Source organism: Paraburkholderia graminis C4D1M (assembly GCF_000172415.1).
GTDB lineage: Bacteria > Pseudomonadota > Gammaproteobacteria > Burkholderiales > Burkholderiaceae > Paraburkholderia > Paraburkholderia graminis.
In genome coordinates this window covers 1-48,630 of the sequence record NZ_ABLD01000031.1, presented here as the reverse complement: position 1 = coordinate 48,630, position 48,630 = coordinate 1, and the positions used below count along the sequence as shown (strand labels likewise).

Annotated in this window: 43 protein-coding genes, 2 pseudogenes and 1 riboswitch; of the genes and pseudogenes, 15 read left to right on the top strand and 30 right to left on the bottom strand. The window is 64.6% G+C overall.

The genetic code is table 11. The features are described from left to right. Together BGRAMDRAFT_RS29630 and BGRAMDRAFT_RS29625 are read right to left on the bottom strand one after the other, a co-directional pair. The coding region (locus BGRAMDRAFT_RS29630) for a LysE family translocator (protein ID WP_044021964.1) at positions 1 to 616 on the bottom strand (616 nt) is incomplete at its 3' end. 140 nt (positions 617 to 756) lie between these two features. Further along, complete coding sequence (locus BGRAMDRAFT_RS29625; RefSeq protein WP_006052586.1) at positions 757 to 1,626, bottom strand: NAD(P)-dependent oxidoreductase; 870 nt, start codon at positions 1,624 to 1,626, stop codon at positions 757 to 759. 95 nt (positions 1,627 to 1,721) lie between these two features. Here BGRAMDRAFT_RS29625 and BGRAMDRAFT_RS29620 point away from each other — a divergent pair, with 95 nt between their 5' ends. Continuing rightward, a complete protein-coding gene (locus tag BGRAMDRAFT_RS29620; protein WP_006052585.1) occupies positions 1,722 to 2,537 on the top strand; it encodes a Mut7-C RNAse domain-containing protein in 816 nt (271 codons plus the stop codon). A gap of 84 nt (positions 2,538 to 2,621) precedes the next feature. Then, positions 2,622 to 2,897 carry a hypothetical protein gene (locus BGRAMDRAFT_RS29615; protein WP_006052584.1) on the top strand — a complete coding sequence of 92 codons (276 nt, stop codon included), beginning with the start codon at positions 2,622 to 2,624 and terminating at the stop codon, positions 2,895 to 2,897. Between the two features lie 228 nt (positions 2,898 to 3,125). On the opposite strand, the gene BGRAMDRAFT_RS29610 is transcribed toward BGRAMDRAFT_RS29615, so the two are convergent. From BGRAMDRAFT_RS29610 to BGRAMDRAFT_RS29590, 5 genes are all read right to left on the bottom strand, one after another. After that, positions 3,126 to 3,338, bottom strand: a complete 213-nt coding sequence (locus BGRAMDRAFT_RS29610) for a hypothetical protein (RefSeq protein WP_006052583.1) — start codon at positions 3,336 to 3,338, stop codon at positions 3,126 to 3,128. 222 nt (positions 3,339 to 3,560) lie between these two features. After that, positions 3,561 to 4,313 carry an IclR family transcriptional regulator domain-containing protein gene (locus BGRAMDRAFT_RS29605; RefSeq protein ID WP_006052582.1) on the bottom strand — a complete coding sequence of 251 codons (753 nt, stop codon included), beginning with the start codon at positions 4,311 to 4,313 and terminating at the stop codon, positions 3,561 to 3,563. Between the two features lie 276 nt (positions 4,314 to 4,589). Then, positions 4,590 to 4,850, bottom strand: a complete 261-nt coding sequence (locus BGRAMDRAFT_RS29600) for a hypothetical protein (protein WP_006052581.1) — start codon at positions 4,848 to 4,850, stop codon at positions 4,590 to 4,592. 788 nt (positions 4,851 to 5,638) lie between these two features. Further along, positions 5,639 to 6,355 (bottom strand): DUF2242 domain-containing protein, encoded by a 717-nt coding sequence (locus BGRAMDRAFT_RS29595; protein WP_044021965.1) that lies wholly within the window; start codon positions 6,353 to 6,355, stop codon positions 5,639 to 5,641. A gap of 273 nt (positions 6,356 to 6,628) precedes the next feature. Next, the gene (locus BGRAMDRAFT_RS29590) at positions 6,629 to 7,306 is read right to left on the bottom strand and encodes a transglycosylase SLT domain-containing protein (protein WP_006052579.1); all 678 of its coding nucleotides are present in this window, start codon (positions 7,304 to 7,306) and stop codon (positions 6,629 to 6,631) included. A gap of 332 nt (positions 7,307 to 7,638) precedes the next feature. On the opposite strand from BGRAMDRAFT_RS29590, the gene BGRAMDRAFT_RS29585 reads away from it, so the two are divergent. Beyond that, positions 7,639 to 7,899, top strand: coding sequence for a DUF6723 family protein (locus BGRAMDRAFT_RS29585; RefSeq protein ID WP_029970907.1), 261 nt, complete (start codon positions 7,639 to 7,641; stop codon positions 7,897 to 7,899). 145 nt (positions 7,900 to 8,044) lie between these two features. Here the strand turns inward: BGRAMDRAFT_RS29585 and glmS are convergent, their stop codons facing one another. From glmS to BGRAMDRAFT_RS29560, 5 genes and pseudogenes are all read right to left on the bottom strand, one after another. After that, complete coding sequence (gene glmS / locus BGRAMDRAFT_RS29580; protein ID WP_006052577.1) at positions 8,045 to 9,862, bottom strand: glutamine--fructose-6-phosphate transaminase (isomerizing); 1,818 nt, start codon at positions 9,860 to 9,862, stop codon at positions 8,045 to 8,047. A 63-nt stretch (positions 9,863 to 9,925) separates the two neighbouring features. Continuing rightward, complete coding sequence (gene glmU / locus BGRAMDRAFT_RS29575) at positions 9,926 to 11,311, bottom strand: bifunctional UDP-N-acetylglucosamine diphosphorylase/glucosamine-1-phosphate N-acetyltransferase GlmU (protein ID WP_006052576.1); 1,386 nt, start codon at positions 11,309 to 11,311, stop codon at positions 9,926 to 9,928. Positions 11,312 to 11,439: 128 nt separating this feature from the next. Next, entirely contained in the window at positions 11,440 to 12,414 is a 975-nt protein-coding gene (gene ttcA / locus BGRAMDRAFT_RS29570) for a tRNA 2-thiocytidine(32) synthetase TtcA (protein ID WP_006052575.1), read from the bottom strand. Positions 12,415 to 12,417: 3 nt separating this feature from the next. After that, positions 12,418 to 12,813 carry a dihydroneopterin aldolase gene (locus tag BGRAMDRAFT_RS29565; protein ID WP_006052574.1) on the bottom strand — a complete coding sequence of 132 codons (396 nt, stop codon included), beginning with the start codon at positions 12,811 to 12,813 and terminating at the stop codon, positions 12,418 to 12,420. Positions 12,814 to 12,868: 55 nt separating this feature from the next. After that, positions 12,869 to 13,686, bottom strand: a pseudogene (locus BGRAMDRAFT_RS29560) (SDR family oxidoreductase). Between the two features lie 13 nt (positions 13,687 to 13,699). Between BGRAMDRAFT_RS29560 and BGRAMDRAFT_RS29555 the strand changes: the two are divergent. Continuing rightward, positions 13,700 to 14,890, top strand: a complete 1,191-nt coding sequence (locus tag BGRAMDRAFT_RS29555) for a class I SAM-dependent methyltransferase (protein WP_006052571.1) — start codon at positions 13,700 to 13,702, stop codon at positions 14,888 to 14,890. 16 nt (positions 14,891 to 14,906) lie between these two features. Continuing rightward, complete coding sequence (locus BGRAMDRAFT_RS29550) at positions 14,907 to 15,101, top strand: DUF2905 domain-containing protein (RefSeq protein WP_006052570.1); 195 nt, start codon at positions 14,907 to 14,909, stop codon at positions 15,099 to 15,101. Between the two features lie 60 nt (positions 15,102 to 15,161). Here BGRAMDRAFT_RS29550 and BGRAMDRAFT_RS29545 read toward each other — a convergent pair whose 3' ends face one another. The 4 genes and pseudogenes from BGRAMDRAFT_RS29545 to BGRAMDRAFT_RS29530 all read right to left on the bottom strand — a co-directional run bounded on the left by BGRAMDRAFT_RS29545 (position 15,162) and on the right by BGRAMDRAFT_RS29530 (position 20,082). Further along, positions 15,162 to 16,394 (bottom strand): multifunctional CCA addition/repair protein, encoded by a 1,233-nt coding sequence (locus BGRAMDRAFT_RS29545; protein WP_006052569.1) that lies wholly within the window; start codon positions 16,392 to 16,394, stop codon positions 15,162 to 15,164. Beyond that, positions 16,391 to 17,044: a glutathione S-transferase family protein gene (locus BGRAMDRAFT_RS29540; RefSeq protein WP_006052568.1), complete on the bottom strand. Its 654-nt coding sequence runs from the start codon at positions 17,042 to 17,044 to the stop codon at positions 16,391 to 16,393. Before BGRAMDRAFT_RS29540 ends, BGRAMDRAFT_RS29545 begins: the two co-directional genes overlap by 4 nt. 29 nt (positions 17,045 to 17,073) lie before the next feature. After that, positions 17,074 to 18,027: pseudogene (locus tag BGRAMDRAFT_RS29535) on the bottom strand (complex I NDUFA9 subunit family protein). 87 nt (positions 18,028 to 18,114) lie between these two features. Next, positions 18,115 to 20,082 (bottom strand): lytic transglycosylase domain-containing protein, encoded by a 1,968-nt coding sequence (locus BGRAMDRAFT_RS29530; RefSeq protein ID WP_029970915.1) that lies wholly within the window; start codon positions 20,080 to 20,082, stop codon positions 18,115 to 18,117. A gap of 20 nt (positions 20,083 to 20,102) precedes the next feature. Here BGRAMDRAFT_RS29530 and BGRAMDRAFT_RS29525 point away from each other — a divergent pair, with 20 nt between their 5' ends. Continuing rightward, complete coding sequence (locus tag BGRAMDRAFT_RS29525) at positions 20,103 to 20,702, top strand: 5-formyltetrahydrofolate cyclo-ligase (protein ID WP_006052564.1); 600 nt, start codon at positions 20,103 to 20,105, stop codon at positions 20,700 to 20,702. Between the two features lie 98 nt (positions 20,703 to 20,800). On the opposite strand, the gene BGRAMDRAFT_RS29520 is transcribed toward BGRAMDRAFT_RS29525, so the two are convergent. Next, positions 20,801 to 21,313 (bottom strand): winged helix DNA-binding protein, encoded by a 513-nt coding sequence (locus BGRAMDRAFT_RS29520; RefSeq protein WP_006052563.1) that lies wholly within the window; start codon positions 21,311 to 21,313, stop codon positions 20,801 to 20,803. A 214-nt stretch (positions 21,314 to 21,527) separates the two neighbouring features. On the opposite strand from BGRAMDRAFT_RS29520, the gene pxpB reads away from it, so the two are divergent. The 6 genes from pxpB (at position 21,528) to BGRAMDRAFT_RS29490 (ending at position 28,025) form a co-directional block, all read left to right on the top strand. After that, entirely contained in the window at positions 21,528 to 22,181 is a 654-nt protein-coding gene (gene pxpB, locus BGRAMDRAFT_RS29515; RefSeq protein WP_006052562.1) for a 5-oxoprolinase subunit PxpB, read from the top strand. Next, positions 22,178 to 23,230, top strand: a complete 1,053-nt coding sequence (locus BGRAMDRAFT_RS29510) for a 5-oxoprolinase subunit C family protein (RefSeq protein ID WP_006052561.1) — start codon at positions 22,178 to 22,180, stop codon at positions 23,228 to 23,230. Before pxpB ends, BGRAMDRAFT_RS29510 begins: the two co-directional genes overlap by 4 nt. 17 nt (positions 23,231 to 23,247) lie before the next feature. Further along, positions 23,248 to 24,000 carry a 5-oxoprolinase subunit PxpA gene (gene pxpA / locus BGRAMDRAFT_RS29505; protein WP_006052560.1) on the top strand — a complete coding sequence of 251 codons (753 nt, stop codon included), beginning with the start codon at positions 23,248 to 23,250 and terminating at the stop codon, positions 23,998 to 24,000. Between the two features lie 290 nt (positions 24,001 to 24,290). Continuing rightward, positions 24,291 to 25,046, top strand: coding sequence for a DUF969 domain-containing protein (locus BGRAMDRAFT_RS29500; RefSeq protein ID WP_006052559.1), 756 nt, complete (start codon positions 24,291 to 24,293; stop codon positions 25,044 to 25,046). Next, positions 25,043 to 25,999: a DUF979 domain-containing protein gene (locus tag BGRAMDRAFT_RS29495; RefSeq protein ID WP_006052558.1), complete on the top strand. Its 957-nt coding sequence runs from the start codon at positions 25,043 to 25,045 to the stop codon at positions 25,997 to 25,999. The genes BGRAMDRAFT_RS29500 and BGRAMDRAFT_RS29495 overlap by 4 nt, the downstream gene beginning before the upstream one ends. Before the next feature lie 214 nt (positions 26,000 to 26,213). Beyond that, a complete protein-coding gene (locus BGRAMDRAFT_RS29490) occupies positions 26,214 to 28,025 on the top strand; it encodes a tetratricopeptide repeat protein (RefSeq protein ID WP_006052557.1) in 1,812 nt (603 codons plus the stop codon). 14 nt (positions 28,026 to 28,039) lie between these two features. On the opposite strand, the gene BGRAMDRAFT_RS29485 is transcribed toward BGRAMDRAFT_RS29490, so the two are convergent. From BGRAMDRAFT_RS29485 to BGRAMDRAFT_RS29440, 10 genes are all read right to left on the bottom strand, one after another. Further along, entirely contained in the window at positions 28,040 to 29,218 is a 1,179-nt protein-coding gene (locus tag BGRAMDRAFT_RS29485; RefSeq protein WP_006052556.1) for a TraB/GumN family protein, read from the bottom strand. Further along, on the bottom strand, positions 29,211 to 30,230 hold the full coding sequence (locus BGRAMDRAFT_RS29480) for a peptide ABC transporter ATP-binding protein (RefSeq protein WP_006052555.1): 1,020 nt from the start codon (positions 30,228 to 30,230) through the stop codon (positions 29,211 to 29,213). The genes BGRAMDRAFT_RS29485 and BGRAMDRAFT_RS29480 overlap by 8 nt, the downstream gene beginning before the upstream one ends. Beyond that, complete coding sequence (locus BGRAMDRAFT_RS29475) at positions 30,227 to 31,234, bottom strand: ABC transporter ATP-binding protein (protein WP_006052554.1); 1,008 nt, start codon at positions 31,232 to 31,234, stop codon at positions 30,227 to 30,229. The genes BGRAMDRAFT_RS29480 and BGRAMDRAFT_RS29475 overlap by 4 nt, the downstream gene beginning before the upstream one ends. After that, positions 31,235 to 32,152 (bottom strand): ABC transporter permease subunit, encoded by a 918-nt coding sequence (locus BGRAMDRAFT_RS29470; protein ID WP_006052553.1) that lies wholly within the window; start codon positions 32,150 to 32,152, stop codon positions 31,235 to 31,237. Between the two features lie 86 nt (positions 32,153 to 32,238). Continuing rightward, positions 32,239 to 33,249 carry an ABC transporter permease subunit gene (locus BGRAMDRAFT_RS29465; RefSeq protein WP_006052552.1) on the bottom strand — a complete coding sequence of 337 codons (1,011 nt, stop codon included), beginning with the start codon at positions 33,247 to 33,249 and terminating at the stop codon, positions 32,239 to 32,241. Between the two features lie 150 nt (positions 33,250 to 33,399). Further along, positions 33,400 to 35,028, bottom strand: coding sequence for an ABC transporter substrate-binding protein (locus tag BGRAMDRAFT_RS29460; RefSeq protein ID WP_006052551.1), 1,629 nt, complete (start codon positions 35,026 to 35,028; stop codon positions 33,400 to 33,402). A 307-nt stretch (positions 35,029 to 35,335) separates the two neighbouring features. After that, complete coding sequence (gene metF, locus BGRAMDRAFT_RS29455; protein ID WP_006052550.1) at positions 35,336 to 36,166, bottom strand: methylenetetrahydrofolate reductase [NAD(P)H]; 831 nt, start codon at positions 36,164 to 36,166, stop codon at positions 35,336 to 35,338. Between the two features lie 10 nt (positions 36,167 to 36,176). Beyond that, positions 36,177 to 36,530: a phage holin family protein gene (locus BGRAMDRAFT_RS29450; protein WP_006052549.1), complete on the bottom strand. Its 354-nt coding sequence runs from the start codon at positions 36,528 to 36,530 to the stop codon at positions 36,177 to 36,179. A 133-nt stretch (positions 36,531 to 36,663) separates the two neighbouring features. Further along, positions 36,664 to 38,085: an adenosylhomocysteinase gene (gene ahcY / locus BGRAMDRAFT_RS29445; RefSeq protein ID WP_006052548.1), complete on the bottom strand. Its 1,422-nt coding sequence runs from the start codon at positions 38,083 to 38,085 to the stop codon at positions 36,664 to 36,666. Between the two features lie 32 nt (positions 38,086 to 38,117). Next, a riboswitch (S-adenosyl-L-homocysteine riboswitch) is annotated at positions 38,118 to 38,257 on the bottom strand. 213 nt (positions 38,258 to 38,470) lie between these two features. After that, positions 38,471 to 39,298, bottom strand: coding sequence for a glycosyltransferase family 2 protein (locus BGRAMDRAFT_RS29440; RefSeq protein WP_006052547.1), 828 nt, complete (start codon positions 39,296 to 39,298; stop codon positions 38,471 to 38,473). Positions 39,299 to 39,479: 181 nt separating this feature from the next. Between BGRAMDRAFT_RS29440 and BGRAMDRAFT_RS29435 the strand changes: the two genes are divergently transcribed. Then, the gene (locus BGRAMDRAFT_RS29435) at positions 39,480 to 40,430 is read left to right on the top strand and encodes a LysR family transcriptional regulator (protein WP_006052546.1); all 951 of its coding nucleotides are present in this window, start codon (positions 39,480 to 39,482) and stop codon (positions 40,428 to 40,430) included. A 262-nt stretch (positions 40,431 to 40,692) separates the two neighbouring features. Here the strand turns inward: BGRAMDRAFT_RS29435 and BGRAMDRAFT_RS29430 are convergent, their stop codons facing one another. Both BGRAMDRAFT_RS29430 and BGRAMDRAFT_RS29425 read right to left on the bottom strand, forming a co-directional pair. Beyond that, on the bottom strand, positions 40,693 to 42,633 hold the full coding sequence (locus tag BGRAMDRAFT_RS29430) for an OmpA family protein (protein ID WP_006052545.1): 1,941 nt from the start codon (positions 42,631 to 42,633) through the stop codon (positions 40,693 to 40,695). Between the two features lie 184 nt (positions 42,634 to 42,817). Beyond that, complete coding sequence (locus BGRAMDRAFT_RS29425; protein ID WP_006052544.1) at positions 42,818 to 44,476, bottom strand: GMC family oxidoreductase; 1,659 nt, start codon at positions 44,474 to 44,476, stop codon at positions 42,818 to 42,820. A 439-nt stretch (positions 44,477 to 44,915) separates the two neighbouring features. Here BGRAMDRAFT_RS29425 and BGRAMDRAFT_RS29420 point away from each other — a divergent pair, with 439 nt between their 5' ends. Both BGRAMDRAFT_RS29420 and BGRAMDRAFT_RS29415 read left to right on the top strand, forming a co-directional pair. Continuing rightward, positions 44,916 to 46,625, top strand: a complete 1,710-nt coding sequence (locus tag BGRAMDRAFT_RS29420; protein WP_006052543.1) for an isovaleryl-CoA dehydrogenase — start codon at positions 44,916 to 44,918, stop codon at positions 46,623 to 46,625. Between the two features lie 79 nt (positions 46,626 to 46,704). Continuing rightward, positions 46,705 to 48,123: a coniferyl aldehyde dehydrogenase gene (locus BGRAMDRAFT_RS29415; RefSeq protein ID WP_006052542.1), complete on the top strand. Its 1,419-nt coding sequence runs from the start codon at positions 46,705 to 46,707 to the stop codon at positions 48,121 to 48,123. A gap of 46 nt (positions 48,124 to 48,169) precedes the next feature. Here the strand turns inward: BGRAMDRAFT_RS29415 and BGRAMDRAFT_RS29410 are convergent, their stop codons facing one another. Further along, positions 48,170 to 48,541: an EscU/YscU/HrcU family type III secretion system export apparatus switch protein gene (locus BGRAMDRAFT_RS29410; protein ID WP_006052541.1), complete on the bottom strand. Its 372-nt coding sequence runs from the start codon at positions 48,539 to 48,541 to the stop codon at positions 48,170 to 48,172. Between the last annotated feature and the right edge of the window lie 89 nt (positions 48,542 to 48,630).

The following is a 48,630-nucleotide window of genomic DNA, read 5'->3' as shown; positions in this document are numbered from 1 at the left end:
TCATCGCGCCAAAGCCGACGAAGACGCCGCCCGTCAGCCGATTGAACACTCGCGCGACGCTGCGGCTCTTCAGCCGGTTGCCGATGCGCGTGCCGAATCCCGCGTACACGAAATACCAACTCACCTCGATCACGGCGAACGTGGCGACCAGAATGCCGAACTGCGGCAGCTTGGGCAGCGAGGCTTCGATGAATTGCGGCAGCAGCGCGGCGGCAAACAGAATCGCCTTCGGATTGCTGCCCGCCACCAGAAAGCCGTTGCGAAACAGCGCGAGGCGCGAGCGTGCGGGCTTCGCGGCCAGTTCGTCGGCAGCGGACGCGGCGGCTTCGTCAGCGGGCGCGCGCCATGCCTTGATGCCGAGATACACGAGATAGGCCGCGCCGATCAAACGCAGCGCATCGAAGAGGGTCGGCCACGCTTCGAGAAAAACGCCGAGCCCCGCCGCCGACACCGCCAGCATCAGCACCAGCGCCGACAGGCAGCCTGCCATCGTCGCGCCCGTGCGACGCAGGCCGTGCCGCGCACCGTCGGTCATGACGAGCAGCATGTTCGGGCCGGGAATGGCGCACACGACAAAAACTGTGGCGACGAAAAGCCACCAGGTATGCAGACTCATGATGTTTCCGCTGGTTGGGGATTGGGGGGAGATTATCGCTTGAAGGGGGATTTTCTGTTGGCGGGGGGTTTGGCGGATGGGGTGGTTGCCGCGGTCGCCCGCGACATAGGCGGCCGGTAAGCCGCCAGCCGCCCATCAAATCACCGTCCGGCCCGCCGCGCCGCCACTTGCCCCAGCACCGCGAAATCCTTCTCACCGTCGCCATGCGCGACCGCTTCGATCAGACTGTCGCGGACGACGCTCGCAATCGGCAGCGGCGTCGTGACGGCGTCGGCGGCGGCCAGTGCGAGACGCAAGTCCTTCAGTCCCAAACGCGCCTTGAAGAGCGCCGGCTCGTAGCTGTTCTCGGCGATCATCTTGCCGTAGCCGGCATAGACCGGTCCCGGAAAAATGCCGCTCGTAATCACGTCGAGGAAATCCTGAATCGCGAGGCCATGTCCGGACACGAGCGCAGCGGCTTCGCCGAGCGTCTCGACGGCCGCGCCGAGCATGAAGTTCGCGGCCAGCTTGATCACGTTCGCCTGTTGCGGCAGCGAGCCGATGCGCCAGGTTTTCTGACCGATCGCGTCGAACACCGGCTGCACGCGGTCGATTGCCTCAGCCGGCCCGCCCGCCACAATCGTCAGCTTCCCGGCGGCGGCCACGTCAGGCCGGCCGAGCACCGGAGCGGCGACGTAATCGACACCGCGCGATGCGTGCGCGGTCGCGAGTTCCTCGGCGAGCGCAACGGAAATCGTCGCCATGTTGACGTGAATCAGCCCGCGGGGCGCATGCTCGAGCAACGACGCCGTCACGACTTCGCGCAGCGCGGCATCGTCGGCGAGCATCGAGAACACCGCGTCGCCGGCAAACGCTTCGGCCGGCGTGGCGACGATCCGTGCGCCTGCATCGGCGAGCGCTTGCGCGCGTTCCGGCGAGCGGTTCCACACGCGCACCTGGTGCCCCGCTTTCAGAATGTTTGCAACCATCGCGGCGCCCATCTCGCCGAGACCGATAAAACCGATGTCCATCTGTGGCTCCGTCTTCTAAAGATGTGGAAGTAAAGCACAGCCACGCGACAGATGCAGGAAAAGCACGCAACGGCGCGCAGTGCGATACTTCGACGATGGTCACCGCGACTTTCCGCTTCTACGAGGAGCTGAACGATTTTCTCGCCCGGCCGCTGCGCCGGCGCCCGTTCGCCTACGCATGCGCGCGTGACGCCACCACCAAGCACGCGATCGAATCGCTCGGCGTGCCGCATACCGAAGTCGAACTGATCCTGGTGAACGGCGAGTCCGTCGGTTTCAATCACCCGCTCGCGGACGGCGACCGCGTCGCCGTCTATCCGAAGTTCGAAGCGCTCGACATCCGTCCGCTGCTGCGCGTGCGCGAACGGCCGCTGCGCGTGGTTCGCTTCATCGCCGATGCGCATCTTGGCGGGCTCGCGCCGCTGCTGCGCCTGGCCGGCTTCGACACGCTCTACGACAACAACTTTCCCGACGCCCGCATCGAGGCGCTCGCCGCCGCGGAAGACCGCATCGTCCTCACCCGCGACCGCGAGTTGTTGAAACGCCGCACCATCACGCACGGCTGCTATGTCCGCACGCTCAGGCCGCGCGAGCAATTGCGCGAAGTGTTCGAACGGCTGGATCTCGCAGGCAGCGCCCAGCCGTTCCGACTATGCCTGATGTGCAACGCGCCGCTAAGGCGCATCCCGCGCGATGAAGTCGGCGACCGCGCGCCCGACGGCGTATTGGAGCGGCATAACCAGTTTGTCACCTGCGACGTGTGCCGTCGCGTGTTCTGGGAAGGCACGCACTGGCAACGAATGCGCGCGCTGATGGACAGCGTGGCGGCGACGCCGGCCCAATCTGAAGCTCCCAACGGTCGCGACGCGTCCGACGCTCGCGATGCAAGCGCGCCCGGCGTCGTGCCGTGAGACGCATACATAGGCCGTTCGTTCGCGCGGCGCCACGCACGGTGCGTACAATGCGGGATTACTTATCTGGCAGAGGCCTGACGTATGGCGATGAAAAAGACCGACCTTGAAAAAAACAAGGCACTCAAGCTCAACAACGCAATGAAGCAGTCCACCGCCGAGCGCTTCGGCAAAGCCGCCGCGGCGCCGGCACCCGATCGCCGCGAGCAGCGCAAGCTGGATCAGGCGCAGGGCCTCGTTCCGTTCGCGTGCAAGCTGAATAGCGATCTGGTCGCCGAATTGAAGGAGCGCGCCGCCGAGCATCCGGAAGGCATGACGGGACTGCTGAGCGAAGTGATCAAGCGCGGGCTCGCGGGCTGAGTGCCGCGGACGCGGGCGCGGCATGCGCGCCTGCTTTAAGACGTGGGTTGACGACGTTTTGCGTTGGAAACGGCGCCGCCCTCTCCCGAACGGAGCGCAAATACAAAAAGGCCAGAGCACGAGCTCTGGCCTTTTTGCTTGGCGACTGCATTCAATCCGGCTGACGAGCGCCGCACTAGCGGCGCGTACAACGAGCGAAGCAGCGCTGCCTGGCGAACGGGCGCCTGCTTAGTTCTGCGTGCCCTTGTCGTTCGTGCCGGCGGCCGATGCCGCTGCAGCGACCGGAGCGCGCTTGCCGTGCGACTTCAGCTTCTTGACGTGGTGCTTCTTCGGTGCGCTAGCTGCAGCGGCCGGAGCGGCTGCGTCCGATGCTTGTGCGAAAGCTTGAACCGAGACCAGCGCGATCGATGCAGCTGCGAGCGAGACGATAACTTTTTTCATGTGTTGTTCCCCAAACCTAACGACTGAGTCAGTGTGAATGAAATAGCTGCACGGCGAAGCACGCAGGACTCAGGCGCCCTGCCGCTCCCCGCGGGAGAGTATTACCTGGCGTAGGGAGTTTGTCATGCGCAAAACCCGATATGTATTTTCCTGGAGACAGCTCGCTTTCGAGACGCTTTCACCCATAAGCGCGCGATACCAGGGAGATTCCCTGGCCCGCCGTCAGACGAGGTTGCGCAGCAGGCTCGCGGTCTCGAGCAGCGTCGGCAGAACGCGGTGCAGCGCGGCGTTCGCCGATTCTTCACCGATCGGCATGCTCACGCTGATCGCCGCGACGACCGTGCCATGCCGGTCGCGCAAGGGCACCGCGACGCCGCGCACCCCGAGTTCGAGTTGCTGATCGGTCACCACGTAGCCGTTGCGCCGGATTTCGCCGAGCACTTCGCGCAGCCGTTCGATGGTGGCATACGTGTGCGGCGTGAACACCTTGATCGGATACGACGCGAGCCATTGCTCGATGCTCTCGGGCGCCTGAAACGCCAGCAACACCAATCCCGCCGACGACAAAGGCGCCGGCGCGCGCGAGCCGAGCACGAAGCCGACCGCCATCGCCCGATTCACGCCGTTGCGGGCGACGTAGACGACATCGTGTTCGTCGAGAATCGCGACGAGCGCCGTTTCCTGAAGCGTCGCCGTGATCCGTTGCAGGAAGGGCTGGACCGTGCGCGGCAAGCGCGCGGAGTCGAGATACGACTGCCCGAGCCGCAGCACACGCGGCGCGAGCCAGAACAGCTTGCCGTCCGTGTCGACGTAGCCGAGTTCGCGCAGCGTCAGCAGATAGCGGCGCGCCGCCGTGCGCGACAAGCCGGCGCGGCCGGCTACTGCCGTGGGCGTCATGCGCGCGTGCTCTTCGTCGAATGCCTCGATGATCGCCAATGCCTTCGCGGCGCCGGCGATCCAGTCTTTGTCGTCCATCGGTTGCCTGAGATTTTCGCCCGCTAATGTGGCGATGCGACCTTCGCCATGCCGCCAGCGCCGCCCGCGCGAAATGCGGGGCATGCGGCGGATCACCGAATGCAGTTGATTGCGCGCAATTGTGCCCGAAGCAGTGGCGTGTTCGCGCGATTATCGCGCGAGGGGACGGTGACCTGTCACGCGGTGCGTCGGGTTGTAGTGGGGCGAATCGGTGTGCGTTTTACTTGAGCGCGCGCAAGCGCAAGTGGTACGACCGAGTGCCGCAGCGACGACCGCTCAAGCGGCTCGCGGATGCGTATAGAGATGCGGGGAGTCGGCCGTCGGAGGGAAGACGCACCAGCAGCCGTCGTCGTGGCGAAAGAAGAAGAGTCCGCGCGAGCCGGTAGCGGCGTCAACCGCGGAAGTCTCGACGCGCACATAGCGTCGGCCGCCGACGCGCGTGCGGCTGAATTCGGTGACGTGGACCGCCGCCGAAGGCGCCGGCGCGAGCCATTTATCGACGAGGAAACGCAACGACTGTTCGCTCGCGGCTCTCATGATCCGCTCCTCGCCGGCTTGTTTTCCGGGGCTTCGCGGGTGGTGTCGGTATCGTCGCTGGATTGACTGTCGCGCGAGGCTTCGTCCCGCTCGGCCGATGCAAGCGCCATATCCCGGTTCGTCGCCGCCGCCCGCAGCGTGCTGCAATGGGTAGCATGTCTGATATCCGAGAGAAGACGGACCAACTGTCGTGCTGTTCTGCGCTTCATTCCACACCCCCGCACCGCACCAAGAACTTCAGAAAACACTTTAACTCTATGCCTCGATCGGGCATTGCCAAAGCTTTTTGACGAAATAGCAACACTCACGCTTGCAAAAAGAGAGTCGCAAGCTTCGTACCGCCACGTTCAATGTGCGCTTCGCGCTGTAAGCGGTCTGTACGCTCGCGAGCAAACGGCAGACGAAAGACAACCGCGCGCCGAACGCGGCGCTAACTACGAGTTATCCACACGAGCCTTTGCATAACCTCGGGACAGTGCATGGAACAGGCTGTGCGCGAAATCTTGATAAGACCGACTTCGCTGCCGGCCGCCCCAAACTTATCCCGGCTTCGTAGTTTTTCTACAGAGTCGTCCCGCAGGGTTATCGAATTCCCATTACCTTGATGTAACGGAAGAATCAGCGGTTATCCACAGAGCGGGCTAACCCTTGTTAACTACTACTACGTATGTATACGAAGGAAGTAAACGACATAGGAGAACTGCCGCCGCGCGCCGCTTTTGCAAGCGAAGCGCGCTGCGTTCAGCGGCGAGGCAGTGGTGAGGAGTCAGTGAAGAATCAATGAAGAGTCAGCGAAGCGTGCCGGCTTCGCTCGCCGGTTGGACGGAGGCGGCCTTGCCGATCAGCTCCGGCGTTTCGGACACCGGCGCGGACATCGGCGCAGACATCGACGCAGATGCGGGCGGCGCTGCCTCGACCGGCATCGGCAACAGATGCATCTCGATGCGGTCGTTGACCACCGGCTGGGTGCGCACGACCGTCTGCAGATAATGATCGACGAGACCAAAGAAACGGTCGTAGAACTTGCCGGACGGAATGGTCTCGCTGGAGATCTTCACCATCGCGTCGCTGTTCGAGCGGATCGGCAGCGACAGCGACCCGAGCACGCTCAAGCCAACGCTCGCCGACGTATCGCTCTTCTTCAACGCAAAGCCGTTCTGCACCGCGTTCACGTAGACGATGCTCGTACTGCTCGCCTCCTCGCCCGGCGTGCACACGACGTGAAATTCCACGACCACATGCGTATCGCCGGACGGCTGAAAGTTCTTGGTGCCGTCGACGGTATCGTTGCGCGTCATCGTCGTCAGATAGCCCTGGCTCAGCAGCGCGCGGCGCGCGGCTTCGCAGGTGTCGGTCACGCTCGAATTGAAATTGCGCGCGTACGGACTCGCGCCGGTTTCGAACAACTCCTGCTGGAATTTCGGCGTGGGGGCGCTGCTGCAAGCGGCGAGCAGCATCAGGCCGCACAGCGAGGCCACGGTGGTTTTGAAAAGCGAGGTGGACATGGTCAATCTAAAAAGCGCTGCGTACATGCGGACAAACCGCGAGGGAAATGCATTGTAGAGCGGTTGACGCTTGTGCGTAAAAAGCGTGCAGCGAAGCCGACGGTGCGCGAGTGGCGGCCGTCTGTCGGTGTCTGGTGGATGGGGGGATGGTGAAGATGGCAGCACTGAATGAGTGCCGCTGGGACTGCCGCTAGGGCCGCAGGTGCCGCCAGGGCTACCTTGACGACGCTCCGCCCTGCACAGCAGCGAAGGAACGCAAACAAGCGCTGCCGATTAATTCGCCACCGCGGCAAGTCCCGCCGACGCTACCGCCCCACTTGCACCGACATTAGCCGCCGCCGTAGTAGCACCCGCCGCGTTAGCCGGAGCGACAGCGCCTCCATTACTCGCGTTGCCGGGCGCAGGCGAGCAACGGCCCGTCGCGTGAGCGTCGCACGCATCGGTCTTCGCGTTGAGATTTTTGATGGAGTCTTGCGGCGTGGCCACGCCCGCAAAGTCGCCGGCGCGCAAGCTGACTTTCTGCGCGTAGGCTTGCGAGCCGCCGTAGCTCTTGAGCGCGGCGTTCATGTCGCCGTTGGCCGAGCGCATGTAGCCGTACAGAATCGCCGAGCCGACCTCGATGTTCGCCGTCGGTTCGGTGAGATCCTTCACGTTCCTCAGAAGCCCGCGATGCGCGCTCGGCACCACCTGCATCAGTCCGGTTGCGCCGTTGGCGCCCTTGGCCTTTTCCTTGAAGCGGGATTCGATCGAGATAATCGCGAGCAGCAGCGCCGGCGGCAACGAATATCTGGATGCCGCCGATTGAACCGCATCGGATATTTTCTCGGCCTTTTCCTTGGCGAGCCCGAATTTCTGCGTCAGATAGGCGGACACGCGGTCGCCATTTTCCTCGGCCATCGCGGATTGCACGAGGCCAAGCGACAGCAGAATCAGGCAGAGTAACCGGCTCATGGGAAAGGTCTGAGGAAAAGTCTGCGCATTATAACCTTGCCTAAAAAATTGGCATCTCTTGAATTGAATGCGGATGCAAAGCAAAGTGCCGGCGCGCGCGAGCCGTGCATGGCGAGGCTCGCAGCGCCCCGTCACTGCTTGTCCCCGCCGTTTGTGGACGCAGACATTTGGTCCGTTAGTTGCAAACCAGCGAATCAGTCGGGCCTATCGCAACGATCGGCGCATAAGCTAAACCGCCCCGTTCCCGCGGATTTGAGACAATGACGTTCGCGCCGTGGACGGCCATCCGTCCGCGGCAATCGCAGGCTTATCAAACCCGAGACGTCTTCTGTATGAGCAAGACCGCATTTATCCCGAGCGTCCCCGCCGCGTCAGAGGACGATTTCGACATATCGACGACGTCCAGGCTGGTGGGCTATCGACGCTTCTTCGGCGTGTTGAAGGTCGTCCGAACCACGGACGGCCGCGTGCTGTTCCCGTTCGACGGCGCGCCCGAACTCGGGCCGTACCCGACGAAGCTCGAAGCGGTCGCCGCGGCACAGGTCTACGGCGAGCACATCGTCACGAGCGACCTCGCGCGGCCGGAGTTGTGAGACGCATAAGCGGCACGTGTGGCACAGGTGCCGCGCGGTGCATGGCCGCGGTTGCATAAACGAAAGTTGCAATAAAAAAGCGCCGGCTAGCCGGCGCTTTTTGCTGGATGCGCTACTCAGACAGACCCGCAACGCTCCCCCACCCTCACTCCACCGTCACCGACTTCGCCAGATTCCGCGGCTTATCGACATCCGTGCCACGCGCGCAAGCCGTGTGATACGCGAGCAACTGCAGCGGCACCACATGCAGGATCGGCGAAAGCACACCATAGTGTTCAGGCATGCGAATCACATGCAGACCTTCGTCGTTGACGATCTTCGTGTCCGCGTCGGCGAACACGTAGAGCTGGCCGCCGCGCGCACGCACCTCCTGAATGTTTGACTTCAGCTTCTCCAGCAACGCGTCGTTCGGCGCGACGGTGACCACCGGCATCGCCTCGGTCACGAGCGCGAGCGGTCCGTGCTTCAACTCGCCAGCGGGATAAGCTTCCGCGTGAATGTAGGAAATCTCCTTTAGCTTCAGCGCGCCTTCCAGCGCGATCGGATAATGCATGCCGCGTCCGAGAAACAGTGCATGTTCCTTGCGCGAAAATTCCTCCGACCACGCGATGATTTGCGGCTCCAACGCCAGCACGCTATTGAGCGCAGCCGGCAGATGGCGCAGTTGCCTGAAGTATTCGGCCTCCTGCTCTGGGCTCACGCGCCCGCGCAGCTTCGCAAGCGTGACGGCCAGCACGAATAGCGCGACGAGCTGAGTAGTGAATGCCTTCGTCGACGCGACGCCGATTTCGCGGCCCGCATGCGTGAGGAACGCGAGCTCGGTCTGACGCACCATCGCGCTCGTGCCGACGTTGCACACCGCCAGCGTATGCCGATGCCCAAGCGTCTGCGCATGCTTGAGCGCCGCGAGCGTATCCGCGGTTTCGCCCGACTGCGAGATCACCACGACGAGCGACTTCGGATTCGGCACCGACTCGCGATAGCGATACTCGCTGGCAATTTCGACTTGCGTCGGAATCTTCGCGATCGACTCGAGCCAGTACTTCGCCGTGAGCCCCGAGTAGTAGCTCGTGCCGCACGCGAGGATCAGCAGATTGTCGATGTCCGCGAACACCTTGCCGGCGCCCTCGCCGAACAGCGACGCGTCGAACGAATCGGACGGCGGAATCGTGTCCGAGATCGCGCGCGGCTGCTCGAAAATCTCTTTCTGCATGAAGTGGCGATACGGGCCGAGCTCGACCGCGCCGCCGTACGCCGCGACCTGACGCACTTCGCGCAGCGCTTCGTTGCCCTCGCGATCCGCGATCCGCACGCCTTCGAGCGTCAACTCGCAGACGTCGCCTTCTTCCAGGAAAATGAAGCGCTCGGTGCTGCCCGCGAGCGCGAGCGCGTCGGACGCGAGGAAGTTCTCGCCGTCGCCGAGCCCGACCACGAGCGGCGAACCCTGGCGCGCGCCGACCACCGTATGCGGCTGGTCTTTATGCAGCACCGCGATCGCATAAGCGCCGTGCAGTTGCCCGACGGCCTCGCGCACGGCCGCGAACAGATCGCCGCGATACAGGCTGTGAATCAGATGCGCGATAACCTCTGTGTCGGTCTGCGAGACAAACGTGTAACCCTTGCCGCGCAGCATCTCCCGCAGCGACTCGTAATTCTCGATGATGCCGTTGTGTACCAACGCCAGCGCATCTTTCGAGAAGATCGGATGGGCATTGTCGGTCACGGGCGCGCCGTGCGTCGCCCAGCGCGTATGCGCAATACCGGTAATGCCGCCGAGTTGGCTCTCGCGCACCTGCTCGTCCAGATCGGCGACGCGCGCCACGCTGCGCGCGCGCGCCGGGCCGCTTTCGCCCAGGACCGCGACGCCGCACGAATCGTAGCCGCGGTATTCGAGCCGCCGCAGTCCTTCGATCAGGACGGGGACGATATTACGTTGCGCTGCCGCGCCGACAATGCCGCACATGGTCTTGTTCCTATTCAGTGCTGGAATGTGCGAAGGCGCGAATCGCGGCGCCCACGCTCTTCGTCAATTCTTCTTTTTGGTCGGGCGTACATAGCCCGTCTTGCTGGTTTGCGTCTTGTCGTTCAGCACGAGCGCGTCCGCTTCGACGTCCTTCCAGACCGTCGTGCCCGCCGCGATTGTCGCGCCGCGCTTCACGCGCACCGGCGCAACGAGTTGCGTGTCGGAGCCGACGAACACGTCGTCTTCGATGATCGTGCGGAACTTGTTCGCGCCGTCGTAATTGCAGGTGATGGTGCCCGCACCAATATTCACGCGTGCGCCAATATCCGAGTCGCCGATATAGGTGAGGTGATTCGCCTTCGAGCCGTGGCCGAGCACCGCGTTCTTCACTTCGACGAAGTTGCCGACGTGCGATTCGTCCTTCAGCGACGCGCCTGGGCGCAGCCGCGCATACGGTCCGAGCACGACGTGCGCGCCGACTTCCGCGCCTTCGATATGCGTGAACGCATCGACCCGCGTGCCTGCGCCAATGCTCGCGTTACGGATCACGCAGTTCGGTCCGATCGTCACGTTATCGGCAAGCGTGACGCGGCCTTCGAATACGCAATTCACGTCGATGGACACATCGCGGCCGCATTCGAGCGTACCGCGCACATCCACTCGCGCCGGGTCGGCCAGCGTCACGCCGGCCACGAGCAACGCATCCGCCGTATTGCGCTGGTGAATCCGCTCGAGTTCGGCAAGCTGCTGCTTGCTGTTCACGCCGAGCGTTTCCCACTCGTCCTGCGGCTGCGTGGTGACGACGTCGAGACCCGCTTCGATCGCCAGTTCCACGGCGTCGGTCAGATAGAACTCGCCTTGCGCGTTATCGTTCTTCAGCGCGGCGAGCCAGCCCGACAGCGGGCCGGTCGGCGCAACGACGATGCCGGTGTTGATCTCGTCGATGAGAAGCTGATCGGCGCTCGCATCTTTCTGTTCGACGATGCGCGACACATTGCCTTGCGGATCGCGCACGATGCGGCCGTAGCCGCTCGGGTCCGCGAGCTTCACGGTGAGCACGCCATAAGCGCCGCCACCTGTGCCCTCGCCTGCACCCTCGCCCGCGCGCTCGACAAGCGCCTGCAAGGTGCTGGCGCGCGTGAGCGGCACGTCGCCATACAGCACGAGCGTAGGCACCGAAGGATCGAGAAGCGGCAACGCCTGCTGCACCGCGTGGCCAGTGCCGAGCTGTTGCTCCTGCACGGCGAACTGGACGTCGGGCGCGGCGACCGCATCGCGAACCGCCTCGGCGCCGTGGCCGATTACCACGACGAGGCGCGTGGGCTTCAGCGTGCGGGCAGTGTCGATGACATGAGCGAGGAGCGGCCGGCCGGCCAGGGGATGGAGCACCTTGGGCAGCGCGGAACGCATGCGCTTACCGGTGCCTGCCGCCAAAATCACGATGTTCATGGCGTCGGCATATAGACTAGTTTGGAGCCGACGATTCTATCACGCACCCTCTCGCGAAAATGGCCGCGAAAGCGGCCACATTGCAAGCGAAAGTAAGTGAAGAAGCGCCTTTTATGCGGGACTTCCGGTCACAGATCGTCGAACTGGACAATGGAGATAGGCCGCGCCGCACCGAGCGGCGCACCGTCACTCGCATCGGTCGAACACGGTTCTTCGTCGAATGCGATGTCGCCTTGCGGGTCGGCCTCGCCGGTCGCGCGCAAATCCGCAAACGGAAACAGCTTGTGATCCATCAGATGCGACGGCACGACGTTCGTCAACGCATTGAACATGTTCTCGATGCGGCCCGGAAAGCGCTTCTCCCAATCGCGAATCAGCGCCTTCATTTCCGCACGCTTCAGGTTCGGCTGACTGCCGCACAGATTGCACGGAATGATCGGGAATTCACGCAGCTCGGCGTACTTTTCCAGATCGGTTTCCTTCACGTAAGCGAGCGGACGGATCACGATGTTCTTGCCGTCGTCCGATTGCAGCTTGGGCGGCATGCCCTTCAGCTTGCCGCCGTAAAACATGTTGAGCAGCAGCGTTTGCAGAATGTCGTCGCGATGATGGCCGAGCGCGATCTTGGTCGCGCCGAGTTCGCCCGCCACGCGGTACAGAATGCCGCGCCGCAGCCGCGAGCACAGCGAGCACGTGGTCTTGCCCTCGGGCACCAGCCGCTTGACGATGCTGTAGGTGTCCTGATTCTCGATATGAAACGGAATGTCCAGTTGCTTCAGATACTCGGGCAGCACGTGTTCGGGAAAGCCGGGCTGCTTCTGATCGAGGTTGACCGCGACGATGTCGAAGTTGATCGGCGCGCGCTCGCGCAGGCGCATCAGCACGTCGAGCATCGCGTAGCTGTCCTTGCCGCCCGACAGGCACACCATCACCTTGTCGCCGTTCTCGATCATGTTGAAGTCGCCGATCGCCTGGCCCACCAGGCGCGCGAGCCGCTTGAAGAGCTTGTTGTTCTCGTACGCCTCTTTCTGCTCGCGGCGCGTGAGCGGCGACTTTTCGCGAGCGGCGGGCGCGGCGGCGTCCATGATTTCGGGAGCGTTCATGGCTCAGTCCTCTTTGATTCGGAATACTTCGACGCCCACCGCGTCGCAGTCGGGATACACATCGGGCTTTTCGGTGGACACGCGCGCGGCCCGCACTTGCGGATGCTCGAGCATGGTCTTCACCAGATCGTCGCACAGCGTTTCCTGCAGATGAATATGACCTTGCTCGACGCGGCGCGAAATGGTGGATCGCATGAAGTCGTAGTCGACGACTTCGGCCAGCTTGTCTTCAACCGGCGTGGACAGCGCGAGCGGCACGAACAGTTCGACGTTGATCACCACGCGCTGTTCGCCGCGCTTTTCGAAGTCGTGCACGCCGATGTTGATGTGCACTTCGTAATTGCGCAGAAAGAGCCGGCGGCAATCGGCAAGCCGGGGATGCGAAAGAGCGGCAAACATGTTCGTTCCAGTCCAAAAAAGCGTGCGTGGCACGCAAGGGGGCGCAAGCGGTGCTTCAGGCGCCCGTCAAAAACATCACGTCGCGCGGCAGCGGCACGAGGTGCTGCCCGCCGTCGACAACCAGCGTCGTTCCTGTGACGCCGCTTGCATCCGCGAGATACAGCGCGGCGGCGACGACATCTTCGGGCCGCGACGCGCGACCCAACGGCGTAACCGTGTGAGCCGCCGCAAAGCTTTCCGGCGTCTGATCGGCGGATTGCATCGTGAGGCCCGGCGCGAGCCCGACCACCCGCACCTTCGGCGCCAACGCCTGCGCAAGCGCGACCGTGGCGGTCTGCAACGCCGCCTTCGACAGCGTATAGGACAGGTAGTCCGGGTTCATGTTGTACAGCTTCTGATCCAGCACGTTGATGACCACGCTGCGCTGCGTTTCGTCCGTCAGCGCGGCTGCGGCGTCGCGTCGTACAGCATGCGCGCGAGCACGAGCGGCGCGCCGAGGTTCATCGCGGTCAGCTTCAGCAGCAGTTCATAGCCGACGTCGAGCGCGGTGTCTTCCTCGAAGCGCGAGGCGTTGTTCACGATGCACGCCGGCCGGCCGAGCGCGGCGATGCAGGCCGGCAACAGGCCCGTGACTTGGGCCTCATCGCCCAGTTCGGCGTGCAAGGCCACCGCCCGGCGGCCCATGCCGACGATTTCCGCGACCACCTCTTCGGCTTCGTGCCGCGAGGCGCCGTAGTGGACCGCCACGTCCCAGCCGCGCGCGGCAAAGCCAAGCGCGAGCGCGCGTCCGATGCGGCGCGCGGCGCCGGTAATCAGCACGACGCGCGGCGTTTCAGGCGCGCGGGCGCCGGCAGTGTCCGTGGAAGCGGTCATTTACAATGCGGGGATGAATCCGAAAGCTCACCAACCCGATAGTTTACCTGCTCCCGGCCCAAGCGCGCTCGCGCAGTCAGAAGCGCTCGTCGCCCGGATTCGCGCGGACATCGACGACGCCGGCGGCTGGTTGCCGTTCGACCGCTACATGGCGCGCGCGCTGTACGCGCCCGGACTCGGCTACTACAGCGGCGGCGCCCGCAAATTCGGGCTGCGCGGCGACGACGGCAGCGACTTCGTCACGGCGCCCGAACTGTCGCCGCTCTTCGCGGCCACGCTTGCGCGGCCCATCGCCGAAGCGTTGCAGGCAAGCGGCACGCGCGACGTGATGGAGTTCGGCGCGGGCACCGGCAAACTCGCGGCCGGCCTGCTCAACGCACTGGCTGCACTCGGCGCCGAGTTCGACAGCTATTCGATCGTCGACCTTTCCGGCGAATTGCGCGAGCGTCAGCGCGAAACCATCGCAGCCGCGGCGCCCGCGCTCGCCGCCAAAGTGCGCTGGCTCGACGCGTTGCCCGAGCGCTTCGAAGGCGTGGTGATCGGCAACGAGGTGCTGGACGCGATGCCGGTGCGGCTGTTCGCTTCCGTCGACGGCGCGTGGCGCGAACGCGGCGTCGTCTGGCGCGACGGCTGGTTCGCATTCGAAGACCGTGAAGTGTCCGCGTCGGCGGATACGGCGCTGCTCTCGGAAATCGACACCGGCGGCGGCGACTACGTCGCGGAGACGCACGACGCCGCGCGTGCCTTCACGCGGACCATCTGCACGATGCTCGCGCGCGGCGCGGCGTTTTTCATCGACTATGGTTTCCCGCGTCACGAGTACTACCATGCGCAGCGCGCGCAAGGCACGCTGATGTGCCACTACCGGCATCGCGCGCACGGCGATCCGTTTGTTTATCCGGGCTTGCAGGACATTACCGCGCACGTGGAATTCACCGGCATCGCCGAAGCGGGCGTCGAGACCGGCGCGGACCTGCTGGGGTTCACATCGCAAGCCCGCTTTCTGCTGAATGCGGGCATTACGGATGCGCTTTCGGAAATCGATCCCGCCGACACCGCGCGCTTTCTGCCCGCGGCGAATGCGGTCCAGAAGCTGTTGTCGGAGGCCGAGATGGGCGAGCTCTTCAAGGTGATCGCGTTCTCGCGCGGACTCGAAGACACGCTGCAGGCGTTTGCAAGCGGCGACCGGTCGCATACGTTGTGACGCCGGGATACACGTCATGATCCGCTGGCTGCTGACCACGTTCGTCGCTCTTGCGGTGCTGTCGGCCTGCTGGCCGTGGCTTCGCAAGCTCGGCATTGGACGCATGCCCGGCGACGTGACCGTGCGTCTTTTCGGACGCGAATATCATTTCCCGTTCATGTCCACGCTGTTGCTGTCGATGCTGCTGTCGTTTATCGCGCGGCTCTTGTAGCTGCGGTTTCTCGAACGCGGTTTGCGCTGACAGGCAACGGCGACCCGTGCATCGAGCGTTTCACTCCAGCGCCGCGGCCACCGCCCGCACACGCTCCTGATGCACCGCGTCCTTGATGCCGGCCGGCGCATCGGCGAGTTGCTTCGCGACCGCACCCGCATCCACGCCGCGCGCCGCGACGAGCGCGACTCTCAAGCGCTCGGCCTGCGGATAGTCGCGCGCCTCGAAACCGAGCCGTCCGCGCGCGTCGGCTTCGCAAGCCTGCAAGGCTTCAGCGAAACGCGACGGCTTGCGAATCGCGTCGCTGCGCTCGAGCAGGCGCACGAGCGCAGCCGCGCCCATTTCCATCACGCGATGAATGTTGCCGTGCTCGCGCGCCACCAGCAATGCGAGATCGCGGCATTCGTTCGGCACGCGCAGGCGCTCGCACAGCGGCTTGAGCAGATCCACGCTGCGCCCTTCGTGGCCGAGATGCCGGGGCAGGATGTCTTCAGGCGTAGTGGCTTTGCCGAGGTCGTGCGTGAGCGCGGCGAACCGCACGGGCAGCGCATAACCCTGCTGCGCGGCGTGATCGAGCACCATCATGACGTGCACGCCCGTGTCGACCTCGGGGTGATAGTCGGCGCGCTGCGGCACGCCGAATAGCGCATCGATTTCCGGCAGAATGCGCGCCAACGCGCCGCACTCGCGCAGCACGTCGAACATGCGCGACGGCTTCTTTTCCATCAGACCACGCGACACCTCCTGCCACACGCGTTCGGCGACGAGCGCATCCACTTCGCCGTCGGCGACCATCTTGCGCATCAGCGCGAGCGTCTCGGGCGCGACGCTGAAATCGGCGAAACGCGCGGCAAAGCGCGCGATTCGCAGGATGCGCACGGGGTCTTCGAGAAACGCGTCGCTGACGTGGCGAAAAAGTTTCGCCTCGAGATCGCGCTGACCGCCGAACGGATCGATGACCGGCCCGGTCAGCTCGCCGTCGGGGCGCACTTCGCGTGCCATCGCGTTGATGGTGAGATCGCGGCGCGCGAGGTCTTCCTCGAGCGTCACGTCGGGCGCATAGAAAAACTGGAAGCCGTGATAACCGGCCGCGGTCTTGCGCTCGGTTCGCGCGAGCGCGTACTCCTCATGCGTCTGCGGATGCAGGAACACAGGAAAGTCCTTGCCCACCGGACGGTAACCCTGCGCGATCATCTGCTCGGGTGTCGCGCCGACCACCACGTAATCGCGGTCCTGCACCGGCACGCCCAGCAATTCGTCGCGAATCGCGCCGCCTACTGCATAGATATTCATGGGCATTCGTCTAGATACGCGATGGTGTGCGTCTCGCTCAACGCGTCGTCGATCCAGGCTTTCACTGCGGGCTGTGCGCTCAGCCGGCGAACATAAGCCAGCGACGTCTCGGACAACGGCGGCTGCCACGTCCTGAAGCGCATGGCCACCGGCGCATACATCGCGTCGGCAATGCTGAACTCGCCGAACAGGAACGGACCGCCATAGGTATCGAGGCAGTCACGCCAGATCGCCTCGATACGCGCGATGTCGGCCAGCACGCCCGGCGTCGCGTTCTTGCCGGCAAACGACGCGCGAATGTTCATCCACATATTCGAGCGCAGTTCGCCGAAGCCCGAATGCATCTCCGCGCTAACGCTGCGAGCATGCGCGCGCGCCGCCGCATCGCGCGGCCACAGCGCGTGCTGAGGAAAGCGCTCGGCGAGCGTTTCGGCGATGGCGAGCGAGTCCCACACGGCAAGACCCGCGTCGTCGATCAGACAGGGAATCTTGCCCGGACCGTTAGGCGCCTGCTCAAGCACCGCGGCATTGGTGCCGGGCTGATTCAGATGGATCAGCACTTCGTCGAATGCGATGCCGAAATGCCTGAACAGCAGCCACGGCCGCATCGACCATGACGAATAGTTCTTGTCACCAATAAGCAGCTTCATGCGGGTTCGTATGAGAAGTAGAGAAAAAGTCAGCGGCCCGCGCTCGCGCGGAACGTGTCGAAACGCGAACGTGCCGACGCGCCGGTCAGATACACCGGCGCGATCGTTTCGATGCTGGCCGGCTCCAGGCCCAGCTCGGGTGCGAGCGGGCGGCTTAGCACGTTGTCCTGTTTCATCGAATCGAGATTGTCGCGCGTGATGACCGGTTCGCCCGGCGCCAACTCGAACGTCATGGCCTGCATGCGCGCGAGCGCTTCGGGCAGACGGATGATGCTGGCATGCCGGCCGATCACGTCGCCGCAATATCTGACGAGCTCTTCGAGCGTATAGACGCTCGGGCCGCCGAGTTCGTAGGTCTTGCCGTTGGCCGCATCGAGGTCGAGCACGTTGACGATCGCCTTGGCGACATCGCCGACATAAACCGGCTGGAACTTCGCGTCCGGCATGGCGAGCGGAATCACCGGAAAGATGCGCTGCAAGAACGCGAACTTGTTGAGGAACTGGTCTTCCGCGCCGAACACGACGGAAGGCCGGAACACCGTCCACGCGAGATTCGCCGCGTGCACCGCTTTCTCGCCGTCGCCCTTCGAGCGCGCGTACATGCTCCGACCGTTCGAATCGGCGCCGAGCGCGCTCAAATGAATCAGCCGATGCACGCCCTTGCCTTCGCAAGCCGCCGCGATCTTGGTGGGCAATTCGACGTGCGCGCGCGCGAACTCGGGACCCTACGGCGTGCGGCGTTTGCCATGCAGCGTGCCGACGAGATTGATCACGCCGTCTGCGCCTTCGACAAAACGCGCGAGTTGGACCGGATCGAACACATCGGTTTCGATCACGTCGATGGGCAGCAGCGTGAGATGGCGCGCGTTGTAACGCCGCCGTGTGGCGATGCGCACGTCCTTGCCCATTTCAACGAGGGCGTTGACGAGATGGCTTCCGATAAACCCGGAACCGCCGATGATCGCAATGGCTTTATGTCGCATTTTCGACTCCCTGGTGGAAGCCGCGGCAACGGCTGGCGTGGCGCACCGCCGCCTCGCAATTGCAGCGAGGCAGCGGCGGCACGGCGCTTACGGTGCGATGTAACCCAGACGCGCCTTCAGCGATTGCGGACGGCCTTCGAACAATGCCGCGTAGTAGACCGTGTTGGACAACACATTCTTGACGTAGTCGCGCGTTTCCTGGAACGGAATCGCCTCGGCGAAGATCGCGCCTTCAACCGGGTGCTGCAACGTCTGCCGCCAGTTGCGCGGACGGCCCGGACCGGCGTTGTAACCCGCGGTGGCCAGCACGGCCGAACCGTCGAACTGATTGTAGATCATCGACAGGTAGTTGGTGCCGAGCAGAATGTTTGTATTGATGTCGTTCATCTGCTCGCGAGAAATCGGGCCGAGGCCGATCTTCTTCGCGACCAGTTGCGCGGTGGCGGGCATCAACTGCATCAGGCCGCTCGCGCCGACTTCGGAGCGCGCATTCATGATGAAGCGCGATTCCTGGCGGATCAGCCCGTAGGCCCATTCCACGTCCAGCCCGTTCGACTGCGCATCACGCTCGACAATGTCGCGGAACGGCGACAGATAGCGCAGCGAGAAGTCGTGTTCGGTTTTCGTGCGATCCGCCGTGTTCACCGCGCGGTCGTACAACTGGATACGGCGCGCGTATTCGGCGGCGGCCAGCAACTGACGGTCGCTCATGTTGCGCAGCGGCCAGTTCCATTCGCGATTGCCTTCGAGCCGCAGATTCAGCGCGTAGAAGCGCTGCGCGAGATCGAAGCCCGGCGTATTGCCGGCCTGCTGGATTTCGGAATCGGTGACTGAGGTTTTTGGCGGCACCGCGATCTTCTGGCCGAGTTCTTCCGCGGCGAGTTGGCCGTAGAAGTTAAAGCCCTGCGAGATCGACTCGAATTCCTGGTTAGCCGTGGTCGTGTCGCCCGCCTGCTTGAGCGCGCGGCCATGCCAGTAAGTCCACGAAGGCTGGTTGCGCAGCGCGGCCGGCATCTGTTCGATCGACCAGCGCACCATGTTCCAGTCTCCGGCGAGCAGCGCGGTGCGCGTGCGCCATTCGTAGGCGGGATTCGAGAGCGGCGCGTTGGCCGACAGCCGATACCAGTCCGCGGCGCTCGGCATCTGCTTGGCCGCCGCCTGATACGCAATCGTGCCCCAGCCGATGGCCCGCTCCGGCGAATTCAGCGAAGGCGCCACCGATGCAAACGTGGCCGCGGCCATGGCCGGATCGTTGCGCGCCATGCGCGTGATCGCGAGCAACGCGAGTTGATGCGATTGCGGATCGGCGCCGACGCCGCGCGCAAGCAGCAGCGGCGGCGTGCTGGTGGCCTGGCCGAACAGCACGGGATCGGGCGCCTGGCTGCCGAGCGCGTCGACGAGCTTGCTGCCGGTATTCGTGTAGTTCTGTTCGTAGGCGAGACGGATCTGCTGCCAGACGTCGTCGGTGCTGAACTGCTTGTTGACGCCGAGGATCGTGATCAGATCGACGCAGCCGTCGCCGTACCATTTCGGATCGACGAGCAGCGCGCGCGCCGCGTCCGCGACATTCTCGCCGCGCGACGCACGCGATTCGAGCGCGTAGCACTTCACCTGCGTGTCGTCGTTCAGCACGAAGCGCGCGTATTGCTGGTCGAAGTTGCGCCAGTCGTGGCGCGAGCCGAGCACCGTGAGGTAGTCGTTGCGCATGCGGTCGGCAATGGCCTGGCCGTCGTACTTCTGCAGGAACGCGAGCACCGGCGCGTCGGGTGCGTCGACGCGCGCGTGGCCGCCCGAATCGAAGAGCTGCGGCTTGATCTGGAAGTACTCCAGATAAGAAGGCGCCGGATAGCCCGGAATCATGCTCGCGAGCTGCGCCGCGCGCGCCGCGTCGTTATTGCGGGCAGCCTCGCGCAACTGGACGAAAATCTGGTCGTCGTTGGTGAGCTGCGAAATGGGAAGAGGCTTGACGGCTGACGCGGTGCTACATGCGACGAGAGCGGCTGCGGCAAGCGCCATACCGGCCGCGCGATATACTCGATAAAGACTTTTTGACATCGTTGTTTCTGGAGCGCGAATTGAACCCAAGCATAGCATGCAACCCTTCGGCGGAATCGAAAAAGACACTGCGCCGGACGCTATTGGAAACAAGGCTGCAAGCGGCTTCCGAGCCGGCTAACAACGCCGCGCTCGCGCGCCGCGTGCTCGACGCGCTGAAGCATTTCGACGTGCGAAGCGTCGGGTTTTACTGGCCGCTCGCGGGCGAATTCGATGCGCGCGCAGCGATCTCGATCTGGCTCGCGGGCGGCTCGGCGCGCGAGGCCAGTCTGCCGATCATCAGGGAACGCGGCGTGCCGCTCGAGTTTCACGCATGGTCGCCGGATACGCCGATGAAGATCGGCCATCACAAGATCGCTGAACCCGCGACCGAACGACTGGTGATTCCCGAGCTATTGCTCGTGCCCTGCGTGGGTTTCGATGCCGACGGCTACCGGCTCGGTTACGGCGGCGGCTATTACGACCGCACGCTCGCCGGCTGGCCCGGCGCGACGAAGCCGATCACGGTGGGCGTCGGATACGAGGCGTGCCGCACGGCGGCGCTCGAGCGCGAAGCTCACGACATTCCGCTCGATATGATCGTCACCGAAAGCGGGCTGCACGCGCGGGCCGCGGGTTAGGCGTTAGGCACAGCGAGAAATGGCTCGAGGCGCAGACAACAGCACGCACCCGTTCGAGCTTCGCTTACCTTCAACGACGACGCGCCGCCGCCTCGTCTTTATAACGACGCTGCCGCGCGCGCGGCCGTGTCGTACATGCCGGACGCATTGCGCATCAACTGCGCCGCCTCGCCGATCTGTTCGTTGGTGAGGCCGCTTTCCTTCAGCGTCGAAATCAGGCAGCTCTCGCGCACTTCGCGGTACTTCAGGCAGAGCGCGCGGCCCGCGTCGGTCGCGGAAAAAAACACTTCCTTGCCGGTCTTTTCGCTTTTTACATACCCTCTAGCTACGAGCTTCTTCAGCGCGTAGGTCGCAACGTGCGTGTCCTCGATGTTCAGCACGAAGCAGATGTCGGCCAGCTTCTTGCGTCGCTCGCGATGACTCACGTGATGCAGCAGCGAGACCTCGATGGCCGTCATGTCCTTTTCCCCGGCCGCCGACATGCAGCGCACCATCCATCGGTTGAATGCGTTGCCGGCCATGATGAGCGCGTACTCGAGCTCGGACAGCTCCGCGCTCGTGTCGGACACGAGATGTTCCGACGAGACGATCTTGGTGGGATGCCGCGACATGTGTGTTTCTCGGGAATCGGTGTGAAGAAGGGTCAAGAGTTGTCGGGAGTGTACGACGACGAGCGTGCGGCGGCGAGCCTGGCGAAAACTCTTATTGATAAATTGTTGATATTTTATTGACAATGTACGCTCCAGACATCGCGCAACGGTCCTGCCGCGTTTTTCCCGACGGTGCGCAATGCAGAACTCTTCGACTTCTCCGGGTCTTCAAGCCATGAGCCAACCCAAAATCTTTCCGCTCGGCGACGCCGCGCTGGTCTGCGAGGCGCCCCCGCCCGCGACGCTCGACTGCCAGCGTCGCGTGTGGGCGGCGGCCGAACTCGCGCGCGACTGGCCGCATGTGCTGGAAGTCGTGCCGGGCATGAACAACCTGACCCTGGTGTTCGATCCGCTGGAAGCCGATCGCGAGGCGCTCGCGGAGCGCTTGCAGCAAGCCTGGGACGCAGCCGGCCAGGCGCCGGCTGCGGGCCGCGACGTCGACATTCCGGTTCAGTACGGCGGCGAGTTCGGCCCCGATCTGGCCGCCGTCGCGAACCACACCGGGCTGAGCACGCGGGAAGTGATCGAGCGGCATTCGGGCGGTCAATACGTGGTGTTTTTCCTCGGCTTCCAGCCGGGCTTCGCCTACATGGGCGGCCTCGAAGCGGCGCTGCATACGCCGCGCCGCGCGTCGCCGCGGCTCGAGGTGCCGGCGGGTTCGGTCGGCATCGGCGGAGAGCAGACGGGCATTTATCCGGCGACGTCGCCTGGCGGCTGGCAGTTGATCGGCCGCACCGAACTGCCGCTCTTCGATCCCGCACGCCGCCCGCCCACGCTGTTGCAGCCGGGCGACCGGGTGCGCTTCACCATCGCGGGGATACACGCATGATCGACGTGATTCGCGCAGGTCTTTTGACCACCATTCAGGACCTCGGCCGTCACGGCTACCGGCATCTCGGCGTCGCGATGGGCGGGGCGCTCGACCGCTTGTCGCTGGAAGTCGGCAACCGGCTGGTCGGCAACCGGCCCGACGCGGCCGGCCTCGAAATCACCTTCGGCCCGACCGTGCTGCGTTTTCTTCGCGCGACGCGCGTCGCCATCACCGGGACGGAATTCGGCGCGACGCTCGACGGCAAGCCGGTCTACTCGTGGTGGAGTCTGCCGGTCAAAGCCGGGCAGGAACTCGTGCTGAACGCGGCGAAGCGCGGCATGCGCGGCTACGTGTGCATCGCGGGCGGCATCGACGTCTTGCCGATGCTCGGTTCGCGCAGCACGGACCTCACCGGCCGCTTCGGCGGCCTCGGCGGCCGGGCACTGCGCGACGGCGACCGCGTGCCGCTCGGCGCGCCGCCGCAGCGCGGCCAGGTCGGCTTCTCGCCGGAAGCGCCGGAATTCGGCGTGAAGGCGCCCGCGTGGTGCAAGTTCGTGCTCGTCGACGAACCGCTGCGGCGCGGCCGTCATCCGACGGGCGTGCCCTGGGCCGTGCCGATTCGCGTGCTGCGCGGCCCGGAATACGACAGCTTCGCCGACGAAGCGCACGAGTCGTTCTGGTCCGACGAGTGGCTCGTCACGCCGAACAGCAATCGCATGGGCTACCGGCTCGCCGGCAGCGAGCTAAAGCGCAAAGAGAAGGCCGATCTGCTGTCGCACGCGGTGCTGCCCGGCACGATCCAGGTGCCGCCGAACGGCCAGCCGATCGTGCTGATGAGCGATGCGCAGACGACCGGCGGCTATCCGAAGATCGGCGCGGTGATCCAGGCCGACTTGTGGAAGCTCGCGCAGGTGCGCCTGAACGCGGCCGTGCGCTTCATTCCGACGACACCCGATGAGGCGCGCCAGGCTCTGCTCGACGAGCGCACGTATTTGCGGCAGATCGACGCCGCTATCGCAATGCATGAAGAACGCTGTGCGCGGCAGATGGCCGTCGCGGCGCTGTAACCAGGCAGGGGAACACCATGGAAATCGATCTGAACGCCGATCTCGGCGAAGGCTGCGGCTCCGACGAGGCGCTGCTCGACCTCGTCAGCTCCGCGAATATCGCATGCGGCTGGCACGCGGGCGGCGCGAACGCGATGCGCGACTGCGTGCGCTGGGCGGTGCAAAAAGGCGTGTCGATCGGCGCGCATCCGAGCTTCAACGATCCGGAAAATTTCGGCCGCAAGGAAATGGATTTGCCGGCAAGCGAGATCTACGCGGGCGTGCTGTATCAGCTCGGCGCGCTGTCGGCAATCGCGCAGGCCGAGGGCGGGCGCATTGCGCACGTCAAGCCGCACGGCGCGCTGTATAACCAGGCCGCGCGCGATCCGAAGATCGCGGACGCGATCGTCTCGGCCGTGCATGACTTCGATCCGTCGGTCGCGGTGTTCGCGCTCGCCAACAGCGGGCTCGTGACGGCCGCGCGCAACGCGGGGCTGACCGCCATCGAAGAAGTCTTCGCCGATCGCGGCTATCGCGCCGACGGCTCGCTGGTGCCGCGCAAGGAGCCGGGCGCGCTGCTCGACGACGAAGACGAAGTGCTCGAACGCACGCTCGCGATGGTGCGCGAACAGCGGGTGCGCGCCGTCGACGGCCAATGGGTGCCGCTCAACGCGCAAACCATTTGCCTGCACGGCGACGGTCCGCATGCGCTCGCGTTTGCGCGGCGCATTCGCACTGCGCTCGAGCAGGCCGGCATCGAAGTGCACGCGGCCGGCGCGGCAAGCGTCTGAAGCCGGCGCGAACGCTTTTTTATGACGCATTGAAGACTTTCTCCAACGCCCCGCTTTAAGCGGGGCGTTCGCCAGATACGGGACGATTCGATGAATCGTTGCCCGTATCGGCGGCGGATTCTCGCAGCAGATGAAGTTGCAAATGAAGTTGCAAGCGCAGTTGCAGTTGAAGTCGCAGTACGCAGCAACGCGGCCGCCAAGAGCCGCGCAAAACACGGCGCGGGGTCGCCCGCGCCGGCTCATGTTAGCCGCCACAAGCGGCAAGGTTGAAAACCTGTTTGGAGATCCAGATGCAGACAACAGTCAGTTTATGGCCGCTGATCGGCGTGGCCGTCATCATCGTTGGCTTTTTATTGCGGTTCAATCCGATGCTGATCGTGGCGGTCGCCGCGATCATCACCGGCCTGGCCGCGCACTTCCCGCCAGAGAAAATCCTCGCCGAAATCGGCACGGGATTCATCAAGACGCGCAACATTCCGTTGATCATTCTGCTGCCGCTCGCGGTGATCGGGCTGCTCGAACGGCACGGCCTGCGCGAGCGCGCGCAGACGTGGATCAGCGGCATCAAGGCCGCCACGGCCGGGCGTCTTCTGATCGTCTATCTGCTCGTGCGCGAGCTCACCGCGGCGGTCGGCCTGACGGGTCTCGGCGGACATCCGCAGATGGTGCGTCCGCTCATCGCGCCGATGGCCGAAGGCGCGACCGAAACGCGCTTCGGCAAGATCAGCGACGCGGTGCGCTTCAAGCTGCGCGCGTTCTCGGCGGCAACGGACAACGTCGGCCTGTTCTTCGGCGAGGACATTTTCGTCGCGTTCGGCGCGATCGTGCTGATGACCACGTTCCTCAAAGAAGCCGGCATCATCGTCGAGCCGATTCATGTTGCGGTGTGGGGCATTCCGACCGCGATCTGCGCGTTCCTCATTCACGGCTTCCGCCTGTATCTGCTCGACCGCAAGCTCGACCGCGAATTGCGTGGCAACGCGAATGCGGGCAACACCGCAGCGCCGGCTCAACGTGCTCAACCGGCTGCAGGAGACAAAGCATGACGCTCACGATTACCTATCTGTTCTGGCTGCTGGGCGTGGTGCTGCTGATCATCGGCGGCATGATCGTTACCGACAAGGAACACCCGCGCCGCCTCACGGCCGGCGGTTTCTGGATTCTCTACGCGCTGATCTTTCTGATCGGCGACAAGCTGCCGCCCGCCGTGGTCGGCGTCGCGGTGATCGCGATGGCGCTGATTGCCGGCTTTGGCGGCGTCACCGCCGGCAAAGCGCGCGTGCTGTCGCTCGAAGCGCGCAAGGCAAGCGCCGCGCGTCTTCGCAACAAGCTGTTCGTGCCCGCGCTGACGATTCCGGTGATCACCGTGATCGTCACGTTGTCGGCGAGCCACCTCGTGTTCGGCGGGCTGCCGCTGATCGAAAAGGCCAACGTCACGTTGATCGGCTTCGGCATCGGCTGCGTGATCGCGCTCGCCATTGCCTGCGTGCTGACGCGCGACACGGTCGGCCAGTCGATGAAGGAAGCGCGCCGCCTCGTCGACGCGCTCTCGTGGGCCGCGGTGCTGCCGCAAATGCTCGGCATGCTCGGCCTCGTGTTCTCCGATGCGGGTGTCGGCAAGGCCGTCGCGCACGTGACGACTGCGTACATCAGCCTCGATTACCGCTTCATCGCGGTGGCCGTGTACTGCATCGGCATGGCACTCTTCACGATGGTCATGGGCAACGGCTTCGCCGCGTTCCCGGTGATGACGGGCGGCGTCGGCGTGCCGATTCTGGTCGGCGTGTTCCACGGCAATCCGGCCGTGATGGTGGCGATCGGCATGTTCTCGGGCTACTGCGGCACGCTGATGACGCCGATGGCCGCGAACTTCAACATGGTGCCGGCCGCGCTGCTCGAACTGCCGGACAAGAACGCGGTGATCAAAGTGCAGATTCCGACTGCGCTGACCCTGCTGGTCGTGAACATCTTCCTGCTCAATTTCCTGATGTTCATGTAGAAGATTGCACCGGGAATGAAGCCGGTTCCGATGTGCCACGCGAGTTTCGGTGGCACATCGGCGAAGCACCTAAAAAGAGGAAAAGCCTGCAACGGAAATGGGATGCGTCCGAACGTCGGCGCCATCAGCGCGCCCCTAAGATGCTGGACGATCTCCTATCCACACGCGCGGGCGCGTAGAGCGCGCGCCGCCGTGGCTTTTCCCGCAGGTGTTCATGGAACCTCAATCCAAGCGCCCCGGCGGGCGCACCGCGTCGCCATCGTCTTCACCGGCGTCGGGCGTCGACTCGCTCGTGAATGCCGCGCTCGACGCGCATCAGGCCGGCCGGCTCGACACGGCCGATTCGATCTACCGCGAAGTCCTCGCAATCGATCCAGCGAATGCCCGCGCCTTGCATTACTTCGGCGTACTGCACTATCAGCGCGGACAGCACGCAGACGCCGCCACGCTGATGAGCCACGCGCTCAAGCACGATCGTCACAACGCCGCCTGCTGGAGCAACCGCGGTCTTGCCGCCGCCGCGCTCGGCTATCTTGACGAAGCCACCATCTGCTACGACCAGGCGCTGCAACTCCAGCCCGATTTCGCCGACGCGCGCAATAACTTCGGCGTCGCGTTGCAGGCGCAAGGCGCGTTGAACGAAGCGGTCGAACAATACCGGCTGGCAATCGCATCGAACCCGGCGTTTGTCGACGCGCATCTGAACCTTGGCACGGCGCTCGGCAAGCTCGGCAATTTCACGGAAGCACTCGCGTGTTATCGCGACGCCTTGCAGCTCGATGCGAACTCGGCGGAAGCGCACTTCAACGCGGGCAATGCGCATAACGCGCTCGGCGAGCACGAGGCGGCGGTTGCCAGTTTCGAACGCGCGCTCGCGCTGCGGCCGGATTACGCCGAAGCGCACATCAATCTGGGCAGCGCGATCGGCAAGCGCGGCGACTATGCGGGCGCGGAGTCGCACTATCGGCGCGCGGTTGCGCTGAACCCGAATCCGACCAACCTCGTGTGCCTGGGCGGCTCGCTCGGCGCACAAGGACGGCTCGACGAAGAAGAGACGTTCTATCGCGACGCGCTCGCGCGCGATCCGGACTACGCCGACGCGCATCAGAACCTGGCGTGGCTGCTGCTCAAGCGCGGCGATTACAAGCAAGGCTGGGCTGAGTTCGCGCTGCGCTGGCGCAAGAGCGATTACGACGCGCTGGCATTGCCGGGCGTGGCGGAATGGCGCGGCGAACCACTGGAGGGACGGCGTTTGCTGATCGTCGGCGAACAGGGTTTTGGCGATCACTTCCAGTTCCTGCGCTACGCGCGCGTGCTGCACGAACGCGGCGCGACCGTGGACGTGTGCGTGCGCGAGCCGTTGCTGCGGCTCGTTCAACGCGTGCCGGGCATGCATCGCGCGTTCGCCGGCAAAGCGGATGCCGAATACGACTTCTGGGTGCCGATGATGAGCGTGCCGTCGTGCGTCGGCACCGAGCTTTCCAGCATCCCGGCGCAAATACCGTATCTATTCGCCGACAACGCGAAGGTGGACGCCTGGCGCAAGAAACTGCAGACAAGCGGCAAGACGAAGCGCAAGGTCGGCCTCGTGTGGGCGGGCAGCCCCGTGTTCGGCAACGACCGCTATCGCTCGATGGCGCTTGCCGATCTGCATACGCTGGCCGACGTCGCGAAGGTGAGCTGGTATCCGCTGCAAAAAGGTCCGGCGCACGCACAACTGGCCGAGGCACCCGAGGCATTCCGCGCGCACGATTTCAGCGGCGAACTGAATGACTTCGAAGACACGGCAGCGCTCATCATGAACCTGGATCTGGTGATCGCCGTCGATACCGGCGTCGCGCATCTGGCCGGCGCGCTCGGCAAGCCGGTGTGGCTGCTGCTGCCGGCCAATTCGGATTGGCGTTGGCTCGAAGCGCGCAGCGACTCGCCGTGGTATCCGCGCATGCGGCTCTTCAGGCAGCAGGTGTTGGGCGATTGGGCGGGCGTGGTGAGAGAAGTGGTCAGCGCATTAAAGACGGGTAGATAACGGCTCGGCTGTTCTTATCCTGCCTCGACCGCGAAGCCATGCTGCCGCAGCAATTGCAGCACGCCTTTGCGTCCGCCAAGATGCAACGCGCCGATCGCCACGAATACAGGCTTGTTGGGCGCGGCGATCAGCAGCATCCGCGAGACGAAGCGCCGGTTGCGCGCGTAGACGATTCTTTCGTCGATCGAATTCGACACGCGCTTGTCGCGCGCGAGCTTTTCCGTTTTCGCGGCCTCCCACGCGGCGATTGCATCCGCATCGCCGACGCGCCACAGGCGGTGCAACGTGCGCACGTCCTCGACGTTTTGCGCGGGTGTTTGCACCAGATCCTGCGCGAGCATCTCGCGTTGTTGCGCGAGCGTGAGTCCGGTGAACGCGCGCATCTGCTGCGGCAAGGTTTCGAGCCCGACAATCTTGCCGCGTGTGCGCAGATAAACATTTTGCAGTTGCGCCTCGGTGCCGTATTCGGTCTGCAAACCGGCGCTGAGCGAGTCGTAGGTTTCCACCAGGAGCGACGCGAGCCACGGCCGCATCTTCTTGATCTCATCGAGCGCCGCGGGATTGCCGCGCAGACGAAACGCGAGCTTGCGCCACAGCGGCTCGGGCAAGAGACCCGGCAGACAGTCGCGGCGGCATACGCCGTATTTCGACACGTCGTCTTGCGAAACCAGCAACTCGTCGGGCGAGAGTTCCAGCGCGAGCGTCGGCGAGGCCGCCAGTGCGCCCATGATCGGCGGACGAAACGGCTGAGCCGCGGGGTAATCGGCGGGATCGCCGACATGCAGCGTGCCGAGCACGTAGACCGTGGTCGTGCCGCGCGTCGCGACGTAGAACGGCATGCGCGCCGGTTGCAAACGTACCGGACCGCTCGTGCTCGTGCCCGGCGTCGCCGGCGGCGGATTGAAGCCCGGCAGCGCGGCGCGTGGCGGCGCCGGCGAATGCGGAGCCGGCGAATGCGGCAGCGGCACCGTGGGGCGCGCAGCCTTGGCGTTGGCGTCGGCGGAAACCGTTGGGGTATTGGCCGCGGCGCCCGCGGCATACGCCATGCGGGGCAGGCCGACGCCGAAACAGAAAACGCCGACGAGCGCGGCACCGGTCAGTGCACGCGCCCGCAAGCGTCGCGTGAAGGCAGCGCGGCGGCCGCCATCACGCGAGCGGCGCGCAAGACGACGCGCCGCCAGCGCATCAGGCATCCACGTCCCCCACCTCCTCGGCGCGGTGACACGACACCAGACGGCCATCCACTTCACGCAGCTTCGGCTCCTCGCTGCGGCAGCGGTCGATCACATACGGGCAGCGCAGATGGAACGTGCAACCCGACGGCGGATTCAGCGGCGAAGGCATTTCGCCTTGCAGCTTGATCTTGATCGTGCGATCCGCCTCGAAGATCGACGGCGTGGCCGACATCAACGCCCGCGTGTACGGATGCCGCGGCTTCGAGAAAATGCGCTTCTTATCGCCGAGTTCCGCGATGCCGCCGAAGTACATCACCATCACATCGTCGGCGATATGCTCGACCACTGACAGATTGTGCGAGATGAACACGTAGCTGGTGTTGAACTGCTGCTGCAGATCCATGAACAGATTCAGAATCTGAGCCTGGATCGACACGTCAAGAGCCGACACCGGTTCATCGGCGACCACGATTTGCGGATCGAGAATCATCGCGCGCGCAATCGCCACACGCTGACGCTGACCGCCCGAGAACATATGCGGATAACGCTTCGCGTGTTCGGGGCGCAGGCCGACGGTGCGCATCATTTGCGCGATGCGTTCGGCGCGTTCCGTCGCGCTCAGTTGCGTGTTGATGGCGAGCGGTTCACCGAGCGTCTGCTCGACGGTCTTGCGCGGATTCAGCGACGCAAACGGATTCTGGAACACCATCTGCACGCGCCGCCGCAGCGCGGCGATTTTCGCGTGATCGGCGCCGGCCACATCTTCGCCGTCGATCAGCAAGCGGCCCGCGCTAGGCGATTCGATCATGGTGAGCTGGCGCGCAAGCGTCGACTTGCCGCAGCCGGATTCGCCGACCACGGCAAGCGTCTTGCCGCGCTCGAGCGCAAACGACACGCCGTTGAGCGCCTTCACCGTGCCCGTCGCGAACATGCCGCGCTTGACCGTGTAGTAACGCGCGAGCTTGTCGGCAACCAGCACGTGATCGCCCGCATGGTCCGACTGGCGCCGCGTTTCGGGTACTGCATTCATCGTGCGCCTCCATGTGTGTGAACGTTCGCGTCGCCGACCAGATTCAGCGGCTTGATGCAGCGCACGCGCGCCACTGCCGCGTGACCTTGCATGGCCTCCAGCGGTGGTCGCGCCTTGTTGCAGTCGTCCACCATGTACTTGCAGCGCGGCGCGAAGAGACATCCTTTCGGACGATCGTCGCGGCCCGGCACCATGCCCGGCAAAGCAGCGAGCCGCACTGCGCCCACGTTGTGCTCGGGAATCGCGGCCAGCAATGCTTCCGTATACGGATGATGAGGCGCGGCGAAAATGTCCGGCACCTTGTTGGTTTCGATCACTTCGCCAGCGTACATGACCGCGACGCGCTGCGCGACCTCCGACACCACCGCGAGATCGTGCGAGATCAGCACGAGCGCCATGCCGCGCTCCTTCTGCAAGCGCATCAGCAGTTCCATGATCTGCGCCTGGATCGTGACGTCGAGCGCGGTGGTCGGCTCGTCGGCGATCAGCAGCTTCGGGTTGCAGGCAATCGCCATCGCGATCATCACGCGCTGGTTCATGCCGCCCGACATCTGATGCGGAAACGACGTGATGCGATTCTTCGCGTCCGGAATGCCGACCTGATCGAGCAGTTCGAGCGCGCGTTTGTCGAGCGCGCTGCCACGCAGGCCTTCGTGCAGCTTCAGCACTTCCTTGATCTGGTAGCCGACCGTGTAGCTCGGGTTCAGACTCGTGAGCGCGTCCTGGAACACCATCGCGATGTCCTTGCCGATGATCTTGCGGCGTTCCTTCGCCGATGCCTTCAGCAGATCGCGTCCGTTGAACGTGATTTCATCCGCGGTGACTTTGCCCGGCGCGTCGATCAGGCCCATCAGCGCCATCATCGTGACGCTTTTGCCCGAGCCCGATTCGCCGACGACCCCCAGCACTTCGCCCGGCGCGACGTCGAGATTGATACGGTCGACAGCGGGCAAGCCGTTGAAGTTCACCGCCAGATTGCGGATGGTCAGTAGGTTATTGCTCATTTATGCCATCCGTTTTAGTTTCGGATCGAGTGCGTCGCGCAGCCCGTCGCCGAGCAGATTGATCGCGAGCACCGAGATCAGGATGGACAAACCAGGCATCGTGACGATCCACCATGCACTGTCGATGTAATCGCGCGCCGAGGCCAGCATCGCGCCCCACTCCGCCGATGGCGGTTGCACGCCGAGCCCGAGAAAACCGAGCGCGGCCGCATCGAGAATCGCCGACGAAAAACCGAGCGTGGCCTGCACGATCAGCGGTGCGGTGCAGTTCGGCAGCACTTGCGAAAACATCAGGCGCAAGGTGCCGGCGCCCGCCACACGCGAAGCCGTCACGTATTCCTTCTGCAACTCGCCTTGCGCAGACGCGCGCGTCAAACGCACATAGCCCGGCAACGCGACGATCGCGATCGCGAGCATCGTATTGACGAGACCCGGACCGATGATCGCGACGACCGCCACCGCGAGCAGCAGCGACGGCAGCGCGAGCAGCACGTCCATGATGCGCATGATCGGCGTGTCGGCCCACTTGTCGAAGAACGCCGCGATGAGGCCGAGCACGATGCCCGGAATCAATGCAAGCACGACCGACACGAAGCCGATCCAGAACGACAGCCGCGCGCCGTACATGAGACGCGAGAGGATGTCGCGGCCGGCTTCGTCGGTGCCGAGAACGAAGCGCCAGTTGCCGCCTTCGAGCCACGCGGGCGGAATCTTCACGAAGTCGCGGTACTGTTCGATCGGGCTATGCGGCGCGAGAAGCGGCGCGAAAATCGCCACGACGATCAGCAGCAACACGATGATGCCCGCGCCAACCGCGCCGCGATTACGCGAGAAATTCGCCCAGAATTCGCGGGCGGCGATAGCGCGGCCGCTGGGCGGAGTTACTGCTGTGGGAACTGTGTTTTGGATGTCTGCCATCGTCATGCCTCCCGCGGAGCCGCCTCAAGGGAGGCATGCGCCCCCTCGGGGGGCAGCGAACGAATGTGAGCGTGGGGGTTCATGTCTTACCTCGTATGGCGGATGCGCGGGTTGAGCACGCCGTACAACAGATCGACGACGAGGTTCACAAAGATAACCAGTGTGGCGATCATCAGGATACCGCCCTGCACGACCGGATAATCGCGGCGGCCAATCGCGTCGATCAGCCACTTACCGATGCCCGGCCACGAAAACAGCGTCTCCGTCAGCACCGCGCCCGCAAGCAGCGTACCGACCTGCAGACCGATCACGGTCACCACCGGGATCAACGCATTGCGCAATGCATGAACCACGATCACGCGCCCAGGCGACAAACCCTTCGCGCGCGCCGTGCGAATGTAGTCCTCGCGCAGCACTTCGAGCATCGACGAACGCGTCATGCGTGCAACGACCGCGAGCGGAATCGTGCCGAGCACGATGGCCGGCAAAATCAGATGGCTCAATGCGGACTTGAACGCGCCTTCGTCGGTGGACATCATCGCGTCGATCAGCATGAAGCCGGTCACGTGCGGAATGTCGTATTCGACCGCGATGCGGCCCGACACAGGCGTCCAGCCGAGCTTCACCGAGAACACCATGATGAGGATCAAGCCCCACCAGAAGATCGGCATCGAATAGCCGGTGAGCGCCGTGCCCATCACGCCGTGATCGACCGCCGTGCCGCGCCTGAGCGCAGCGAACACGCCCGCCGGCAGGCCGACTATCAGCGCGAACAGCATCGCGCAGATCGACAGTTCGACGGTCGCGGGGAAACGGGCGAGGAATTCGCCCATGACGCTGGTGTTCGTGATGATGGATGTGCCGAGGTCGCCGTGAAGCGCGCGTCCGATGTAGTGGACGTACTGCATCGGCAGAGGTTCGTCGAGTCCTAGCCGGTGCATCGCTGCGGCGTGCATGGCCGGATCGACGCCGCGCTCGCCCATCATCACTTCGATGGGATCGCCCGGTATCAGGTGAATCAGCGCGAATGCAAGGATCGTGATGCCGATGAACGTCGGTATCACCATGCCTATGCGGCGCAAAACAAAGCGGAACATGGTTCGTCCCTATGGTCTTGATGAAGAAAAAACGCAACCGGCGACGAGGGCTCGTGACCCCGGTCGCCGGACCATTTCGACCAGTTTTCTAACCGTGCGAAAAGCGTACTGCGCGAATTTTACGACTTGCCCGACAGGTTGGCGGGCGCCTTACTTGACGCTCACGCCGTCGAAGCGCGCATAGCCGAGCGGCTCGATGCGCATGTCGTTCACCTTCTTGCTGACAGGCTGATAGACCGTCGAGTGAGCGATCGGCGAGAACGGCAGTTGTTGCGCGAAGATTTCCTGCGCCTTCGTGTAGGCCGCCGTGCGCGCGCCCTGATCGGACGTTGCGCGGCCCTTCTGGATCAACTCTTCGAAAGGCTTGTGGCACCACTTCGAGAAGTTGTTGCCGTTCACCGCGTCGCAGCCGAGCAGCGTGCCGAGCCAGTTGTCCGGATCGCCATTGTCGCCCGTCCAGCCGATCAGCATGGTGTCGTCCTCACCTGCGTGCGCGCGCTTGATGTACTCGCCCCACTCGTAGGTGACGATCTTCGCCTTCACGCCGATCTTGGCCCAGTCGGCCTGGATCATTTCCGCCATCAGGCGGGCGTTCGGGTTGTACGCGCGTTGCACGGGCATGGCCCACAACGTGATGTCGAAGCCGTTCGGATAGCCGGCCTTCGCGAGCAGCGCCTTGGCCTTGTCCGCATCGTACGATGCGCCCTTCAGGTTCTTGTCATAGGACCATTGCGTCGGCGGCATCGGATTCGTGGCGGCCTGGCCTGCGCCCTGGTACACGGAGTCGATGATCGCCTTCTTGTTGATCGCCATGTCGAGCGCCTGACGCACTTCGACCTTGTCGACCGGCTTGTGCGTCACGTTGTACGCGAGATAGCCGAGGTTGAAGCCCGGCTGCGACGGCATCGCAAGGCTCGATTCAGCCTTCAGCGGCGCGATGTCGGCGGGACGCGGATAGCTCATCACCTGGCATTCGTCGCGCTTGAGCTTCTGCACGCGCACACCGGCGTCCGGCGTGATCGAGAAGATCAGCTTCGAGATCTTGACCGCGTTCGGCTTCCAGTAATCCGGATTGCCGTCGAAGCGGATCGTCGCGTCTTTCGTATAGCTGCGGAAGATGAACGGACCGGTGCCGACCGGGAACTGGTTGATGTCCGCGGCCTTGCCGGCCTTCAGCAACTGGTCGCCATATTCGGCCGAGAGAATCGACGCGTATTCCATCGCCATGTTCTGGATGAACGGCGCGTTGACTTCCTTCAGCGTGAACTTGACCGTGTACGGATCGACCTTCTCGACCTTCGTGATCAGCTTGTCGAGGCCCATGTCCGTGAAGTACGGAAACTGCACGGAGTAGGCCTTGCGGAACGGCTGATTGGTGTCGAGCATGCGCTCGAACGTGAACAGGACGTCGTCCGCGTTGAATTCGCGCGTCGGCTTGAAGAACGACGTGGTCTGGAACTTCACGCCGTGACGCAGATGGAACGTGTACGTCTTGCCGTCCGCGGAGACATCCCACTTTTCGGCGAGGCCCGGCTCGACCTTCGTGCCGCCGCGCTCGAATTCGACGAGGCGGTTATAGACGGTGAACGTATTGGCCGTGAAATCGGTGCCCGTGGTGTACTGGGCCGGATCGAAACCCGCGGGGCTGCCTTCTGAGCAGTAGACGAGTGTCTTGTTCGGAATCTCGGCGCGCGCGCTGTTTGCGCCCACCAGCGATGCCGCTGCAGCTGCGACGAGCGTCGTAACACGCGCGGCGCGCAACAGATTGTTTTGCTTCATGTTTCCTCCAGGTTCGGGGCTGGCTGACGCCAGCGTAGCGCGATATTACTGAGCTTTCCCCGGTGTCACAAGCAGAGGAAATTATCGGCGATGCCGCCGCTGGCGCGCCCCGGCGGATATTTGCAGCGCTCTTTCGAATGACTTTCAGAGTAGGTGATTGGGGCGGTTTTGGGGGAATCGTTTGAGTGTTCTGCCGCAGGGCTCGGAAAAACACGGGAAGAAAAATGTCCGCGAGACGCGCCGCGCATCATTCGCGCGGCGGTCTGCGGAGGACCAACGGAAGCGATAACCGTTGGTTGTTCGACGCTCAGCCCTTCAACCGCTCGCAAATCGCCTTGGTCGCCGCCGCCCCGTTCAGCGTATAAAAATGCAAACCGGGCACCTTGGCATCGACCAGGCGCTTGCACAGGTCGGTCACCACGTCGAGGCCGAATGCGCGGATCGACTCGCGGTCGTCGCCGAAACTCTCCAGCCGGCGCGCGATCCAGCGCGGCACTTCCGCGCCGCACATCTCCGAAAAGCGCATCAGTTGCGAGAAGTTCGTGATCGGCATGATGCCCGGCACGATCGGCACATCGACGCCGAGCTTCCTCGCGTCGTCGACGAAACGGAAGTACGCGTCCGCGTTGAAGAAGTACTGCGTGATCGCGGAATTGGCGCCGGCCTTCACCTTGCGGGCGAAGTTTTCCAGATCGTGACGCGGCGAGCGCGACTGCGGATGATATTCCGGATAGCCGGCCACCTCGATCCAGAACCAGTCGCCGAACTCGGCGCGGATAAAGCTCACCAGTTCCGACGCATAACGCAACTCGCCGACTTCGCCCATGCCCGAAGGCAGGTCGCCGCGCAGCGCGACGATATGGCGAATCCCATGCGCGCGGTACTGGTTGAGAATCGCGCGCAGGCTCTCTTTGGACGAGCCGATGCACGACAGATGCGGCGCGGCCTCGAGCCCTTCCTTCGCCATATCGACGACGGTATCGAGCGTGCCCTGCTGCGTCGAGCCGCCGGCGCCGAACGTGACGGACACGAACTTGGGCTTGAGCGCCGCGAGCTGCGCACGCGTGGCGCGCAGTTTGTCGACGCCTTCCTGCGTCTTCGGCGGGAAGAATTCGAATGAAAGTTCGATCGGGTTCATGATCAGTATGTCAACCGAGACTGCGGTTGCCGAAAATAAGCGCGGACAGCAGCCATGAAACGATGCTGTACAGAATCGAGCCGAAGAACGCCGACCAGAATCCCGAGACCTCGAAACCCTTCAGCAGCGACGCGCACAGCCAGAAGCACAGCGCATTGACCACCAGAATGAAGAGCCCCAGCGTCACGATCGTGACGGGCAGCGTCAACAGGATCAGCACCGGGCGCAGGACCGTGTTGATCAGTCCGAGCACGACCGCGACGATCAGCGCGGTGCCGAAGCTGCGGATATGAATTGACGGAACGAGGTAGGTGATGATCAGGAGCGCCAGCGCATTGATCAGCCAGGTCAGCAGCACGGTCATGTCAAGCTCCTTGCAGGCAGAATGTCCGTTAATCGATGGGAAGCGGGCATGGTGAAGAAAGCGGCGCATGTGCGCCGCTCCGTCGTCATACCGTCATGTTTTGCAGCGCGAAGGCGCACCGCAACGCACGTGCTTAGTAGCGGTAGTGATTCGGCTTGAACGGACCGTTCTTGTCGACGCCGATGTAGCCGGCCTGATCGTCCGACAGCACGGTCAGCGTTGCGCCGATGCGCGCCAGATGCAGGCGTGCGACCTTCTCGTCCAGATGCTTCGGCAGCACGTACACGCGGTTCTCGTACTTGTCGCCTTGCGTGAACAGTTCGATCTGCGCGAGCGTCTGGTTCGTGAACGAGTTGGACATCACGAACGACGGGTGGCCCGTCGCGCAGCCCAGGTTCACGAGACGCCCTTCGGCCAGCAGAATCACGCGCTTGCCGTCCGGGAAAATGATGTGGTCGACTTGCGGCTTGATGTTGTCCCACTGGTACTGACGCGTCGATGCGACGTCGATTTCCGAATCGAAGTGACCGATGTTGCAGACAATCGCGTTGTGACGCATCGCCTTCATGTGATCGTGGTTGATCACGTGATAGTTGCCGGTTGCTGTCACGAAGATGTCGGCCTTGTCGGCTGCGTATTCCATCGTCACGACGCGGTAGCCTTCCATCGCCGCTTGCAACGCGCAGATCGGATCGATTTCCGTGACCCACACGGTCGCGCCGAGACCGCGCAGCGATTGCGCGCAGCCCTTGCCCACGTCGCCGTAACCGGCCACGACCGCGATCTTGCCCGCGATCATCACGTCGGTCGCGCGCTTGATGCCGTCGACCAGCGACTCACGGCAGCCATACAGATTGTCGAACTTCGACTTGGTGACCGAGTCGTTGACGTTGATCGCCGGGAACGGCAGGCGGCCTTCCTTTTCCATCTGATACAGACGATGCACGCCCGTCGTGGTTTCTTCCGTCACGCCCTTGATGTGCGCGAGGCGCGTGGAGTACCACGTCGGATCGGCGTCCAGATGACGTTCGATCGACTTGTACAGCGCGACTTCTTCCTCGTTGGTCGGCTTGGCGATCACCGAGCGGTCTTTCTCTGCCTTCGAGCCGAGGATCAGCAGCAACGTCGCGTCGCCGCCGTCGTCGAGAATCATGTTGGCGAACTCGCCGTTCGGCCATTCGAAGATGCGGTGCGAGAACTCCCAGTATTCGTCGAGCGACTCGCCCTTGAACGCGAACACCGGCGTGCCGGCCTTGGCGATGGCGGCGGCGGCGTGATCCTGCGTCGAGAAGATATTGCACGAGGCCCAGCGCACGTCCGCGCCGAGCGCCGTCAGCGTTTCGATCAGCACGCCGGTCTGAATCGTCATGTGCAGCGAGCCGGCGATGCGCGCGCCCTTCAGCGGCTGCTGCGCCTTGTATTCGTCGCGCGTTTGCATGAGGCCGGGCATTTCCGTCTCTGCAATGGTGAGTTCCTTGCGGCCCCAGTCGGCGAGCGACAGGTCGGCAACGATGTAATCCTGGGAAGCTTGGGAATCGATAACTGCGGCGTTCATCACGCCCTCCTTTCTAAATAGTGACTAGAAATTTGACGTGAGCGCGGTTCGATGCGGTGGATAGGACAACGCAATTGCGCATCCGGGCCCTCCGATTGAAGCCTTCGAGCCTGGCGGGCGGCCGGCGAATATATGCTGATTCGCGGTACCCGTCGCAACGCTCCTCGAAGACGAACGGCGATTGTAGCAAATTGGGATGGGTGTGGGGCGCGGGGCGGAGGCGCTTGTGGGCCCGTGGATGAAGGCGGCGACGCGGCGGCGGCTCGTGAATTGGGGCTCGGTGTTCGCCTTGGTTGCGGCGCCTTTGGGCCGCTGCGCAGGCTCCGGCCACACATAGTTGCCAGCGCAGTTACAGACAGACGCCGCCCCACCTAACAGCGCAACTTCAGCACGGCTTTCCGTCCGCCGTGGCAGCGGCCTCGCCCGCCGCCGGCATTGCGGCCTCGGCGGCGAGATCCGCGCCGCGCAACTGCGCGATGCCCGCTTGCGCCCTCTCGAGAAAGCGCAGCGAAAAAGAGAACGCGTCGGTCACGTCGGCGGGCGACGGCGTCAACCAGCCAAACGCAATGCGGAAATACCGCTCGGCGTGAATGCCCGCGTGGTAATGCATGCGCACGCGCTTCACGTCCGGCAGCCGCGGATTGCCGAACATCTCCCGCAGCGCCCACGAGAACGCGCCATCCTCGCCGCCGATACGGCGAAACGCGTCATCCATCGGAAAGCCGCCAAGCGCCGCGTACACCGCACGGCGCACCACGAGACTGCTCGGCACCGTGTTGCTGAGCGTCGCCGCGTGCTGCGCAAAATCCGGGTGGCCGGTGATGTCGGCGGGGAAATCGACGTACTCGACGTCGAGCCGCACCGACACCTGCTTCGGATAGTGCGCGAGAAACCCGCTTGCCGCAGTCAGCGCGCCGGGCAGATATTCGTCGTCGGCATCGAGAAAGGCGAGCAGATCGTGCGACGCGTGCAGCGCGCCCCAGTTGCGCGCCCGCGCCGCGCCGCCGTTGCCCGGCATGCGCAGCAGTTGCACGCGCGGGTCGATGTCTGCGTATTGCTGGACCAACTCCGCGGACGCATCGGTCGAACCATCGTCCACCACGATGATCTGCGCGGTCTCCGGCTGAATGCGGCAGCTATCGAGCGCGCGAGCGAGCGTCGACGCGCCGTTGTAGCAGGGAATAACGATGCAGATAGCAGAAGCGGGCGTCATGGGGAAGCGGCGGCAGCCGGTCGCGTCAAAGGTGGCAATCGTAGCTCGCGGTTCGCACCGCACGTCTCAATATTAGGCGCGCGTTGCAAGGCCGAGCGATTGTCGAAGCCGCCCTCGCCGTCATAAATGCCATGACTTACAATCGCCCGATTCATTCCAATATGGAATCGGGAGCCCGACCGTGGAACTGCGTGCCCTGCGCTATTTCGTCGAAGTCGTTCGTCAGCAGAGCTTCACCGTCGCCGCCGAGCAGATGTTCGTCACCCAGCCCACCATCAGCAAGATGGTGAAGTCGCTCGAAGACGAGATCGGCTCGCCGCTGCTGCTGCGCGACGGCCGGCAGATGGTGCTCACCGACGCCGGCCGCATCGTCTATCAGCGCGGTCAGGAAGTGCTCGCCGCGCACGCGCAGTTGCAGGCGGAACTGAACGATCTCGGCACGCTCGGCCGCGGCGAGCTCACCATCGGTATTCCGCCGATGGGCGGCTCGCTCTTCACGCCGGCCATTGCCACGTTCCGCCAGCGCTACCCGAAGATCGAGCTGAAGCTGTTCGAGCAGGGCTCGCGCGCCATCGAGACGGCGCTCATCAACGGCGAGCTCGAACTCGGCGGCGTGCTGCAGCCGGTGGACCCGGCCAATATCGACGTGCTGCCGATCACTCGTCAATTGCTTTGGCTCGTCGCGCGCACCGGCTCGCCCTGGGACGAATTGCGCGAAGTGCCGCTCGCACAGCTCGCGAACGAGCCGTTCGTGTTCTACGGCGAGAGCCTGGCGCTTAACGACGTCGTGCTAAACGCGTGCCGCGTCGCCGGGTTCGCGCCGACTATCGTCGGACGCAGCGGACACTGGGATTTCATGGCGGCGCTGGTGCTTGCCGGCGTCGGCATCGCGTTGCTGCCCGCGCCTTATTGCCGGCGGCTCGATCCCGCGCAGTTCACCTGCCTGCCGGTGGTCGAGCCGGAGATTCCATGGGAAATGGCGATGGGCTGGCGCCGTGACGGCTATCTGTCGCACGCGGCGCGCGCCTGGCTGGAGGTGGCCCGCGAAACGCTGCCCGGCCGCGCCGGCGACGACCTGATGCTCGGCCTGACCGGCATCGCCGCGCCGCTTCAGGCGCCGCGCGCGGAATGAGAAATGCCGCCCGGCGGGAGCCGGGCGGCATGGTGGTTGGGATTGAGCGTCGCCCGCCTTGCTGCAGCCGGTGACGCGCCACCGGCATTACTGCTCCGCGTGAAGCGCGACCGGCCTTCTTGCTGCGCATGAGGCGGCCGCCGGGCATGCTGCTGCGCGCCGAGCGCCAGCGGCCTTTACTGCTGCCCGTGATTCAGCGCCGCCATCGTTGCTGTGCGCCGGACGGCACCGCCTTACGGCCGCGGCTCAGGCGCCCTCGCCCTTACTGCTGCGCGCTGAACTCGATGCGGCGATTGGCGAAGCGTCCGCTAGCCGTGTCGTTGCCGGCGATCGGGTGCGCCTGGCCATAACCTTGGGCGCGAAGCGAGTCGCCCGGTACGCCGGCTTTGACCAGATACGAGCGAACCGCTTCCGCACGTTCCTTCGACAGTTGCAGATTGGCCTGCTCGCCGCCGACGTTGTCCGAATAGCCCGCCACTTCGAGCTTCGCGACGCGCCCGTTGCGCGCGCAGGCGTTCAGCACGCGCGCCGACTGGCCCAGGTCTTCGTTAGCCGCCGCCGGCACGCGCGCGCTCGAGCTTCCGAAGTTGATCACCTGCAGGTTGAGCACTTTGGCGATATCGGCCGCGACGCACGTCGGGTTGCCCGTCAACAGAGCCTTGACCGCGCTGCGAAAATTCGCCGTTGCCTGTTCGACGGCGTGTTCGGGGTCGAACGCGCCGACGTCGTACGAGGCGCCGAATAGCGACTTCAGTGCGCTCTGCCAGCCCAGTTTGGCGTTGGCAGCCGCGCCGCTCAGTTCGATTCGCGTGCCGTCCAGTTTCAGTTCCGCGCCGGGCACGCTCATCAGCGGCACCAGGCCGTCGAGGCGCGCGAGCCAGTCGGCCGGCTTGGTGGCCGGGTCGACGGTGATGTTCGCGCTGTAGTTGTTTTGGCCGAGGCGCTTGGTCAACTCGTCGATGAGCTGCGTCTTTTCGGCCTCGCTGCCGACCGTCGCGGTGAACGTCGGCTTGCCCGCTTCGTTCACGCTGAACGCGAACTGGCTGTTTTTGGACGGCGCCGCGGCGACGCCCGGCTGATGCGCGTCGCTTGCGCCGTTTGCGCGAGCCGCGCCGTTGGCGGCATTTGCGGCGCTCGTGCCGCTTGCGCCGTTTGCACCGCTCGCACCACCAACGCCACTCGCCCCTCCAGCGACACCCGCCCCGCTCGCCGCAACGACCGACGCCGACGCCGACGCAGCCGCAGACGCCGCGTCCACAGCCGCCGACGCCGCGGCGTCCTGCACGGTGCCCGTCACCATCGACGCGACGCCGTCGCTAGCCGCGACTGCCGCTGCAAGCTCACCGGACGCCCCGACCGCCGCCGAAGCCGGCTGCGCCGCTGCAGGTTGCGCGCTCTCACCGACCGCATCGCCAGCACGGTGTTGCAGTTGCGCGAAGCTGCCCGGAAACAGATAAGCCAGCAACGCGGCGCCGAGCCCGAGCGCCAACAGCAGCCACCACAGCCACGCGTGCGAGCGGCGCTTTTCGCCGACCACCGCGTCCGCCGGCACATGAACCGCCGCGGTCACTTCCGGGGTGGGTTTCGCCGCCGGCATCGGATGCTCGATATGCGCCGACACCGCCTTCAACTGCCCGAGCACGCCGCCGGTAAATGCGCCGACCGTGCCGAGCCCGAGCGCGCCGAGCAGCCGGTCGTTCAGATACGGCGCAATGAGCGGCATCTGATGGCTCAACAGCGCCGGCAGTTGACCGACGCTGCCCTGGCTTTTCAGCAGATGCTGTTTGAGCATGCCGAGCATGGTCGCGCCGACGATGCCCGTGATCGCATGCGTGGCGTGCGCCGGCACGCCGGTTTGCACGGCGACTTCGTCGCTGAGCGACTCCGCGCGGCGGTCGAGCGAACGTTCGAGCAACGCGCGCCCCGCACCTTCGAGTTCGCTCACGCCGCGCGTGCTGTCCGTCAGATGCGGCAACTGTTCGGCGATTCGCGCGTCGACATCGGGCGAGACGGCGGTGGCGAACAGCGAGCGCGCGCCCTCGAGCGTCGCGGCCTTGTGCATCAGCCCGGCCAGCAGCGCGGGCGCGGCGGTGGTCACCACGGCGCGCGTCGCTTGCGGCGGCAAGCCGATGCGCTCGCCCAGTTGCGCGACCACTTCGTCCGTCAACGCGGACTGGATCGCGTGAATCAAATTGATGCTCATGCCTTCGCTTCCTGGAGTTCCCGGACCCGCCACCTGACGCGCCCCTAATTGCGCGGCGATTATAGGTATCCGGAAGTCTCATAAAAGGAACGGCACAATTTATGACGATTTAGACGACGTTCGCACTGGTTCCCTCATAATTGACGACGGAAATGCGGCGGTTCGAGCGGGCGTACCGACACGTTCACGCGGCGCTGGCCGTCGGCGCGGCGCTTGCGACTGCGCCGGCCTGCTCCACCGTCTGCGGCCGGCGACGGCTCGCCGTCATCAGCTCGGCCGCGCGTTCGCCGATCATCACCGTGGGCGAATTCGTATTGCCGCCGATCAGCGTCGGCATCACCGATGCATCGACGATCCGCAGTCCCTCGACGCCTCGCACGCGCAATTGCGGATCGACCACCGAGCGCGCATCGCCGCCCATCCGGCAGGTCGCGACCGGGTGATAGATCGTGTCCGCGTGCTCGGCGATGGTCTGGCGCAACTGTTCGTCGGATTGTCCGGGCCGCGTGTACAGTTCGCGGCCGCCGTGCAGCGCAAGCGACGGCGCGTCGAGAATGCGCCGCGCCATCTGCACGCCTTCCAGAAGCAGATCGAGATCGCGCGAATCGCTGAAAAAACGCGGGTCGATCACGGGCGCATCGCGGGCATCGGCGCTCGCGAGCGTCACCGAGCCGCGGCTAAACGGCCGCAGCACGCACACATGCAGCGAATAGCCGTGGCCCCAATGCATGTGCCGGTTATGGTCGTCGACGAGCGCCGCGCAAAAATGCAGTTGCAGGTCGGGCCGCTCGAGCGTCGGCCTGCTCTTCAAAAAGCCGCCCGCCTCGGCGACGTTGCTCGACAGCATGCCGCGGCCGTGGCGCATGAAGGTGACGAACTGCGGCACCATCCGCGCGATGCCGCGCACCGAGAAACCGGTCGGCTCGATCGACGACACGCGCTTGTTGATCGTGAAATCGACGTGGTCGATCAGGTTCTGGCCGACTTCGGGCGCATCGTGCAAGACCTCGATGCCATGCGCTCGCAGATGCCCGGCCGGCCCGATGCCGGAGCACATCAGCAATTGCGGCGAATTGAACGCGCCCGCCGCGAGCACGACTTCGGCGCGCGCGGCGAGCGTCTCGCGACGGCCGCCGCGCACCACGTCCACGCCGCTCGCGCGCTTGCCGTCGAACACCACGCGCAACACCGTGGCATCGGCGATCGTATGGAGATTGGCGCGCTCGCGATCGTAGATATAAGCGCGCGCAACGCTGCAACGCCGGCCATCGCGCTGCGTGACCTGATAGAAGCCGATGCCTTCCTGATCGGCGCCGTTGAAGTCGTCGTTCGGCTTGTAGCCGGCTTCCATCGCGGCCTGCACGAAGCGCTTCGAAAACGGATTCCGGTAGCGCAGATCCGACACGGAGAGCGGGCCGCTGTCGCCGTGCCACGCATCGGCGCCGCGCTCGTTGCCCTCGGCGCGGCGAAAGTACGGCAGCACGTCCTGCCACGACCAGCCGTCGCAGCCCAGTTGCGCCCATTCGTCGTAATCGAGCGGATGGCCGCGCGTGTAGATCATCGCGTTGATCGCGCTCGATCCGCCGAAGCCGCGCCCGCGCGGCTGGTAGCCTCGGCGGCCGCCGAGTCCCGGTTGCGGCGTCGTCAGATAGCCGTAGTTGGTCTTGAGTTTGTTCGGCACGACCGCCGCGACGCCCACCGGCATGTTGACGAACAGGTTGCGGTTTGTATGCGGGCCCGCTTCGATCAGGGCAATCGTCGCGTCGGGACAGTTGTCCGCGAGACGGCTCGCGAGCGCGCAGCCGCCCGAGCCGGCGCCGACGATGATGTAGTCGTATTCCATCGCTCCTCCTGATGGGTGCGTTGTCTGCCCACCCTGTCTCGTGCACACTTGTCTACGTGTGTTTCCCGGCATTGTAGGGACGGTTCGGAGGCCGCGGCGGCTTCACGTCAGAGCGATTACTCTAAACCTGAACGCCCCTGCGCCCCTATGATGAAAGACCCGCAGACGCCCGCCGCGCGGCGGCTTGCGGGATTCAAACAGGGTCCGTGAGCGATGTGCTTTTGGCGCACGGTGAGTCGGTCGCAATCAAACGGCGCCGCGCGGACGCATGCTGGCGACTGCGCACGGATGGCGCACCGATGGGTGCCGATGCCGCAGCGAAAACGCATAGAGCGCGCACAGACAGCGCACGCAAAGCGCCCACTTAGCGCAAACGCCGCGCGATAAAAAACCCGCGCCGGCGCCCTTGCCGCGAACACGCGGCGAACGGAGACAGCAGATGCAACGCCATAGCTTCGGCCAGACTCACGAGGTCACCAATCAGGTGCCGCCGCTCGCGGACTACAACCTCTTTTCCACCGACGCCGCGCTATCCGCCGCGCTCGAACGCGACGGCGCCGCATGGCATCGCGACGCGCTGCTGCGGCACGGCGCGGCACTGACCACGCCGGAGACGCTCGCGCTCGCCGAACTCGCCAACCGTCACACGCCCGAGCTTTCGACGCACAGCCCGCGCGGCGAACGCATCGACGCGCTCGAGTTTCATCCCGCGTGGCATGAGCTACTCGCGCTGCTGCGTCGCGAGGGATTGCATGCGTTGCCGTTCTCGGACCCGCGGCCGGGCGCGATGGCCGCGCGCTGCGCCGGGTACTTCCTGCATGCGCAGATCGAGTCCGGCTCGCTGTGCCCGTTGACGATGACGTTCGCGAGCATTCCGGTATTGCAGCGCGAGCCTCAACTGTTCGAGACGTTGCGCGACAAGCTGTATGCGCGCGGGCACGATCCACGGGATGTTCCGCTCGCGCAAAAAGCGTCCGCGATGATCGGCATGGGCATGACCGAAAAACAGGGCGGCTCGGACGTGCGTAGCAATCAGACCCAGGCGCGCGCGATCGCTGCCGGCGGCCGCGGCGGTGCCTATGAACTGGTCGGCCATAAATGGTTTTTCTCGGCGCCGCAATGCGACGCGCATCTGGTGCTTGCGCGCACGCACGATCACGTCGGCCTGTCGTGCTTTTTCGTGCCGCGCTTCACGCCCGACGGCAGCAAGAACGCCGTGCAGATCCAGCGTCTGAAAGACAAGCTCGGCAACCGCTCGAACGCGAGCAGCGAAGTCGAATTCCTCGACGCGTTCGGCATCATGATCGGCGACGAAGGACGCGGCGTGCCGACCATCATCGAAATGGCGAACTACACGCGGCTCGATTGCGTGATCGGCAGCGCGGCGCTGATGCGCGCGGCGCTCGTGCAGGCGATTCATCATGCACGCCATCGCAGCGCGTTCGGCCGCAATCTCGTCGATCAGCCGTTGATGCGCAATGTGCTCGCCGACCTCGCGCTCGAATCGGAAGCGGCGACCGCGCTGTTCATGCGGCTCGCGCAGGCGTTCGAGCAATCCGCCGATGCAGGCACAGCGACGTCCGCCGCCGATTCAGCGGCTGCATCCGCCGAGCGCGCATGGCGGCGCATCGTGACGCCGGCGGCGAAATACTGGGTTTGCAAACGCGCGCTCGAATTCACCGGCGAAGCGATGGAAGTGTGGGGCGGCAACGGCTACGTCGAGACCGGTCCGATGGCGCGCTTCTATCGCGAGGCGCCTGTCAATTCGATCTGGGAAGGCTCGGGCAACGTGATGTGCCTCGACGTGCTGCGCGCGATGGAGCGCGAACCCGACGCGGCGCAGGCGCTCTTCGCGCAATGGCAGGCCGATGCCGCCGCGCATCCTGCGTTGAGCGCGGCGCTCGGCAAACTCGCCGCGACGCTCAACGGACCCGCCGAACATCGCGAGGCTTCGGCGCGGCGCATCGCGCAGCAGATCGTGCTGATCGCGCAGGCCACGCTGCTCGTCAGGCATTCGCCCGCCGTTGTCGCGGAGGCCTTCATTGCCACCCGTCTCGCGGATGGCTGCGGCGAAAGCGGACGCGTCTACGGCACGCTCCCCGCCACGTTCGATCACGCGGCGATCGTCGAACGCGCTTTTCCGGTTTGAAATCGCAGCCAGCGGCACGCAACCAAGCAACGACGCAACAACACCAATAAGCGCATCTTTCATCAGGGAGTGGTGAACTATGAAGAACGATCTGCCCGAGGTCGCCGCGCTGCAAGCGCTGCTTGGCGATCAGCGTCATGCGTATTTGCGTGCGCCGTATCCGTCGTGGGAAACGCGCGCGGCGCATCTGCAAGCGCTGCGTAAAGTGCTGCTCGATAATCGCGACGCGCTCGCCGACGCGATGAGCGCCGACTTCGGCAATCGTGCGAAACAGGAAGTGCTGCTTGCGGAATTCCTGCTGGTGAAGGAGGAAATCGACGCGGCCCTGCGCCACGGCAAACGGTGGATGAAAGCGCAGCGCCGCCGCACCAACAAATGGCTGCTGCCGGCCCGCGCGAAAGTGGTGCCGCAGCCGCTTGGCGTGGTCGGCATCATCGTGCCGTGGAATTATCCGGTGCTGCTTGCCGCCGGGCCGCTCATCAGCGCGCTCACCGCCGGCAATCGCGCGATCGTCAAGATGTCCGAACTAACGCCGCGCACGTCCGCGTTGTTCGAGCAGTTGATCGGCCAGACCTTCGCGCGCGATCACGTCGCGGTCGTCAACGGCGATGCCGCGCTTGCCGCGGCGTTCAGCGCGCAGCCCTTCGATCATTTGCTGTTCACGGGATCGACGAAAATCGGCCACGATGTGATGCGCGCCGCCGCCGAGCATCTGACGCCGGTCACCCTCGAACTCGGCGGCAAATCGCCGGCGATCATCGGCGCGCACGCGCGTTTCGAGAACGCCGTGGATAACCTCATCGCCGGTAAGACGCTCAATGCCGGGCAGACCTGCGTCGCGCCAGACTACGTGCTCGTGCCGCGCGGCAAGGAGCAGGCTTTCATCGACCGGGCGCGCGTGCGGATGGCGAAGATGTATCCCGGCTTCACGCACAACCCGGATTACACGTCGATTATTTCGCCGCGCCACTTCGAGCGGCTCGAGCGTCTCGCGGACGAAGCCGAGGCCGCCGGCGCGCAGTTGCATCCGCTCACCGACAGCGCGCCGGATGCTGCGAGCCGCCGCTTTCCGCCTGTCGCCGTGACGAATGCGCCCGCCGATTGCGAGTTGATGCGAGAGGAAATTTTCGGGCCGCTGCTGCCGATCGTCGCGTATGACACGCTCGACGACGCAATCGCGTGGATAAACGCACGGCCGCGCCCGCTCGCGCTTTATCTGTATGCGGACGACGCCGCGACCATCGAGCGCGTCACGCACGAAACCATCGCGGGCGGCATGGCGATCAACGAAACGCTGATGCATCTGGCCTGCGAAAGCCTGCCGTTCGGCGGCGTGGGAGCCAGCGGAATGGGCGCTTATCACGGCTACGAAGGCTTCGTGACGTTTTCGAAGATGAAGCCGGTGTTGACGCAGGCGCGTCTGAACGCGCGCGGATGGATCGCGCCACCGTACGGCAAGCGCGTCAATGCGTTGTTGCGGTTGATGATGCGGTTTTGATTGCGGCTCGCTGCATGGTTGCGTGGTGGCGCGGTTACGCCGAAGCTCACCGCCCGTCACCCGCACCATCGATGTCGACCGCAACAACATCGGTGACATCCTCCACACCGCTCTTCGCGCTGCCCGACGCGGCCTGCGGCGGCTCGCGCTCCGCTCCGCTTTCCAGCCGATGCAGCCACGCCAGCAATTCGGCGACCGCCTGATAAAGCTGCGGCGGAATGCGCGCGTCGAGGTCCACCTGCATCAGCAGCGAGACCATTTCGGGCGCTTCATGCACGTACAGCCCGGCTTCCTTCGCGCGCTGCACGATCATGTCGGCGAGCATGCCGTAGCCCTTCGCGATCACGCGCGGCGCGGGATCGCCGCCATTGGCGTCGTAGACGAGCGCAGCCGCGCTGCGGCGATGTTTGCGGCTCATCACATGTCCCAGTCGAAATCGTCGAGCGGCGCGCGCCGGCTTTTTTCCGCCGCCGCGTTTGCCGCAGCCGACGTACCCGCGCCCGCCGA

What these genes read in the sequence shown, in the direction of transcription:
- BGRAMDRAFT_RS29625 (WP_006052586.1), bottom strand. Translation starts at nt 1,626, where the DNA reads ATGGACATCGGTTTTATCGGTCTCGGCGAGATGGGCGCCGCGATGGTT.
- BGRAMDRAFT_RS29620 (WP_006052585.1), top strand. Translation starts at nt 1,722, where the DNA reads ATGGTCACCGCGACTTTCCGCTTCTACGAGGAGCTGAACGATTTTCTC.
- BGRAMDRAFT_RS29615 (WP_006052584.1), top strand. Translation starts at nt 2,622, where the DNA reads ATGGCGATGAAAAAGACCGACCTTGAAAAAAACAAGGCACTCAAGCTC.
- BGRAMDRAFT_RS29610 (WP_006052583.1), bottom strand. Translation starts at nt 3,338, where the DNA reads ATGAAAAAAGTTATCGTCTCGCTCGCAGCTGCATCGATCGCGCTGGTC.
- BGRAMDRAFT_RS29605 (WP_006052582.1), bottom strand. Translation starts at nt 4,313, where the DNA reads ATGGACGACAAAGACTGGATCGCCGGCGCCGCGAAGGCATTGGCGATC.
- BGRAMDRAFT_RS29600 (WP_006052581.1), bottom strand. Translation starts at nt 4,850, where the DNA reads ATGAGAGCCGCGAGCGAACAGTCGTTGCGTTTCCTCGTCGATAAATGG.
- BGRAMDRAFT_RS29595 (WP_044021965.1), bottom strand. Translation starts at nt 6,355, where the DNA reads ATGTCCACCTCGCTTTTCAAAACCACCGTGGCCTCGCTGTGCGGCCTG.
- BGRAMDRAFT_RS29590 (WP_006052579.1), bottom strand. Translation starts at nt 7,306, where the DNA reads ATGAGCCGGTTACTCTGCCTGATTCTGCTGTCGCTTGGCCTCGTGCAA.
- BGRAMDRAFT_RS29585 (WP_029970907.1), top strand. Translation starts at nt 7,639, where the DNA reads ATGAGCAAGACCGCATTTATCCCGAGCGTCCCCGCCGCGTCAGAGGAC.
- glmS (WP_006052577.1), bottom strand. Translation starts at nt 9,862, where the DNA reads ATGTGCGGCATTGTCGGCGCGGCAGCGCAACGTAATATCGTCCCCGTC.
- glmU (WP_006052576.1), bottom strand. Translation starts at nt 11,311, where the DNA reads ATGAACATCGTGATTTTGGCGGCAGGCACCGGTAAGCGCATGCGTTCC.
- ttcA (WP_006052575.1), bottom strand. Translation starts at nt 12,414, where the DNA reads ATGAACGCTCCCGAAATCATGGACGCCGCCGCGCCCGCCGCTCGCGAA.
- BGRAMDRAFT_RS29565 (WP_006052574.1), bottom strand. Translation starts at nt 12,813, where the DNA reads ATGTTTGCCGCTCTTTCGCATCCCCGGCTTGCCGATTGCCGCCGGCTC.
- BGRAMDRAFT_RS29555 (WP_006052571.1), top strand. Translation starts at nt 13,700, where the DNA reads ATGAATCCGAAAGCTCACCAACCCGATAGTTTACCTGCTCCCGGCCCA.
- BGRAMDRAFT_RS29550 (WP_006052570.1), top strand. Translation starts at nt 14,907, where the DNA reads ATGATCCGCTGGCTGCTGACCACGTTCGTCGCTCTTGCGGTGCTGTCG.
- BGRAMDRAFT_RS29545 (WP_006052569.1), bottom strand. Translation starts at nt 16,394, where the DNA reads ATGAATATCTATGCAGTAGGCGGCGCGATTCGCGACGAATTGCTGGGC.
- BGRAMDRAFT_RS29540 (WP_006052568.1), bottom strand. Translation starts at nt 17,044, where the DNA reads ATGAAGCTGCTTATTGGTGACAAGAACTATTCGTCATGGTCGATGCGG.
- BGRAMDRAFT_RS29530 (WP_029970915.1), bottom strand. Translation starts at nt 20,082, where the DNA reads ATGTCAAAAAGTCTTTATCGAGTATATCGCGCGGCCGGTATGGCGCTT.
- BGRAMDRAFT_RS29520 (WP_006052563.1), bottom strand. Translation starts at nt 21,313, where the DNA reads ATGTCGCGGCATCCCACCAAGATCGTCTCGTCGGAACATCTCGTGTCC.
- pxpB (WP_006052562.1), top strand. Translation starts at nt 21,528, where the DNA reads ATGAGCCAACCCAAAATCTTTCCGCTCGGCGACGCCGCGCTGGTCTGC.
- BGRAMDRAFT_RS29510 (WP_006052561.1), top strand. Translation starts at nt 22,178, where the DNA reads ATGATCGACGTGATTCGCGCAGGTCTTTTGACCACCATTCAGGACCTC.
- pxpA (WP_006052560.1), top strand. Translation starts at nt 23,248, where the DNA reads ATGGAAATCGATCTGAACGCCGATCTCGGCGAAGGCTGCGGCTCCGAC.
- BGRAMDRAFT_RS29500 (WP_006052559.1), top strand. Translation starts at nt 24,291, where the DNA reads ATGCAGACAACAGTCAGTTTATGGCCGCTGATCGGCGTGGCCGTCATC.
- BGRAMDRAFT_RS29495 (WP_006052558.1), top strand. Translation starts at nt 25,043, where the DNA reads ATGACGCTCACGATTACCTATCTGTTCTGGCTGCTGGGCGTGGTGCTG.
- BGRAMDRAFT_RS29490 (WP_006052557.1), top strand. Translation starts at nt 26,214, where the DNA reads ATGGAACCTCAATCCAAGCGCCCCGGCGGGCGCACCGCGTCGCCATCG.
- BGRAMDRAFT_RS29485 (WP_006052556.1), bottom strand. Translation starts at nt 29,218, where the DNA reads ATGCCTGATGCGCTGGCGGCGCGTCGTCTTGCGCGCCGCTCGCGTGAT.
- BGRAMDRAFT_RS29480 (WP_006052555.1), bottom strand. Translation starts at nt 30,230, where the DNA reads ATGAATGCAGTACCCGAAACGCGGCGCCAGTCGGACCATGCGGGCGAT.
- BGRAMDRAFT_RS29475 (WP_006052554.1), bottom strand. Translation starts at nt 31,234, where the DNA reads ATGAGCAATAACCTACTGACCATCCGCAATCTGGCGGTGAACTTCAAC.
- BGRAMDRAFT_RS29470 (WP_006052553.1), bottom strand. Translation starts at nt 32,152, where the DNA reads ATGGCAGACATCCAAAACACAGTTCCCACAGCAGTAACTCCGCCCAGC.
- BGRAMDRAFT_RS29465 (WP_006052552.1), bottom strand. Translation starts at nt 33,249, where the DNA reads ATGTTCCGCTTTGTTTTGCGCCGCATAGGCATGGTGATACCGACGTTC.
- BGRAMDRAFT_RS29460 (WP_006052551.1), bottom strand. Translation starts at nt 35,028, where the DNA reads ATGAAGCAAAACAATCTGTTGCGCGCCGCGCGTGTTACGACGCTCGTC.
- metF (WP_006052550.1), bottom strand. Translation starts at nt 36,166, where the DNA reads ATGAACCCGATCGAACTTTCATTCGAATTCTTCCCGCCGAAGACGCAG.
- BGRAMDRAFT_RS29450 (WP_006052549.1), bottom strand. Translation starts at nt 36,530, where the DNA reads ATGACCGTGCTGCTGACCTGGCTGATCAATGCGCTGGCGCTCCTGATC.
- ahcY (WP_006052548.1), bottom strand. Translation starts at nt 38,085, where the DNA reads ATGAACGCCGCAGTTATCGATTCCCAAGCTTCCCAGGATTACATCGTT.
- BGRAMDRAFT_RS29440 (WP_006052547.1), bottom strand. Translation starts at nt 39,298, where the DNA reads ATGACGCCCGCTTCTGCTATCTGCATCGTTATTCCCTGCTACAACGGC.
- BGRAMDRAFT_RS29430 (WP_006052545.1), bottom strand. Translation starts at nt 42,633, where the DNA reads ATGAGCATCAATTTGATTCACGCGATCCAGTCCGCGTTGACGGACGAA.
- BGRAMDRAFT_RS29425 (WP_006052544.1), bottom strand. Translation starts at nt 44,476, where the DNA reads ATGGAATACGACTACATCATCGTCGGCGCCGGCTCGGGCGGCTGCGCG.
- BGRAMDRAFT_RS29420 (WP_006052543.1), top strand. Translation starts at nt 44,916, where the DNA reads ATGCAACGCCATAGCTTCGGCCAGACTCACGAGGTCACCAATCAGGTG.
- BGRAMDRAFT_RS29415 (WP_006052542.1), top strand. Translation starts at nt 46,705, where the DNA reads ATGAAGAACGATCTGCCCGAGGTCGCCGCGCTGCAAGCGCTGCTTGGC.
- BGRAMDRAFT_RS29410 (WP_006052541.1), bottom strand. Translation starts at nt 48,541, where the DNA reads ATGAGCCGCAAACATCGCCGCAGCGCGGCTGCGCTCGTCTACGACGCC.